This window comes from Metapseudomonas boanensis (assembly GCF_042232855.1).
Lineage (GTDB): Bacteria > Pseudomonadota > Gammaproteobacteria > Pseudomonadales > Pseudomonadaceae > Metapseudomonas > Metapseudomonas boanensis.
Genome location: NZ_CP113889.1, coordinates 5159168 through 5216838 on the forward strand (window position 1 = coordinate 5159168; position 57671 = coordinate 5216838).

Genomic DNA, 57671 nt, shown 5'->3' on the forward strand with positions numbered 1-57671 from the left:
GGCCAGCACGGCTGGCCTGCTCAGCCGCAGAGGGCTCATGGTTCTGCGCGGGGATGACAGCTGGGTTCATTCTTCTCTCTCGCTCCATCGACCGTCAGCAGACGGTCGGTCGAGAGAGTCATAGCAAGACCCGTGCCTAAAAAAATATCCCTATGAATCAAGGACATGAGAAATGGCAGCTTATTCCTCCGCCAATTCCTCGTCGCGACGACTCATGCCGTACTTGCGCATTTTCTCCACCAGCGTGGTGCGGCGGATTCGCAAGCGTTCGGCGGCACGCGCCACAACCCCGGAGGCATCGTCCAAAGCCTGCTGGATCAGCCCCTGTTCGAGGTTGCCCAGGTAGTCCTTGAGGTCGAGGCCTTCCGGCGGAAGCATTGCAGGGCTGGCGACGCCCGGCAGACCAGCACCAATGGCCGAGCGCTCTTCGATGTCTTCGCGCATGGCTTTGAGCTGCTCGTCCTCGTCGTCGACATGGCGAAATTTCTTCGGCAGCTCGCTTACGCCGATGACACCGTAGGGGTGCATGATCGCCATGCGCTCCACCAGGTTCGCCAACTCGCGGACGTTGCCCGGCCAGTCGTGATTGCACAGCGACATGATGCCGGCGGAGTTGAAACGAATGGAGCCGCGCTTCTCGTGCTCCATGCGCGAAATGAGCTCATTGATCAGCAGCGGAATGTCTTCCACGCGCTCGCGCAATGGCGCCATGTCGATGGGGAACACGTTCAGGCGGTAGTAGAGGTCTTCGCGGAAGCTGCCGACCTCGATCATCTGCTCGAGGTTCTTGTGAGTGGCGGCGATGATGCGCACGTCGACGTTCTGGGTCTTGTTGCTGCCCACACGCTCGAAGGTGCGCTCCTGCAGCACACGCAGCAGCTTCACCTGCATCGGCAGCGGCATATCGCCGATCTCGTCGAGGAACAAGGTGCCGCCATTGGCCAGCTCGAAGCGCCCTGCCCGGCTGGTGATGGCACCGGTGAAAGCGCCCTTCTCATGGCCGAACAGCTCGCTCTCCAGCAACTCCGCCGGAATGGCGCCACAATTTACCGGCACGAAAGGCGCCTCGCGACGCTTCGAGTGATAGTGCAGGTTGCGCGCCACCACTTCCTTGCCAGTGCCGGACTCGCCGAGGATCAGCACGCTGGCATCGGTATCGGCCACCTGCTGCATCATCTGCCGCACCTGCTGGATCGCACGACTGGTACCCACCAGGCTGCGGAACAGGTTGGGCTCGCGCTGGCGTCCGCGCTCGCGGGCCTGATCGTACATCTCGCGATAGACCTGGGCGCGGTGCAGGGAATCCAGCAGCTTGTTGTAGCTCGGAGGCGTTTCCAGGCTGGCCAGCACACGTCGGCGCAAGTCTTCGGGCCAGTCCGGCGGTGTCGGTTCGCCAATCAGCAGCACCGGCAGGAATTCATCCCATGCCATCACCTGCTTGATCAACTCGAGGGCTCCGCCCTTGGCCGCAACCTCACCCAGCAACACACACAGGACCTCGCGGCTCGCCGCCAGGCCACCTGTCACTTGCTTCCAATCGTCACTGCCACAGGACAGGTGTTCTTCCCCGAGGAAATTCAGAATCACCGCGAAATCACGGCGGCGATCGCTATTGTCGTCGATCAGCAAAATCTTGGTTTCACGCCACATCTTGTCTAGTTCTTGCTTTTAGGGATGGGCGCCGCATCGCGCGGCGTACGAGCAGACGGAGAAGCCTCTATGATGGGCTGGACCGGCAATTGGCCAGTAGTAAAGTCAAAAATCCACCCAGAGTCAATTTTATGGCGTGTTTTTTTGATCAGGTCGACGGAACGGCTAAGTGACCGCCAGAGCAATGTCGAAACAACATCAGAAAGATATCAAAAAGCCTTCACCCAAAAAGCTGATAGACCTTGGCGCCCTGCTTTGCCTGGTTGAGCTGGATCAGCTCGCCGGCAAGGCGCTGCTGCTCGGCCTGGCAGACGCTAACGAGCTCTCGGTACAGCGCCAGCAGCTCTTCCATCCGCGCCTGCAAGGCCTCGCTATCAGGCACTGCGTCGAGCATGGCATCGTCGACCGCCTGACGGCACAGCTGATCCAACTCACCGATCGCCGCCCAGTCCTGGTTGGCCAGCGCTGCTCGCAGGGCGCTGCCGGTGGTTTCGAGACGCTGAACGGATGAACTCATGGTGTAATCCTCTACTGCCATTACGGTGCGATGGCATCCCAGGCGGATTTGATTTCGCGGAGCAACCCGGCCACTTCATCGAGCAGGCCCAGGTCGTTCTTCAGGTTGGCCTGCATCAGCCGGCCGGTCATGTACTCGTAGAGGCTGTCCAGGTTACCGGCCAGTTCGCCGCCCTTCTGGTGATCCAACCCGTCACGCAGGCCGCCGATGATAGCGATGGCCTTGCCGATCAACTCGCCTTTCTGCGCTGTCTGGCCACGCTCCATGGCACCGCGCGCCTGGGCAAGGCGGCCGAGACCGCCCTCCATCAACATCTGGATCAGGCGATGGGGTGTTGTCTCGAAAACCTGCGCCTGGACATCGACCGATTGGTACTGTCTGAGGGCTGTCGCTGCGTACATGGTGGCTCCCGCGGAACTGACTGGCTGATACCCAAGGTATCGGCCGACCAGCGGTAACCTTTAGCCTGGATTTCCACTGTTCTGCATGATTCTCGGCAAGCCTCCCTTCTAAGAGCGAGCTTGCTCGCGAACGCATGCTCACGTCTTTTTCGCCAGCAAGCTGGCTCCTACAGTGAGCCCGGCGCAGCGCAAAGAACCTCTCAACCGGCGGACACGTCCACTTCGGAACCAATGGCGTCCCAGGCTTCCTTGATTTGCAGCAGCAGCGCTTCCACCTCGTCAAGGTGACGCGGTGTCGAGTCCAGTGCCACGCCGGCGAGGCGACGGGTCATGTAGTCGTAGAGCGCGTCGAGGTTCGCGGCGATTTCCCCACCCAGCTCACGATCGAGGCCCGCCTGCAGCGCGCCGAGGATGCTCAGGGTGGAGCCGACCGCGACGCCGCGCACCTCCGGCTTGCCTTCCTGCATGGCGAAACGTGCCAGGGAGATACGCTCCAGGGCGCCCGCCAGCAGCAGTTGCACCGTTTGATAGGGCGTGACGTCCGGACTGGCGACGACTTGTTTGTAGGTATGGATAGGATGGGTCACGGCGGTTTAATCCTTCTGTACGACACCAGGCAGGCTGGCAAGGGCCTGGGTCAGGCGGTCACTGGTCTGGTTCAGGCGGCCCACCAGGGAGTCCATGGCATTGAACTGGTTGAGCAGGCGCTGCTGGACCTGCGTAACGCGCAGTTCCAGCGCTTCCTTCTGCTTGTCCACCGACTTGAGAGTGTTCTGCAAACCATCCATGCGCTGCTGCAGGATGCCGCCGGTCTGTGCATAGCCATCGACCCGCTTGTCGAGGCGACTCATCAAGCCCTGGTCGCCGGTGAAGAAGCTGGCGACTGAATCGAAATTCTCCTTCAGCGCCTTGTCCAGTTTGGTGTCGTCGATCTTCAGGGTGCCGTCTTTCTGGGTGGAGATACCCAAATCAGCCAACACTCGGACACCGGCCTGGTCGGCAGGCTCGACCAGCTCATTGCGAATCCCACCGAGCAGGGTACGCACTGTCGCATCACCCACCAGCCCCCCCACCACCGGAGCCTTGCCGTCGCCCACCGCAACCACGGCAGTCAGTTGATTGGAGGTGCTGATCAGCTTGTTGTAGGAGTCGACGAACTTCTTGATATTGGCCTTTACGCCGGACTTGTCCTGGTCGACGGTGAGCGTCAGGTTCTTGTCGATATTAGCTGCCTTGAGTTCCAGAGTGACCTCCGGGATGGCGCCACTGACGCTGTTGGTCGAGCTTTCCAGAGCCAAGCCATCGATGCTGAACTTGGCATTGCGCGCTGCTTCGATCACGCCATTGCTGGCGGCATCCGCACTGTCAAGGGTACCGCCACCAATGCTCAGCGCTGCCAGGTCGGGATCGGAAGTCGTAACCTGCACGTCATTTCCGGCACCGCTCTTGGTCGAGGTCAGCACGAGGCGGGTCTTGCCATCGCTGGGGTTGGTCACCAGGTTGGCGCTCACGCCCTGGTCCTTGAGCTTGGCATTGAGGGTATCGCGCACCTGGGCCAGGGTGGCGCCTTCGGCGATTTCGACCTGAGTACCCGCGTCGGCAGCACCGACCTTGACCGTCAGGGTGCCGGCCACGGCATCAGCATCGCCATTGGTCGGCACGGTGAAGTCGCTGGCCAGGGCCGCGGTCCCGACCTTGCTGCCAGTGGCCAACTGACTGACCTTGATGGTGTAGCTGCCGGCCAGTGCCGACTTGGTGGCAGTGGCCGTCACCAGGCTGGCATCGGATGAGATTGCCGAGCGGTTCTCGAACAGCGAGGTCTTGTTGAGATCCTTGAGCGCGGTCTGGAGTTCGCTGAGGCTACCCTTGAGCTGGCCAAGGGCGGAGAACTTGGTGGTGGTAGCCTTTTCAAGGCGCGCCAACTGAGCATCCTTGGGCGCCCGGTCAGCATTCACCAGTGCATTCACGATGCTGCTGACATCGATGCCCGAGCCCAGTCCCGTAATTCCAGCCATCTCACCACCTCGTCAAGGGTTTGGCACTTGCGTACCGCGCGCCTGTTCGAAACAAATTCCGTGCCAAAGAATCTCCAGCCGGCTGTCAGGCTTCGGCCTGGAACAACAGGCTGCGCGCCTCGGACAGGCTTTCAGCCAGCTTCAGAACATCCTCCGAGGGAATCTGCCGAATCACTTCGCCAGACGCAGCGTCGGTCACCTTCACCACCACCCGGCCGCTGGAATCGTCCAGGGCAAAGCTCAGGTTGCGCTGGATGTTCTGCACGAAGTCCTGGATGTTCGACAAAGCTGCCTCGACAGGCTGCTCCCCCTGCTCGGGCTTTTCGCCCTCTCCTTGCGATTTTTGAGGCTGAAGTTCCGTTACAGACTCATTTCGTACCGGGCGCAACGGGTCGCCACCCTGGACGTGGCGGAGCTGCACACCAGACTGTGACTGCGCATTCAACTTAGTGACGTCCATCACCTCACCTCGCATGGCAAGACGGGGGAAAGCGCCAGGCACTTCCCCCCGTGGTGGTTACGCGGACTCGCCCCTAGGCTTAACGCAGGAGGCTGAGCACCGCCTGCGGCAGCTGGTTGGCCTGAGCCAGGATCGCGGTGCCGGCCTGCTGCAGGACCTGGTTCTTGGTCATGTTTGCGGTTTCGGCAGCGAAGTCGGTGTCCTGGATACGGCCGCGAGCGGCGGAGACGTTTTCCGAGATGTTCTGCAGGTTGGAGATGGTGTTGTCGAAGCGGTTCTGGATCGCACCGAGGTCGGCACGCTGGCTGTCGATCTGACCGATAGCCGCGTCGATCACCGAAATCGCGCTTTGAGCACCGCCCTGGGAGGCGATGTTGATGTTGGCTACCGAGCTGAAGGAGCTGTTGTTGGCACCCGCAGCCAAGAACACATCAGCGTTTGCGTTGGCGGTTACGATCTGACCCTTGGAGCTGCTCAGTTCGACGGTACCGACCTTGATCGCGCTGCCGGCCTCAGCCAGCACGGTGCCTCCAAAGTTGATCGTGTCGGCAGTAGCCGCGGAGTTTGCAAAAGCGGCAATCGAAATATCGCGACCGTCCGTGGTGGACAGCGTCAGCGAGCTTTTGTTGGTTGGATCGGCAAAGGTTGCGGTGATGCCGGTGCTTTGCGATACGCCGTTGATGGCCGACTGCAGGGAAGTGAGATCAGCAGGGTTGGAAACGGCAGCGCTGATCGCGGACCCACCCAAGGTGAAGCTCACGGTACCGGCGGCGGTCAGACCACTCAGGGTGGTGCTGTTAGTGGCGGTAGCAGTGATACCGATGCCGTTGGCAGCCGTGTTGATCGCGGCTGCAATGTCTTTTGCCGAAGCGTTAGCGGCGTACGCGATATTGGCAGCGGTACCGGCCGAGTTGGTCAGTGCCAGGTCAGTTTCGGCAGCAATACCGTTGGTGGCTGTGGTCACAACGTTGCCGGTAATTGAACCATCCGCAGCCAGGACGTTGCTGCCCAACGCAGTACTACGGGCATCAGCCACGGTGACTTTGATCGTCTCGTTGGCCTGGGCGCCGACCTGAAAGTCCTTGGTGCCGAAGCTGCCGTCCAGCAACTTCTGGCTACCGAAACGAGTGGTGTCGCCAATACGCGTCAGCTCGGCCTGCAACTGGGTAACCTCGCCTTGCAGCGCGTTACGCTCAGAGGTGCCATTGGAACCGTTGGCCGATTGCAGTGCCAGGTCGCGCATACGCTGCAGGATGTTGGTGGACTGCTGCAGGGCGCCTTCAGCAGTCTGCGCCATGGAGATGCCGTCGTTGGCGTTACGCACTGCTACGCCCAGACCATTGACCTGGCTGGTCATGCGGTTGGCGATCTGCAGGCCGGCGGCGTCGTCCTTGGCGCTGTTGATGCGCGAACCGGTGGACAGGCGCTCCAGGGACTTGCTCAGCGAGTTGGAAGACGCGCTCAGATTGCGCTGGGCGTTGAGGGACGAGACGTTGGTATTGACGGTCAAGGCCATGGTGGTATCTCCAAAGGGACCTAGTGTTTGCCTGAGTAAGCGCCTCGCGGGCTTCCATGCTCAGGCGCCCAGAGAGTTCGCATTCGTCTTTTGTATCGGCCCTTGGTCGGGGACCTTTAGGGCAATTTCAAAGATTTTTCAGATTTTCGAATTTGCCAGTATTGACAAGGACTTAGCACCACATACTCAACCTGTAGGAGCCAGCTTGCTGGCGAAGGACCCAGGTTTCGCCAAGTGTTCGCGAGCAGGCTCGCTCCGACAAACAATGAGCACCTGCCAAGGAGCGATCCAAGGGATGGGCTGAAGCAGAGCGTTTGGCTGCGTGCATCTGCCCTGGAGAAAATCAGGCCGGCACTTAACGCAGCTGGTCGAACAGATTCAGGCTGCTGACCTTTACGTAGCTCTGCTGCGCCGCCTCGAGAATGATCGACTGCATGGACAGGCGCGAGAGTGCCTCGGCATAGTCGAGGTCACGCAGTTCGGCCTGGACGCTCTTGTTCACCAGGCTGACTTCGTCATGGGAGGTCTGGGTGGATTCGACGGTGTTCAGGCGCGCGCCGATCTGGCCACGCACGGTATCGAGGGTGGTCATGCCATGGTCGAGGTTGGTGATGGCCAGTGCGACCGAGTCGCGAACCTCACGCCCCCCCTGCGGAGAGTCACTCCCCTGTTCCAGCGCCATCCGCAGGTTGGCAATGGTGTCGAGGATCCCGACCTTGTTGGCGGGCGCAGTGGCCGGGTCGCTGTCGGGCGGGCTGATGGTGAAGCTCGACCCGTTGGGCGGAGTGCCGTTGACGTGGAAGGTGACGCCACCATAACTCACCTTGGTGTCCTTGCCCGCAGCCAGCGTACCGCTGATAACCGGCCCGGCAGCCGGCTGTGGCAAAGGCGTCAGGCTGTATTTCAGCGGATTGGCCAGGTCGTTGAAGTCCAGCTGGATACCGCCCTGCGGGAAGCCGGCAAACGTCACTTCGTCATCCACCAGGGCGCCACTGACCAGCGGCTCGGCAGGTGCCGCCGGGTTGCCTGACACGCTCAGGCGCCCCGCATTGACTGCGTTCTCGAACACTGCGCGGCCGTTGTCACTGATGGCAATGTCCAGCGAACTGGCCACCTGCAATTTCCGCTGGCCCTCATCTCCTTGATAGCTGTAGGTGCCGTCTGCATTGCGAACGAATGGCTGGGTCTTGCCCTGGAAGCCGGCGAACAGGTATTCGCCGCGGGCATTGCGGGTGTTCATCAGGCCAAAGAGTTCCTCCTCGCGCTCGCCCAGTTCGGTCGCTATGGATCGGCGATCCGCACTGCTAAGTGCGCCGTTGCCCGCCTGTACCGCCAACTCGCGCACGCGTTGCATGAGGCTGTTCACCGTATCGAGGGTGGCCTCTTCCTGGTTCAGGCTGTTCTGCGCTGCTGCCAGGTTGCCCTGATACTGGCTCAGCACATTCTGCTGCTGCTCCAGTTGCAGGAGCCGTACCGAGGCGACCGGGTCGTCGGCCGGAGTCAGGATGCGTTTGCCACTGCTGATCTGCTCCTGGGTCCGGGTCACGTCGGAGTAATTGCGCTGCAGGCCCGAGACGCCGTTGTTGAAGGCTTGAAGAGTCGAAATGCGCATGGGTATGACCTACTAGCGGAAGCTGCTGATCAGGGTATCGAACAGGGAGCGCGCAACTTGAATGATCTGGGCCGAAGCGTTGTAGTACTGCTCGAACTTGATCAGGTTGGCGGCTTCCTCATCCAGGTTCACGCCGGACAGTGAGTCGCGGTTATCCGAGGCCTGCTTGAGAACTGCCGTCGAAGCTTCGCTGTCCTGCCGCGCCTGGGCAGTCAAGGTGCCGACGCGCTCCACCAACTCGCCATAGCCGTCGGTGAAGCTCACGCCCGAGCTGCCGCTGCCGAGGTTCGGGTCAACACCGATGCTGGCCTTGCTCTGCAGGTCCGCCAGCTTGAGCGCATTGCGGTTATCCGACACGCCGCCTCGATTGAAGCCCAGCGTGAAACTGTCGTTGTCCTGTGGGCGACCACTGAAGGTCTGCTGGATGGTGTAACTCTGGGTCACGCCGCCTGAAGTGACTTCCACCGCAAAAGACAGCGCATTGGACTGCCCGGGCGTGATCGCCAGCCCGGTGATGTCGGTCGGCGCCGCGGCTGGCGGCAACTGCGGCACGGTGGTGATGCGCACCCCTGCTGGCAGTGGCGACGGGAACTGCAATTGCTGGGTGGCATCGTCGTAGGTCAGCGTCAGATTGGGAAACGCGCTGATGACAGCCTGAGCGAGCGGATCAGAACGCAGGGCCTGCATGCTGGCCAGGCTGGCCGGATCGAGCACCTGGACGATCTCCGGCGCGCCGATCACCGCGTTGCCACGGTTCTGCAGGTTGGACTCGCTGCGCAGCGGCGCGGCGAAGGACAACTGCTCGGCCTGGTCCAACTCCACCGAAATGGATGAGGCACCCATCCGGGTGGGTTCCAGCATGAAGCGGTCGCCGGCGGAGGGTGTGCCCGTGAGCGTTACGCTGAAGCCCTGATCCCGGCCAGCGGCATCGCGCAAGCTCAGCTTCAACGGATTGCTCGGGTCGGGCGTGACGGTCATGACTGCACCGTCGCTCAGGCGGCGTGCCTGATAGCTGGAGCCATCGAACTCGAGGCGATAGTCGCTGGTTCCGAGCAGGCGCGTGTCGCCGATCGACAGGGATGCATCGGCCGATGACGTGTTGTCGCTGAACGCACGGGCACGGAGGTCCGCCAACTGCGGATCGTTGTAGTCGCCGAACAGCATCGAGCCGACCTGCCCTTTGAGGTCGAGCCCCTGCCCCAGCTGACCGTTGACCTGGTCGCTGATAGCGAGGGCCAGGCGGCCCAGGGCATTGGTCGACGGATCGAGGACTTCGCTGCGGTAGCGGATCAGCCCACCCAACTCGCCACCACTGACCTGGGGCGTGACGTTCTGATGCGTCCCGCCGTTGACCAGCTCAACTTCGAAGCGGCTTGGATCACCCTGACCGTTGACGATCTGCAGCCGACTTACCGTGCTGCCGACCACTAGCGGCTGGCCGCTGCCGATGAAGAGGTTGAGGCTGTTGTCGTCCTGTTTGACAACGTTCACCCCGATATAGCTGGACAGCTGGCGTACGGCCTCATCGCGAGCATCGAGCAAGTCGTTGGGTTGCTTGCCGTTGGCCGATGCTTCGGCAATGGCATTGTTGAGACTGCCGATCGAGGTGGCCAGGCGGTTGACCTGTTCGCTGACCGTGACCATCTGGCTGTTGATGAAGCCATTCTGCTCGCTGAGACGGTCATGCAGGGTGTTGAAGCGCCTGGCGAGGCCTTCAGCTTCAGCCAGCACCAGCTCACGGGCCGGAGTGTTGGCCGGGTCTTCCGCCGCTGTCTGCAGGGCGGCGAAAAACTTCTGCATGGACGGCGTGATGCCGGTGGTGGTGCTTGCCAGCAGCGAATCGAGCTGATCGATCTGACTCTTGTATGCGGTCACATCGCTGTTCAGGGCCGTGGAGTTGCGCAACTGGGAGGTGAGGAACTCACTGTAGGTGCGTCGAACCTCGGTCAGCGCAGCGCCGGAGCCGATATAGCCTGCCCCGCTGAACTGAGGGAGTCGAGTGGCCTGAGAGGCATCCTGGCGACTGAAGCCCGGAGTGTTGACGTTGGTGATGTTGTGGCCGGTTATGGACAGTTGCGTCTTGCTGACGCTAAGCCCCGACAGGCCAATGTTCAGTAGGTCAGCCATGACTCAGCCTCATGTCCTGGTGGTCTCGCCATCGACGCTGGCGACAGTCTGGTAGATCTGCATGCCACGAGCGATCTGGGAAATCTTGCGGGCGTACTGCGGGTCGGTGGCGTAGCCGGCTTCCTGCAGCTCGCGCACAAAGCGCTCTGGGTTCTGTGCCGAGTCGAGGGCTTCCTGATAACGGCCATTGCGCTGCAGGAAGCTGACGAAGTCATGGAAGCTTTGCTCGAAGGAGTTGTAGGCACGGAACGACGCCGCCTCCTTCACCGCCTGACCGCCTTTGTATTCGGTGGTCATCACCCGCGCCGATTCGCCATCCCAGCCACGATGGGACTTGATGCCGAACAGGTTGTGGCTACTGCTGCCGTCTTTCTGGCGGATGACCGACTTGCCCCAGCCGGTTTCCAGCGCAGCCTGGGCCACCAGGTAGCGCGGGTCGACGCCGATGCGTTCGGCGGCATCGATGGCCATCGGCAGCAGGGTTTCGATGAAGTCATTGCGTGAGGCGAATACCGACTTGCCGACGCCGGTCACGCTGACACGGCCCTGGTCGGCAACCGAGTCGCGCTCAGGCGCGGCAAAGGCTCTGGCTGGCGCCCAGTCGTTACCGGCCAGGGGCTGCGCTGCCTGGGTTCGTTCGGCGGATGGCACGATACCGGCGACCTGGCGCTCGCTCAGCTTGCCGGGCAATGCCAGGCGACGCTGGTTGATCAGCCTGGAGTCATCGCGCGTCTCAGTGACAGCGGTGGCTGAGCTGCCAACCGGTTTCTGCGGTGCACCCTGCAGGGCGCCATTCACCTCGGCGAAGGGGTTGGCTCGCCCGGCGTAACTCTTGGTCTTCGACAGCTGACGCGTGAGGACATCGGCCAGGCCGAGGCCGCCTTCCTTGGAAATGGTCACGGCCAACTGCTGGTCGTGCATTTCCTGGTAGGTCTTGGTTTCGTTGCTGTTCAGGTAATTGCCTTCGGCGAACACTTCGCCCGCCGAACGCATGGATTTCATCATCTCGTTGAGGAACAGCGATTCGAATTCCTGGGCCACCTTGCGGATGTTGGCCTCACTGTCGCGATCCTTGCCGACTTTGAGCTGGTTGAGGCGGTTCAGGTCGGTGTAGGCGCCGGAATCGAATGTGGAGCCGCCAGCGGCGGAGAGCTTGGAGTTCATCGCCGCGTCCTCAGATCACGATCAGGTCGGCCTGCAGGGCGCCGGCTTGCTTGAGCGCCTCGAGGATGGCCATGAGGTCGGAAGGCGCTGCGCCCACCTGGTTCACCGCACGAACGATCTCGTCGAGGGTAGTGCCCGGGCCGAACTTGAACATCGGCTTGGCCTCCTGGTCGGCGCTCACCCGCGAGCGTGGCACCACAGCGGTCTGCCCACCGGACAAGGCCTCGGGCTGGCTGACGATGGGGTCCTCGGTGATGGTCACGGTCAGGCTGCCATGAGTCACGGCCGCCGGTTGCACACGCACGTTCTGGCCAATGACGATGGTGCCCGTCCGCGAGTTGATGATGACTTTGGCCACCGCCTGGCCGGCTTCCACTTCCAGGTTCTCGATCACTGACAGGTAGTCGACGCGCTGGTTCGGGTCCAGCGGCGCGCTCACGCGTACCGAGCCACCATCGACGGCCTGGGCGACGCCCGGGCCGAGCAGCTCGTTGAGCTTGTCGACGATGTTCTTCGCAGTGGTGAAGTCCGGACGGTTGAGGTTGAGGGTCAGGTAGTTGCCCTGCTCGAAGCCGCTCGGCACCGGGCGCTCCACGGTGGCGCCCGCAGGAATGCGACCGGATGACGGGACGTTGACGGTGATCTTCGAGCCGTCGCTGCCTTCGGCGTCGAAGCCCCCCACCACCAGGTTGCCCTGGGCGATCGCATAGACGTTGCCGTCGATCCCCTTGAGCGGCGACATCAGCAGGCTGCCGCCTCGCAGGCTCTTGGCGTTGCCGATGGAGGAGATGGTGACGTCGATGGTCTGGCCGGGCTTGCTGAACGGCGGCAGATCGGCGTGGATGGATACCGCGGCGACGTTCTTCAACTGCACGTTGCCGACGCTGGCCGGCACCTTGATACCGAACTGCGCCAGCATGTTGTTGAAGGTCTGCAGGGTAAAAGGCGTCTGGGTGGTCTGGTCACCGGTGCCGTTCAGGCCCACCACCAGGCCGTAGCCGATCAGCTGGTTGGTTCGCACGCCCTGGATGCTGGCCAGGTCCTTCAGACGCTCGGCCTGGGCAATACCAGCAACGACCAGCAGGCAGAAGGCGGAAATCAGTCGCTTCATGGTCAGCCTCATCAGAACGGGAACAGCGGGCTCATGAAGAACCGATCGAACCAGCCCGGCTGGCTGGCATCCGCGAAGGCGCCGGTGCCGGAATAGGTAATGCGCGCATCAGCCACGCGAGTCGAAGGCACGGTGTTGTCGGTGGCGATATCGTCCGCGCGAACCAGGCCTGCGATGCGGACCAGTTCATCGCCAGTGTTCAGGGTCAACCACTTCTCGCCACGCACCGAGAGAATGCCGTTAGGCAGCACTTCTGAGACAGTGACGGTGATCGAACCGGACAGGCTGTTGCTCTGCCCTGCCTTGCTGTCGCCCTTGGTGTCCCGCTCGCCGCTGTATGAAGCGTCCAGGCTCAGCCGCGCGGCATCCAGCGGATTGAGGCCGCCGTTGGGGTTGTTCACCGAGACGCCGCCACCGAACAGCGAAGTCAGGCCGATGTTGGCCTTGCTGTCCTTCTGGATCTGCGAGTTGGCATTCTTGCTGGCCTGGGTGCGCTCATTGAGGGTGATGGTGATGATGTCGCCCACCCGATAAGCCTTGCGATCATCATAGAGGTTGGTTTCGAAACCGGCCTGGTAGATGGCGCCGTTGTTCTGCGCAGCCGGCAACGGCGTGCGCGGCAGCACGGGCGCGTAGTACGGATCGTTCGGCTTCGGCGCCGGCTGGACACAGCCCTGAAGCAAGGTGATGCCAAGCAGCGAGAGAAGGATGATCGGCCGGTTCATGACAACTACCTCAGGCGTTACAGGTTCTGCGTGACGAAGGCGAGCATCTGGTCAGCGGTGGAGATGACCTTGGAGTTCATCTCGTAGGCGCGTTGGGTGGTGATCATGTTCACCAGCTCTTCGACGGTGCTGACGTTGGAGTTTTCCAGGGTGTTCTGTAGCACGGTGCCGAGGCCGGTCAGGCCCGGTGTGCCGATCTGCGGCGCGCCGCTGGAGGCGGTCTCCAGGAACAGGTTGTTGCCGATTGCCTGCAGGCCCGACGGGTTGACGAAGTCGGCGGTCTGGATGTTGCCGATCACCTGCGGGGCCGGGTTGCCCACGGTGGTCACGGAGACGGTGCCGTCCTCGCCGACGGTGAAAGTCTGCACTTCGGGCGGCACCACGATGGCCGGCTCGAGGGCAAAGCCCTGCGAGGTCACCATCTGGCCATCGGAGTTGAGGTGAAAGCTGCCGTCGCGGGTATAGGAGACGGTGCCGTCCGGCATCAACACCTGGAAGAAACCGCGGCCGTTGACCGCCAGGTCCAGCGGTTGCTCGGTGGTTTGCAGGCTGCCCTGACTGAAGATTTTCTGCGTGCCGGCAATGCGCACGCCGGTACCCAGTTGCAGCCCGGTGGGCAGCTCGCTGTCCTGGCTCGACTGGCCACCCGGTTGCCGGCGAACCTGGTACAGCAGGTCTTCGAACTCGGCGCGGTCGCGCTTGAAGCCGGTGGTCGAGACGTTCGCCAGGTTGTTGGAAATGGTGGTCAGGTTCATGTCCTGGGCGGACAGGCCGGTCTTGCTGACCCAAAGTGCCGGAAGCATCGTCATTCTCCTCGGGCGCCAGAATCATGGCGCCGCGTACTGGTGATTAGCTGAGTTGCAAGACCCGCGCCATTGCCGAGGCGTTGTCCTCGGCGGTGCGCATCATCTTCACGGAAAGCTCGAACTGGCGGGACAGCGAGAGGATGGCCGTCATCTCTTCCACGGCGTTCACGTTGCTCGCCTCGAGGAAGCCGGAAGTCAGGCGCACGGTGGCATCCGCCTCAGCCGGCTGCTGCGGGTCCTTGAGGCGGATCAGGCCGTCGGCGCCCTTCTGCAACTGCTTGGGATCCGGGTTGACCAGCTTGATACGGTCGACTTCGGCCACCACGTTCGGCGCCTCACCGAGTGCGCGGATGCTGATGGTACCGTCCTGGCCGATCTCGACTTTCTGCTCCGGCGGAATGGCAATCGGTCCGGCGTTGCCCATGACCGGCAAACCGTTGCCGGTACGCAGTTGGCCCAGGGCATCGATCTGCAGGCTGGCGGTACGGACATAAGCCTCGCTGCCATCGGCAGCCTGGACAGCCACCCAGCCCTCCCCTTCGACGGCGACATCCAGATCACGACCGGTTTCCTGCAGGGCACCCGGGGTGAAGTCAGTGCCTGGGCGCTCGGTCATGGCATAGACACGCGCCGGAAGGCTGTCACCGAATACCGGCATGGAGCGGGCTTGTTCGAAATCTCGACGGAAACCCGTAGTGGAAATGTTCGCCAGGTTGTTGGCGTGGGCGCGCTGGGCCAGGGTGTTCTGACTGGCGCCGGACATCGCGACGTACAGCATCTTGTCCATGAAAATTCTCCGAGTGGGCGTTGCCGCCCTCTGCTCTTTGACTTCCATCCAGCAAGCGCCGTGCCACCCCCAAACATTAACCGTAAGACTTTGAATATTAAGGATTTATAAAAATAAAAAAGCCCCATATAGGGCCTTGTCAAAGCGCTGGCGGCGAGGAACTGCCGCCAGCGGCAAGGGCGTTTGCCGCCTGTAGGAGCGAGCTCGCGAAGCCGCAAGCCCGGCAGGATGGGCCGGGCGACGCTCCGTTTGGGCCTGCGAACCCGATCGACCTGCACTGATGGGTTTCGCTCCGCTCAACCCATCCTACGGATTGTCAACGCCGGCCAACCCGCAGCCACTCATCAACGCAGGTTGATGACAGTCTGGGTAAGGGCACTCTCGGCTTCGATGGTCTTGGCGCTCGCCTGGTAGTTGCGCTGGGCGACGATCAGGTTGACCAACTGATCCGACAGGTCGACGTTCGAATCCTCGAGCGCGCCCGACTGGATCGCCCCGAGGGTGCCAGAGCGGGGCGGGTTGCGCACCGGCTCTCCGGAGTCAGCGGCCTGGATCCACTGGCTCTTGCCGACCGGTGTCAGCCCCTGGACATTGGCGAAGTTCGCCAGGATGACCTGCCCCTGCACTCGCGACTGGCCATTGGTGTAGCGAGCAAAGATCTCACCCTGATCACTGATCTCCACACCCGCCAGCTCTCCCGTGGTGTAGCCGTCCTGGGCAACACTGTTGACGGCGAAGGCGCTGGCAAACTGTGTGGCCTGGCGGAAGTCGAGGCTGACACCCGAGTTGCTGATCGCCGCTCCATTGGCCAGGAACACTGGGTTTTCCTCACCATTGGAGGTGGACGGCACCCAACTCCTGATCTTCAGGGTGCCATCAGCATTCATCTCCCAGACATCGGTCGGCTGGGGCGCCGGCATGGCCGGGACTGCGTTTGGATCATAGGCCGCCGGACTGGTGCTGGTGACAGGTTGCAACTGGCCGACCGAATTGAAGGTCATGTTCGCGCTGACGGGAGTCTTGCCGGCCGCAGCGATGGCGGCGACGACGCTCTCCACCGTGGCGCCTGCAGCCACCGAAGCCGCACTGGCGGCCGTGACCTGGGCGGGCAGCACGCTGGGATCGGTACCGGCAAGGGTCGCCACCGCGGCAGCAACCGAGGCGGGCGTGGCACCAGCGGCGCTCGCCGCGGTGCTTGCAGCCAGGTTGGCCACCCCGGCCAAAGGATGGCTGCCATCTATCAGCACATTCATCGTCCAGGCGTTGGGGGCAGTCTTGACGAAGAACTGGGTCATCACATGGGCGTTGCCCTGGCTGTCGAAAATGTTCGTCGAAGTCGACGAGTTGTAACTGGTTGGGTCAGTGGGACTGAACGCATTGGTTGGAACAGTGCTGGTGGAGTTCAGGTTGAAGCCCTGAGTCACAATGCTGGTGGCCGCAGGCGCCTGGCTTGTTGCCCGGATCCTCAGGTTGCCGATCGAACCAGTCTGCAGGACACCATTGTCATCCGTGGTGTAGCCCTGAAGGTTGTAGCCGAAGTTATCGACGATGTAGCCGTTGCTGTCAGTCCCGAAGTAACCCGCCCGCGTATAGCTCAGAGCCCCATTGTTGCTGACCTGGAAGAAGCCATTGCCGTTGATGGCCAGGTCGAGGGCATTCTGCGTGTAGTTGATGTTCCCCTGATTGAACTGCTGGGAAACGCTCGACAAGAGCGAGCCACTGCCTTGGGGGTTCTTGCCGCCGCCCAGCACGGACGACGCGTAGATATTGGCGAACTCCGCGCGCGACTGTTTGAAGCCGACAGTGCCCGCGTTGGCAATATTGTTGCCGGTAATATTGAGATCCGTACTCGCCGATCGCAGGCCACTCAGGCCATTGTTGAAACTCATTCGATAACTCCTTGCCGAATCTGCCGGCAGTTATTGACCGATGACCTGGACCTTGGACAGCCCGACGCTGCCGATGCCCGCGAGGTTGAGCATCAGCTCACCGCCGTTCTGGCCAAGGGTGACGCTGTCGACGTTGGCCGGCAGCATGGTGTAGAGCCCCTTGGTCTCACCGTCGTATTGGGCTTGCGCCTCGAACTTGTAGGTGCCCGGTGGCATGAGATTCCCGCTCGAGTCCTTGCCGTCCCACATGAAGCTGACGCTGCCGGCGCTTTGCTGCCCCAGGTTGATCCGGTTCACCACACTTCCGCTGGTGTCGTAGACATTGACCCAGACGTTGCTGCTGCTGGCCGGCAGCGAGGCGCTGGCCTTGAAGGTCTCGCTGGTGTCCACCACTGCTTTCTCGGTGGGCACAATGACCTTGCGGCCGACCAGCGACGACGCCTGTAGCGCCTGGGAAGACTGGTAGCCGGAGAGCAACGACCCCATGCTGGAGTTGAGCTTCTCGATGCCCTCCACCTGGCTGAACTGCGCCAGCTGGGCGATGAACTCGCCGTTTTCCTGAGGCGACAGCGGGTCCTGGTTGTTCAACTGGGCGACCAGCAGTTCGAGGAACTCGTTCTTGCCAAGGTCCTTGCTGCTCTTGGTCTCGGTCTTGAGGCTGTACTGGTCGAGAACCGACTGGGTGTTGGTCGCGCTCGTGGCGGTGCTGATACTCATGCTGTTCCCTCAGGTTCGGTTACTGACCCAGGGTCAGCACTTTCTGCATCATCTGCTTGGCGGTGTTCATCATTTCTGCGTTGGTCTGGAAGGCGCGACTGGCGGAGATCATGTCGGCCATCTCCTCGACCACATTGACGTTCGGGTAGTAGACATAGCCTTCGGCATTGGCGGCCGGATGGTTCGGCTCGTAGCGCGGAGTCAACGTGCCCTGGTCTTCGATGACGCCGAGCACCTGCACGCCGCTGCCGGACTGATCCTGATCGGCGAACAGTGAACCGCTGTCGCCAGTGCCGCCCATGGAGTTCTGGAACATGGTGGCGAACACCGGATGGCGCGCACGGTAGGTCTGGTCGATGCTCGAGGAGACCGTCTCGGCGTTGGCGATGTTGCTGGAGATGGTGTTCAGCCGAGTGTTCTGGGCACTCATGCCGGTTCCGGCGATGTTGAAGATGCTGGATAGGGACATGGCTTGGCTCTCCGTTATTCGCCGCGCAGGGCGCCGATCAGGCCTTTGAACTTGCTGTTGAGCAAGGTGAAGCTGGCCTGGAATTGCATGGCATTCTCGGTGTAGTTCGACTGCTCGATCTGCGGATCGACGGTGTTCTGATCGATCGACGCCTGGAATGGAATGCGGTACTGCAGCGCGGCCTCGCCCATCTGGATGCCCTCAGCGGCGATGTGGCGCTGGCTGGTCCGAGTGGCCTGGAAGCTGCCGCCAGCAGTCTTCTGCGATTGCTGCGCGAGCACGCTGGCGAAGTCCAGATCACGAGCCTTGTAGTTCGGGGTATCGGCGTTGGCGATGTTATTGGCCAGCACCTCGCCACGCTGAGCGCGGAAGCTGAGGGCTTGCTGGTGGATGCCGAGTGCCTTTTCGAAACTGATGCTCATGGTCCGTAACCTTTGCCAGTGGCAATGCTGGGTTGCTTGCCAAAGTGTCAGCAAAGGCCGTGCCAGTTATTTTTTCCCTTTATTTTCAATACCTTGGAAAGTTACCCCGGTAGCAGCAAAGGCAAAAGCGGCAAAGCGGTTCCGCCTGTTGGCAAGGGGGCGGCAAAGGCGGCAGGCGGCATTGCCGCTTGGCAAGGCAAAGGTGCTCAGAGGAAGACCGCTTCGCTAATGAACCCACCCCGCAGGAGCCAGCTTGCTGACGAATGCGGGGCTGGGTTCGCGAGCAAGCTCGCTCCTACGGCACGGAGATCAGCGCCGACCCGCCACGCTTGCAGGAGCCAGCTTCCTGACGAATGCGGGGCTGGGTTCGCGAGCAAGCTCGCTCCTACGGCACGGAGATCGGCGTCGACCCGCCACGCTTGCAGGAGCCAACTTGCTGGCGAATGCGGGGCTGGGTTCGCGAGCAAGCTCGCTCCTACGGCACGGAGATCGGCGCCGACCCGCCACGCTCGTAGGAGCCAGCTTGCTGGCGAATGCGGGGCTGGGTTCGCGAGCAAGCTCGCTCCTACAGCACGGAGATCAGCGCCGACCCGCCACGCTTGCAGGAGCCAGCTTGCTGGCGAATGCGGGGCTGGGTTCGCGGCCAAGCTCGCTCCTACGGCACGGTGATCGGCGTCGACCCGCCACACTTGCAGGGGCCAGCTTGCTGACGAATGCGGGGCTGGGTTCGCGGCCAAGCTCGCTCCTACGGCACGGAGATCGGCGCCGCCCCGCCACGCTTGCAGGAGCCAACTTGCTGGCGAATGCGGGGCTGGGTTCGCGAGCAAGAACCAGCCCTCCCCCTTTCCCCTACCAAGCGCCCCGCTCGAAGGTGGCCCCCACGGCTAGCTCGCCTTATTGGGCCGGGCGCTGCAGCGGATACAGCCGCTCGTCGAACTGTTCCAGACGCGGGAACTCAAGCGCTACGTCCTGCTCCAGCCCTTGCAGGCGTGCCTGGTAGCTACGCAGGAAGTCCTGCCGTGCCTCATAGCTGATGTAAGGCACGTGCCAGGCCACGAAGGGCGGCAGCACTTCCATGCCGACATAAGCCAGGGTGCCGCGCAGCAGCGGACGCAGCATGTCCTCCAGCGGCCCATGGATGGCGCCTTCACCGAACATGTGGTCACGCCCGCCCAGGGTCAGGGTCACCAGCGCCTTCTTGCCGGCAAGGCCGCCCTGGTCGTAGAAGCGCTTGCCGCCGTAGCAGACGCCAGATACCAGCACGCGGTCGATCCAGCCCTTGAGCATGGCCGGCACTGAGAACCAGTACAGCGGGAAGTTGAAGATCACAAGGTCCGCCCAGAGCAGCTTATCCAGCTCAGTCTGGATGTCTGCGGCAATTCGCCCGGCCTTGACGCCCTCGCGCTGCTCCAGCGCATACACCAGGTAGTCCGGGTTGGCCCGTTCGGAAAAATCCTCCGCGCTGGCCACAGGGTTCCACTTCATCGCGTAGAGGTCTGAGACCAGCACCTGATGCTCCTGACCTTGCAGCGTCTCCACGGCCAAGTCACGCAGGGCGCTGGTGAAGGATTGAGGCTCGGGGTGGGCGTGGACGATCAATACGTTCATGGGGTGTCCTTGAATGGCGAGGCCGGCGTGTACCGGCCTGATGATCAGATTTGGATGGCCTTCACTTCGACGAATTCCGCCAGCCCTTCTTCGCCCCACTCGCGCCCGTTGCCGGACTGCTTGTAGCCGCCGAAAGGCGCGCGGTAGTTGAAGGCGGCGCCGTTGACGAAGCACTGCCCGGCGCGCAGTTGCCGCGCCAGCTCCAGAGACCGCTCTCGGTTGGCGGTCCAGACCGCACTGGACAGGCCAAAGGGCGAGTCATTGGCGATGAGCACGGCCTCTTTCTCGTCGGCGTAGGGAATCAGACAAAGCACCGGCCCGAAGATTTCTTCCTGGGCAATACGCATGCGGTTGTGCACGTCGGCGAACAGCGTGGGCCGCACATAGTAGCCTCGCTCGAGGCCCACGGGCACGTCAGCGCCGCCAATCAGCAGGCGGGCACCCTCTTCCTCTCCCATGCGGATGTAGTCACGCACGGTGCGGCGTTGGCCGGATGAACACATGGGGCCGAGGAAGGAGTCCGGATCCAGGGGGTCGCCCATGCGCAGTGCCTCGGTCTCGGCCTTGGCCAACTCCAGCGCTTCGGTGTAGCGGCTTGCCGGCAGCAGCATGCGGGTCAGTGCCGTGCAGGTCTGCCCGGAATTGACCATCACATCCTGTACGCCGTAACGCACGGCCGCTGCCAGGTCAGCATCAGCGCCGATCAACAGCGGCGACTTGCCGCCCAGCTCCAGGCAAACGCGTTTGACCGTCGGCGCTGCCGCCTCGGCGACTCGCACGCCGGCGCCGGTGGAACCGGTGAAGGAAACCATGTCGACATCCGGGTGACGCGCCAGCGCCTCGCCGACCTTGGAGCCGGGCCCGCTGACCAGGTTGAAAACCCCGGCCGGCAGGCCGATGGCCTCGATCAGCTCGGCCAGCAAGAAGGCATGTAGCGGCGTTTCCTGGCTCGGCTTGACCACCACCGTGCAGCCAGCCGCCAGCGCCGGCGCTAGCTTGCCGACCATCTGGTGCAGCGGGTAGTTCCAGGGGTTGATGAAGGCGCAGACGCCCACCGGCTCGCGTACCACCAGGGAGTTGCCGACCTCGCGCACCTCGTCCATGTGGGCGGCCAGTCCGGCGTAGCTTTCCAGTCCCTCGATCGGACCCTCGACCTGGATGGTCCGGCACCACTGCACCGGCATGCCAAGTTCGGCGGTAATCAGGCCGGCCATCTCATCCGCACGGGCCTTGAGCTGTTCGGCCAACGCACGGATGTAACCCGCGCGCACGCTCGACGGTGTCCGCGCCCAGGCGGCAAAAGCTTGCCGGGCTGCGGTAACCGCACGCTCCACATCCGCCTCATTGCCGAGCGGCACGCGGCCGGCGACTTCTTCCGTCGCCGGATTGATGACCTCGGCCATGCCGGAACCCTGGGGCGCGACCCAGGCGCCGCCGATGAACAGGTGGCGATACTCACGCATAGCGTTTCTCCTCGATCAGTTCGGTGGCGCAGCGGGCGATGCGGCGGCAGGCTTCCTGCAGCGGGCCGCTGCCCAGCACCAGGCCCAGACGGATATGCCCGGCGGCGCTGGGGCCGAAGGCTTCGCCAGCGAGCACGGACACGCCGTAGAGATCCAGCAGGCGGTCCGCGAAGTCCTGGGCGGAGAGGCCCGTGGGGCGAATGTCGACCATCACGAACATGCCGCCATCTGGTTTCAGCGCGCGCAGTCCAGGGCAGCCGGCAAGCGTCGCGCACACCAGGTCACGGCGCTGGCGGTAGGCCTCGCGCATCGCTGCCAGCTCCGGCAGACCTGCCTCCAGGGCGACGCAGGCGGCGTCCTGGATGAAGTCGGGCGACCCGTAAAGCATGCACAGGGCGAGGTTTTCCAGGTGCGCGGTGAGTGCCTCGGAGCCGACCACCCAACCTACCCGCCAGCCAGTCATGGCATGGGATTTGGACAGGCTGTTGAGGGTCGCGGTGCGCTCGGCCATGCCCGGCAGGCTGGCCGGGCTGATGTGCTCGCCCTCGAACAGAAGCTCGCTGTAGACCTCGTCGGAGATCATCCAGAGGTCGTGGCGAACGCACAGTTCGGCCAGAGCCTCACAGGTAGCGCGCGGCAGGCTGGCGCCAGAGGGGTTGTGCGGGCTATTGATCGCGATTGCCCGGGTCCGCGAAGTAATGACCGCCGCGACGTCTTGCGCCTGGATACGGAAGCCGTTCTCCGAACGCACTGGAACCGGCACGACCTTGGCGCCACAGGCGCCGAACACCGCCTCATAGGTCACATACATCGGCTCGGCGACAATCACCTCGTCACCCGGATTGAGCAGGCACTGCACGACGCTGAACAGCGCGCATTGGGCGCCCGCCATTACCGCCACCTGGTTGGCGGCCACGCCCTGGCCGCTGCGCGCGTTATGCCAGGCCGCGATGCGCTCACGCAGGGCAAGCTTGCCGCGCACATCGGAGTAATGAGTGTTGCCGTTCAGCAGGCTGTCGATAGCGGCCTGGACGATGGGTTGCGGGGTATCGAAGTCCGGATCGCCGACGGACAGCAGCAGGATGTCGTCGCCGCGTGCCTGACGTTCCAGGGCGCGGTAGTGAATGTTCCAGGCCGCCGCGCCGTCGCCGGCAATGCGTTGAGTGAGATCGGAAAAGCGCATGGCAAGCTCCTTGGCCCGGCTCAGCGAGCGCAGGCGTGTTTCAGTTCGATCAGGGTGACGCCCGGATGGGCGAAGCCGCCGCGCAGGTCGCCTTCCAGTTCGTCGAGGCTCTGCGGTTGCTTCACCACGCAGCCGAAGGCACGGGCGAGACCGATGAAGTCCGGGTTACGCGGCAGCACGCCCACCGGCTCGATGTCCAGGGTGAGCATGTCGTCGCGGATCTGGCCCAGGGCATCGTTGTTCCAGAGCAGCACCACCAGCGGGCTGTCCAGCTCTTCGGTGGCAGTAGCCAGCTCCTGGGCGGTGTAGAGGAAGCCGCCATCGCCCACCAGCACCAGTCCCGGCCGCTCTCGCGCGCCGAACTTGGCGCCGATGCCGGCCGGCAGGCCGTAACCCAGCGTGCCGTAACCGGTGGGGTGCAGCCAGCTGCGCGGCGTCCGACTGGCAAAGGCGTAGTTGCCGGTGTAGGCGAGTTGGGTCATGTCCGTGCTGATGAAGGCGTTGGCCGGCAGCACGGCAGCGATGCGGTCGAGAATCGCCTGGTGAATGGCCTGCAGCGGTGCGTGCTCCTGGCGAATGGTTTCACGCAGGCGAGCGACTGTACCGATGGCCGACGTGGCGTCGCGTGCCGCATCCGGCAACTGCGCCAACAAGGCCTCAAGCGTCAGCCGGGCATCGCCACGCAGGGCTATGGCGCAGGGGTAGAAATCATTGAACTTGCGCGGGTCGATATCGACGCGAATCAGGTCACCAGTGAGCGGCAGGCGCTCGCGCCAGAAGTCGGTGTCGGCCATTTCGGTGCCGACCGCCAGAACCAGGTCGGCTTCGGCAATCAATTGCCAACCTGGCACCACGCAGAGACTGGCGCCGGCGTTCAGCGGTGCTTCGGGTGGAAGCAGGCCTTTGCCGGCCACACTGGTGAACACCGGCGCGGCCAGCCGCTCGCTGAGCGCCTGGAGCGCCTCACCAGCCTGCAGCGCACCGCCGCCGGCAATGATCATCGGTCGCTTGGCCGCCGCCAATTTCGCAACGGCCTGCTGAATGGCCTCTACGGCAGGCACGCCATGTCCAGGACGGCGCACGACATCGTTGCTCCAGTCACGCGCCACGGGGGCGGCCAGCACGTCCAGCGGCACGGAAATGTGCACGGGACGCGGGCGCTCGCTGTCGAACACGGCAAAGGCACGGGCCACCAGTTCGGGCAGGTCCTCTGCAGTCAATGCCAACGCCGAGAAGGCCGTGATGGGCGCAGTCATGGCGCGCTGGTCCTGGGTCTCATGCAAGCAGCCCCAGCCCTTGCCGAGGCTGGCAGTGTGGTTGACGCTGGAAATCACCAGCATCGGGATTGAATCGGCATAGGCCTGGCCGATGGGCGTGGCCGCGTTGGTCACGCCCGGGCCGGTGATCAGGAAGCATACGCCCGGCTTGCCGCTGACTCGCGCATAGCCGTCAGCCATGAAGCCGGCGCCCTGCTCGTGGCGGGTGAGCACATGGCGGATACCGCTTCCCGGCAGGCCCCGGTACAGCTCCAGGGTGTGCACGCCGGGAATGCCGAACACGGTGTCCACGCCGTAGTTGGCCAGCAGGCGGACCAAGGCCTGGCCGCCGGTGAGGGTGTTCTGTTGTTGCATGAGGTGTCTCCTCGAACCAATTGCCAAGACTTGTAGGAGCGAGCTTGCTCGCGAACGGCCGTGCGCCGGACCTTCGCCAGCAAGCTGGCTCCTACAAGAGCGTCATTCCCCTAGGCGGATCAGCGCATCCACCGCGACGGCACCGTCGGCGCTCACCAGCAGCGGATTCACATCCAGCTCCAGCAACTGGTCGGCGTGCTCGCAGGCGTAGTCGGCCACCGCACGGATGGCATCGACCAGTGCGTCCAACTGCACCGCCGGGCGTCCCCGGAAGCCGGTCAGCAACGGCGCGCTGCGTAGACTCAGCAGGGCCTCGCGGATCGCCGCGTCGGTGGTGGGCAGCAGCAAGCTGCGACTGTCCTTGAGCAGCTCGACGAGGATGCCGCCAGCACCGATCACCAGCGCCAGGGCAAAGCCGTTCTCGCGCTTGATACCGACGATCAGCTCGGCCAGCGGCGCACTGGCCATGCGCTCCAGCAGCACCTGATCGAAGGCCACCTGCGGCGCATGCCTGGCGAGGCTTTCGCGCATGTCGAACAATGCCGCCTCCAGGGCCGCCTCGTTGCGCAGGTTGAGCGCCACGCCACCGGCTTCGGTCTTGTGCGGCAGCTCGGCGCTAACCGCCTTGAGTACCAGCGGGAAGCCGAGGTCGGCAGCTGCCTCACGGGCCTGGCCGGGCGTGCTCAGCACAGCCTTGGGCAGGGGCACGCCGAAGGGCTTCAGCGCCTGCTTGGACTGCCACTCATCCAGCAGCCGGCCCTGACCCTCCAGGGGCAACGGGCAGATCGGCACCAGCGCTGCGTCGCCGCGCACGAGCAGCGCATCGCGACGCTGGCGGTAGTGGGCGATGCGCGCCCAGGCGGCGAGGCCGTCTTCCACCCCCTGCAAGGCGGCGACGCCCTGGGCGTGCAGCAACTCGCGGGCGTGTGCCGGCAGCAGCTCTGGAAAGGCCGAGGCGATGAAGCCGACCTTGCCGTGGCGTTTCAGCGCTTCACAGTAGAGCTCCAGCAGAAGGTCGCATTGCGGACGTTCGCCGGTTTCCTCACCGGGATAGTCGAGCACCAGCAAGGCCCCGTCGGCCTCGCTGCGCAGCGTGCTGTCGAGCATTCGACGCAAGGCTTCACCGTCGCCCCAGATGGCGGTGGTGAAGTCCAGCGGGTTGGCGATGTTCGCGTAGTCCGGCAACACCTGGGCCAGCTCGTCGCGCTGGACGATGTCGAGCTTCGGCAGCGGCAGACCGTTACGCTCGGCGTAGTCGGCGATCAGCCCGGCGTCGCCACCGGAACAGGCCAGCGCGACCAGGCTCGGGCCAGGCGGCAGGTTGCCGCAGGCGGCGGCCTTGAGGGTTTCCACGAAACTCACCGGGCCGCTCACGCGGATCACCCCGAGGCGTTCGAACAGGCTGTCATAGAGGACATCGGAGCCGGCCAGCGAGCTGGTGTGGCTGAGCGCGAGCTCGGCGCCGATTTCCGAGACACCGGTCTTCAGGGCGATCACCGGCACGCCTTTCTGCAGCGCCTTGTAGGCTGCGCGAGCGAAACCGGGGACGTTCTTCAGACCTTCCAGGTGCAGGCCGATGGCCGTGACGCGTGGCTCATCCAGCAACACGTCCATCAGTTCGGCTACGCCCAGCTGGGCCTGGTTACCCACCGAAGCCATGTAAGCCACCGGCAGCGAGCGGTCGCTCATCGACAGGTTGTAGGCGAAGTTACCGCTCTGGGTGAGCACCGCCACGCCCTTCTCCACCCGCTTGCCGCCATGGGCTACCGGCCACAGGGCTGCGCCATGCAGGTAGTCGAGCACGCCGTAGCAATTGGGTCCGAGCAGCGCCATGTCTCCCGCCGCGGCGAGCAGCTGACGTTGCAGGGCCTGCCCCTCTTCGCCCGTCTCGGCAAAGCCGGAGGCGTAGCAGATGGCGCCACCGGCATCCTTGGCAGCAAGCTCGGCCACGACGCCGAGGGTCAGATCGCGGTTGGTGGCGATGAACACCGCGTCGGGCCCGCATGGCAGGTCGGCGACGCTGGCCACGCACGGCACTCCTTCAAGCTGGGCGTGCTGCGGGTTGACTAGCCACATCTGGCCGATGAAACCACCTTCGGCGCAGCGCTTGAGCGCACGCGCCATGCTGCGCCCGCCAATGAAGGCCAGGTGCCGAGGCGCCAGCAGGCGCTTGAGATTGTCACGTTGGGTCATGGTCAACCTCCGGTCAGCGCAGCAGCGGCCGCAGCAGTTCGCGGGAAATGATGTGGCGCTGGATTTCCGAGGTGCCTTCCCAGATGCGCTCGATGCGCGCGTTGCGCCAGATGCGCTCCACCGGCCCTTCATCCATCAGGCCCATGCCGCCAAATATCTGCACGGTCTCGTCCGCCACGCGGCCGAGCACTTCGCTGGCGAACAGCTTGGCCATGCCGGCTTCGCCGTCGGTCATGCTGCCCTGGTCCATCTTCCAGGCGGTGTGCAGGGTCATCAAGTCTGCGGCACGAATCTGCGTGGCCATGTCGGCGAGCTTGAAGGAGATGCCCTGGTAAGTGCCGATGGGCTGGCCAAACTGCTTGCGGTCGGCGGCCCATTGCAGGGAAAGGTCCAGCGCGCGCTGGGCCTGCCCGACACAGTTGGCGGCGACCATCACTCGTCCGGCGGTGAGCCACGCGTTGGCGACTTCCCAGCCCTTGTCGACCTCACCGAGCACCTTGGATTCCGGCACGCGGCAGTCGTCGAAGAAGATCTCGTAGGTGTGGTAGCCCCTGTTGCTGACGCACTTGGGCCCGCGGCGCACGGTCATCCCGGGGGTGCCCTTGTCGACCAGGAAGGCGGTGACCGCGTTGCGCTTCTTGCCATTGTGTTCATAGGTGTCGGTGACGGCGAAGACGATGGCAAAGTCGGCGTGGCCGGCGTGGCTGATGAAGTGCTTGCTGCCATTCAGCACGAAGTCGCCGCCCTCACGTACCGCACGGGTCTTGATCGAGTTGGCGTCGGAGCCCGCGCCCGGTTCGGTCAAGGCGAAGCAGTCGATTTTCTCGCCCTGGACGCTGGGCAGCAGGTACTGCTCGATCTGCTCGCCCTTGCAGGCCATGAGAATCTTCGAGGGTCGGGCGACGAACACGTGCAGCGCCCAGGACACCTTCGACAGCTCACGCTCTACCAGCGCCTGGGACAGGTAGTCGAGGCCACCGCCGCCCACTTCCTCCGGCATGTTAAAGGCGTAGAAGCCCGCCGCCAGGGCCTTGCCGCGAATCTCGGCCGCCAGCTCCGGGGAGACCGCATCGGCACGGTCCACGGCTTCTTCATGGGGCAGCAGCTCCTTGTCGACGAAGGCGCGTACCGCGTCGACCAGCATGTCCTGTTCCTGGGTGAGTTGGAAATTCATATCCGAGTCCTCTGGCTGGGAGCGGCGCTTCAGCGGCCGATGAAATGGGGGGTACGTTTTTCCGCGACCGCGCGCAGCGCCTCGGCGGCGTCTTCGCTGCGACCACAGAGCAGCCCGGCGGCCTGCTCGGCGACCAGTTGCTCGGCCAGGTTGCGGCTTGCGCCATCACGGATCAGCGCCTTGGTCTGGGCGAAGGCGAAGGTGGGGCCAGCGGCCAGGCGCATGGCCAGCTCGCCGGCAACCTGCAGCAAGGCGTCGTCGGCACAGACTTCACCGACCAGACCGACGCCCAAGGCGCGCTCAGCGCCCCACAGCTCGTCGAGGAACAACAGACGCTTGGCCTGTTCAGCGCCGATCAACCGTGGCAGGTGCCAGCTGGCGCCGGCGTCCGGCGCATACGCCATGCCGGTGTAGCCAGCCTTGAAGCGCGCTGACTGCGCGGCGATGCGGAAGTCGCAACACAGCGCCAGGTCCATCCCCGCGCCTACAGCAGTGCCATTGATGGCGGCGATGGTCGGCTTGGCCAGTCCGTGCAGCCGGGTCATCAGGGCGTGCGCGGCTTCGGTCCAGCCGTAGGTTTCCAGCTCGCCGCGGGCCTCGGCCTCGGCCCACTCGGCAAGGTCCGCCCCTGCGCAGAAGCTGCGACCAGTCCCCGTGAGTACCAGCACGCGCACGGCCGGGTCGGCTTCATGGGCATCGAGCAGCGCGTGCAGGGCCTCGAGGGTGGGGATGTCCAATGCATTGCGTTGCTGCGGACGGTTCAGGGTGATCCAGGCGATGCCGGCTTCAACCTGGCTGAGCAGGGAGGCTGGGGTAGTCATACGAGCCCTCGTCTTGTTGTGTTTGGTCATGAGGATGGGAAAGCTGGACGCCATACTAAACAAGTGTTCAGCAAGCCGACAATCCTCCCCGAATGGGGTATGTAACAACCAAAAAAATCTTCTAACTGATTGTTATAAAAAGACTTTTATTGAAGCGACAAAAAACGTGCGCAGGAGTTGTTACATCTTTGAACAACTCATCGCCTGCCTTTGATGGGCCAGGCGGAGGGTGGATGTGCACACGGCTGCAGGGGGGCGGGCGGCGGTCCGCTGAGCCTGCGATCCTCATCGACGGGAATCGCTTCGCTCGTCCCATCCCACGCAGCGCCAAGTCCCTTCCTGCTCCAGCGAACGGGCGCAAATTAAAAAGCGCGGCAGATTGCTCTGCCGCGCTTTTGTGGGACGCTTCCGGGATCAGGCGGCCGGAATCGGCGCAAGGCTGCGCTGGCGCTTGAACTGAGTGAAGTAGTAAGCCCCATAGCACAGGGAGATGAAACCGAAGCCCCAATACAGCGAGGGTCGCTGCGTCGGATCCATGGCCAGGAACACGAACAGCGAGACACACAGGAAGATGCAGGCTAGCGGAATCAGCGGGAACAGCGGCGCTGCGTACTTCAGGTCCTGCACGGTGCCGCCGGCCTTGTAGTGCGCCTTGCGGAAGCGGTACTGGGCCAGGGCGATGACGATCCAGGTCACGGTCCCAGCCAGGCCGCTGATGGCCGTCAGGATCATGTAGAGGGTCTCGGCGGCGATAAAGCTGGTCAGCAGTGACAGCAACGCAAAGCACAGGGTGATGGCCAGGGCATAGAGCGGCACCCCACGGGAGCTGAGCTTCGCCAGGCCGCGCGGCGCCATGCCGCTCTTGGACATGGCCCAGAGGATGCGGGTGGAGGCATAGAGGCCGGAGTTGCCCACCGAAAGGAGCGCGGTAAGGATGACGATGTTCATCAGGTCGGCGGCGAAGGGGATGCCGACCATGTCAAACACCTGGACGAAGGGGCTTTCCACCAGCCCGGCTTGCTGCCAGGGCACGATGGCCGACAGCACGAGAATGGCCAGCACGTAGAAAATCAGCACGCGGAACACCACGTTGCGCACGGCACGCGGGATGCTTTTCTCAGGATTTTCTGTTTCACCGGCGGCTACGCCCATGATCTCGCAGCCCTGGAAGGCGTAGACCACGGTCATCATCACCGCGAACACGGCGGAAATGCCGTTGGGGAACAGGCTGTCGCCCACCAGGTTGTTGAACATGGGAGCCGGTTCGCCACTGGCCAGCGGCAAACCACCGAAGATGGCGAGGATGCCAACCACGATGAAGCCGAGGATGGCGGCCACCTTGATCCCGGAGAACCAGTATTCGGCCTCGCCGAAGGCACGGGTGGTCAGGGCGTTGAGGGAGAACAGCACCGCCACGAACAGCGCCGACCAGTACCAGATGGGCACGTCGGGGAACCAGCGGCCCATCAGCATGCCGGCGGCGGTGAATTCCAGGCCCACCGTGGTGGCCCAGCTCATCCAGTAGACCCAGCCGATCATGAAGCCGGTGCCGGGGCCGATGTAACGCGTGGCGTGGGCCTGAAATGAGCCGGAGACCGGCATCTGTACCGAGAGCTCGCCCAGGCAGACCATCACCAGGTACATCAGCAGGCCAGCCACCAGATAGGCCAGCACGGCGCCGACCGGTCCGCCCTGGTTGATGATGACGCCGGATCCCATGAACAGGCCGGTGCCGATGACACCGCCCAGGGACAGCATGAAGATGTGCCGGCTTTTCAGCGAGCGGGTGAGCTGGACGCGATCATCAGTCATGGCGCACCTCCTGGGAGGCACAGCAGGCGAACAGGCACGAAAGGGAAGCTTTGCGGCGGGTCATTATTCTTGTCTCCAATAAGCCACGAAAACCGAGGTCGCGGGCGGCGAGGTCGTCGCCAAGCCCGCGGATACGGTTGAGGCCGATTATTGGAAGCCCTTGTAAGACGCCGTTGAACGTTGCGATCGAAGTTGTAAAAAGTCGTAAGGAAATTGTTCGATCTCAGGCGGAGGGGCGCAGTAGTTCGTCCAGCATGTCGCTGGAACGCTGCAGGATGCCCTCCAGTCGGGGTTGCAACACCGGCAGACTGGCCTGGTCTCCGCCCTGGGCCGCCGCTTCAAGCTCTCGCAGAACTGCTGCCAGGGCGCGGAAGCCGAGGGAATCGCTGCTGCCAGCCAGCCGGTGGGCCAGATGCTCGACCTCGGCGCAATCGCGGGCCTGCAATGCATCGAGCAGGCCGATGCGGTGATCGTCCAGCGTGCGCCGAAGCAGTTCCAGCAAACCCTGCAGCTTCTGTTCGCCAAGCAGGCCTCGGTGCGTCTGCAGCAGCTGGTTGTCCAGAAGTTCGTCGTCGCCTCCCGCAGGCTGCCCCTTTGCATCCCCGGCCAAGGCACGGCGCAGGTCCGCAAGCTTCAGGGGCTTGGCCAGAGCACCCTGCATGCCGGCGTCCAGGCAGCGGCGCACCAGGGTCGGCTGCAGACTGGCGGTGAAGGCGAGGATGCGGGTATCGCGATTGGCACCCCGGCCATCGCCGCGAATCAGCCGGCACAGCTCGATACCGCTCATGCCCGGCAGGTGCAGGTCGAGCAGGATCAGGTCGAATCGCTTCTGCCGGCACAGCGCCAGGGCCGGTTCGGCATCCTCGGCCAGGCTGGTGCGGTGGCCGTCGTGTTCCAGCAAGCCGGCCACCACTTCACGGTTGAGGGCGACATCTTCCACCACCAGCACGTCGAGAGCGTCTGCCAGGATCGGGGCGACCGGCTGCGGAGCCTGGCTGCTGACATCTTCCAGGGCGACCTCGAACCAGAAGCAGCTGCCCTCGCCTTCCACGCTTTCGACCCCAATGCGGCCGCCCATCAACTCCACCAGCCGCTTGCTGATGGCCAGCCCCAGGCCGGTGCCACCGTAACGCTGCGCCACCTCCTCGCTGGCCTGGGTGAAGCGCTCGAAGATCCGTGCCTGCACCTCCTGGGCGATGCCGATGCCATCGTCGCTGACACTGACGCGCAGACGCTGGGCCCCGGGCACTTCGTCCAGCAGCCGAACCTCCACAAGGATTTCCCCTTCCTCGGTGAACTTCACTGCGTTGGCCAACAGGTTGCTCAGCACCTGGCGCAGGAACTGCTCGGCGCCGCGACACTCGACGCGCACCCGCGGCTCGATGCGCGAGCGCAGGACGGTGCCGTTGGCGCTTGCCCTGGGTTCGAGCAGAGTGAGCACCTGTTCGAGCAGGGCTTTCAACGAGAAGTCCACGAGCTCGGGCCGGCTCTCACCTTCTTCGAGGCGAGCGAAGTAGAGCACTTCGTTGAGGATCGCCAGCAGCCCTTCGGCGGCTTTGTGCAGCGCTTCCAGGCGCTTGCCGTCGCGCTCGCCCAGAGCCGCGCCACGCAGCAGCTCGGCCATGCCGAGGATGCCGTTGAGCGGCGTGCGGATTTCGTGGCTCATCGTGGCGAGGAAGCGCGATTTGGCGAGGTTGGCCGCCTCAGCCTCTTCTTTGGCGCGCTGCAGGCTGGCGGTGCGCCGCTCGACCATGTTTTGCAGGGCGGTCCGGTCTTCCTCGCGACGCTGGATATCATCGAGGATTGCCCGGCGCATATCGTCCAGGGCCTGGGCCACCGTATCGATTTCGTCCACTCCCCTTCCCGGCCGTCGATTCAGACGCAACGCCTCGTGCCAATTACCCGTGGCGATGCCACGGGCAAAATCGGCCATCACTCGTAGATGGCGAGTGACCAGGCGGTGGAACAGCCAGGACAGCGCCACCGCCAGGCCGCAAAGAAACACGCCCATCCACGACAGGCTGGTCAGGCCGGTGGCATAGAGGCGTCGGTAAACCGCCCCCAGGTCAATGCTGATCTCCAGCTCACCGAGGTGGCGGGCTTTGCCGTCTGGCGGCAGGTAGGTGAGTTCGAAACGCTCGCGACGCAGCGGGCCGGCCAACTTGTCCGAACCCAGTTGCAGATCGAAGTCGGCGCTGCTCAAGCGCACCTGGGCGATATCCGGGAAATCCGCGAGGCCGCGCAACTGCATCTTCAGCTGTTCCTGGTTGAGGTCCCAAAGGCTGCGTTCGAAGCTTTCCAGGTAGCCGACCCGTATCAACTCCAGTCGCGCCTCGATGTCGCGCATTTCACGGCGGTATTCAAGGAGCAGCTGCACAGCGCTGGCCACCAGGGTAAAACACAGGCTGAACAGCAGGATGAACAGCAGCAGGCGGCGCAGCAGACCGCTAGGGAGCTTCACGCCGTTCATTCGCGCGGCTCCGGTTGAACGATCATGTCGCGGTAGGTGGCTTCACTTTCCCCGAGCCAGCGCTCGATCTCGCCGCTGTCGGTCAGGCGCTGCAGCTCCCGGTCGATCTCCGCCATCCGCGCTGCCAGGGGTGAGCGACGCGAGACGGCCAGGCGCAGATGGTCCACCGCCAGGGCCAGGGGCAAGGCGCGGATATCACCACCACCCTGCAAGTACTCGACATAGAGAAGACCAGTGCGACGTTCGTGGGCGATGAAATCGATGCGGCCACGGATCAGCTTGCCGAAATTCTGCTTGCTGTCCGAGACCCACTCGATATTGCCGGCTCGGGCCACCGCCTCGTCGAAAGCCTCGCCATAGCTCTCGCCGAACAGTAGCCCGCCGCGATAACGCGTCAGGTCTTGTATCCGCTCGACCTTGAGCGGATGCCGACGGTTGTAGAAGACCGTCACCTCCTCCCGCAGCACCGGCACCTGGGCAAACGCCAGGTACTGCTCGCGCTCTGGGGTCCGATAGGCCAGCACCGCATCGACCCGCCCTTCAGCAGCATCCAGCAGGCAGCGCTTCCAGTTGCCCAGTACAACCATTTCCGCGTCCAGCCCAAGGCTGGCGAACACTGCCTGCACCACGCGTGGGGCAATGCCACGCATATGCTTGCCGTCGCTCCAGGAGATTGGCGGGTACACCGGGTGGTCGCAGTAGCGCACCGGCTCGGCGGCGTTCGCCGTGCAGCCGAGCAGGAGGATGGCCAGCAACCAGAGGCGCGCCATGACTTCAGGCAACGGAGGCCGTGGCGGTGAACAGGTAGCCCGCGCCGTGGATGGTGATGATCAGCTGCGGCTCGGCAGGATCGTCACGCAGCTTGCGCCGCAGGCGCCCCACCAGCACGTCGATGGAGCGGTCATTGGGCAGCCACTCGCGATTGCGGATCTGGTCCATCAGCTGGTCGCGACTCAAGGTGTGCCCGGCGTTACGCAGGAAGACGCTGAGCAGCTGGAATTCGCCATGGGTGAGCAACGTCTCGCTGCCCTCATGGTCAATCAGGCGGCGGCGGTCGATGTCCAGCACCCAGTCGGCGAAGCGTTTGAGCTGGCCTCCTGCGGCCACGGCTGCTGGCGCAGGCTGCTGGAAATGACGCACCCGGCGCACCAGGTTCTTGGCGCGAGACACCAGTTCCCGGGGATTGAACGGTTTGATCACGTATTCATCGGCACCGCACTCGAGGCCGACGATGCGGTCGATGTCGTCATTGCGGCCGGTGATCAGAATGATCCCCACTTCCGAGCGCACGCGCAGTTCTCGGGTCAGGGTCAGGCCATCCTTGCCAGGCAGGCGGATGTCCAGCAAGACCAGGTCGACCGGGCTTTCCGCCAGGCACGCTTCGGCATCTTCTGCCGTGCTGGCGCAACGGACGTCATAACCTTCCTGGCCGAGATAGGAGTGGAGCAGTTCACGAATCAGCGGATCGTCGTCAACGATCAGCACACTGGGAGCCATCAATGTTGCCCTCCGCCTCCGAATAGGGGCGCTTTTATTGTTCTGGACGACGCAAGGAGCAGCAGGTTACCCACACTTGAACGACCGATCAACGACCTCCGACAGGACGCAGGAAACGCTGCATGCCGCCCGCCAGCAACCCATCCACCCATGCTTCGCAAATCTGCACGCCCTGCGCTGGTGTGAAGGTTTGCGGATTCAGCCCGGACTCCAGCCAGAGGCCGTCGAGCAAGGCGCTCAAGCTGATGGCCGCGAGGTCCGCATCGAAGCCCTGCCAACTCTGCTCGGCTGCCAGGTCGGTCAGCACGCTGGCCAGGATGGCGCGGTACTCGCCATAAGATTGGTCATGGGCCTGGTTGATCGCCTCGGCCGTCTTCACCGCGCCCCAGAATGCCAGCCAGGCATCCAGCAGTTGCGGGTCCAGCACCTCGGCGGAAAAGGACGCGCGAAAGAATGCCGATAGCCGCTCCCGGGCATTGGGTGCCGCCCGATCGATGGCCTCGCGCAGCTGCGCCATCACCCGACCGGTAACTGCCAGGTAAGCCTCGGCCACCAGTTCGTCCTTGCCCGAATAGTGGTGGTTGATCAGACCGACCGAAACCCCGGCCTCGGCACAGATCTTGCGGATCGAGGCGCCCTGGAAGCCATGCTGCTTCAGGCAGGCCAGGGTCGCGTCGATCAGGTGAGCCTTGCGCAGCTCTGGGTCCAGTCGGGAAAAACGTGCTTCCTGAGTCATGCCGACAGCTCCTGATGTGTTCCGGCGAATTTGAACGAATGTACAGCAACAATCCAGCCCCACCTACCCGTTCGGGGTATGGCCGCCAACCGCCTGGTACCGGAGAGTGGTTCCAGGCCCCGATAACTACAACACAGGTGGAACCGACATGCGCAAGACCCTGGTAGCAGCACTCGGCACGACACTGGCGTTGTTGCCCGCCTTGAGCCCGGCGGACGATGGCAAGACCCTGCGGCTGTACAACTGGTCGGACTATATCGGCGAAAACACCCTGGCCGACTTTGAAAAAGCCACCGGCATCAAAGTCACCTACGACACCTTCGATTCCTACGAGACCGTCCAGGGCAAGCTGCTGCCAGGGCGTTCTGGCTATGACCTGGTGGTGCTCAACGCCGCTCTGGTACCGCCGCTGCTCAAGGCTGGCGTATTCCAGCCGCTGGACAAGAGCCGCCTGCCCAGCTGGGGTAACCTGGACCCGCAGGTGCTGGCCAGCCTGGAAAGCTTCGATCCGGGCGTCACTTATTCAGCCCCCTACACCTGGGGCAGCAATGGCATCACCTACAACGTCGAGATGATCAAGGCGCGCATGCCCGACGCGCCGATCGGCTCGCTGGCGATGATCTTCGATCCCAAGGTGGTGTCACGCTTCGCCGACTGCGGCGTGACCCTGATCGACTCGCCCACCGACGTGCTGCCGCTGGCCCTCGCTTACCTGGGGCGCGACCCCAACAGCGTCGAACCGGCGGATTTGAAGGCCGCGCAGGACCTGCTGCTCGCCGTGCGCCCGTACATCCGCAAGTTCGACTCGATGAGTTACCTGAACGGCCTGGCCAATGGCGATCAGTGCATCGCCATGACCTGGTCAGGTGACTACGCCACCGCGCAGGCCAGGGCCGAGGAAGCCGGCGCCAAGGTCAAGCTGGATTACTTCATTCCCAAGGAAGGCTCGCTGATCTGGTTCGATGACTTCTATATCCCCAAGGACGCGCCAAACGTGGCTAACGCCCACACGTTCATCGAGTACCTGCTGCAACCCAAGGTGATCGCCGAAGTCACCAACTACATCCGCTACCCGAACAGCAACCAGGCCGCTACCGCACTGGTGGACGCCGAAGTCCGCAACGACCCGGCGATCTACCCGGACACCGCTACTCGCGCCCGACTGTTCGTCCAGAAGACGCATTCGCCCAAGAGCATGCGACTGATCACCCGCACCTGGAACACGGTGAAGACCGGCAAGTGAGTCGGCACCGTTCCCCCTCTCTCGTAAATGTCAGAGGGGACTCTCCACGCCGCATACGTACGACCCGAGGTAAATGAAAATGGCCATCCCAAATCCAGCATATTTTGCGCAGTTCAATGATGAAGAACTGGTCGCAGCCGACAAAGCGCATTACATGCACGGCTACCACATCTTCGACGACCATCGCGAAAACGGCTCACTGAATATTGCCGCCGGTGAAGGCGCCTATATCTATGACACGGCCGGCAATCGTTACCTCGATGCGGTGGGCGGCATGTGGTGCACCAACATCGGCCTGGGCCGCGAAGAGATGGCCGAGGCCATCGCCGAGCAGGTACGCCAGCTCGCTTACTCCAACCCCTTCTGCGACATGGCGAATGTCAAGGCCATCGAGCTGTGCGAGAAGCTCGCGGAACTCGCACCGGGCGATCTGGACCATGTGTTCCTCACCACCGGCGGCTCGACGGCAGTCGACACCGCCTACCGGCTGATCCAGTACTACCAGAACTGCCGCGGGTTACCTGCGAAGAAACACGTCATCACCCGCATCAACGCCTACCACGGATCCACCTTCCTGACCATGTCGCTGGGTGGCAAGGCGGCGGACCGCCCGGCCGAGTTCGACTTCCTCAAGGATCACATCCACCACATTTCCTGCCCCAACCCCTACCGCGCACCGGAGGGTATGGACCAGGCGCAGTTCCTTGACTTTCTGGTGAACGAGTTCGAAGACAAGATTCTGACGCTTGGTGCCGATCGAGTCGCGGCGTTCTTCGCCGAACCGATCATGGGCTCGGGCGGCGTGATCATCCCGCCCGCCGGCTACCACAAACGCATGTGGGAAGTCTGCCAGCGACATGACGTGCTCTACGTCTCGGACGAGGTGGTTACCTCTTTCGGCCGCCTGGGAGCATTCTTCGCCTCTGAGGACGTATTCGGCGTGCAGCCGGACATCATCACCACCGCCAAGGGCCTGACCTCGGGCTACCTGCCTCTGGGGGCATGCATTTTCTCCGACCGTATCTGGCAGGTGATTGGCGAGGCGGGCAAGGGGCGCTGCTTCAGCCACGGTTTCACCTACAGCGGGCACCCAGTTAGCTGCGTCAGTGCACTGAAGAACATCGAGATCATCCAGCGCGAGAATCTGCTGGCCCATGTCGAGGACGTTGGCGCCTACCTGGAGGAGCGCCTGCAAAGCCTCACCAGTCTGCCGCTGGTGGGCAGCGTGCGCTGCAAGAAGCTGATGGCCTGCGTTGAATTCGTGGCCGACAAGGCGAGCAAGGCGCTGTTCCCGGATGAGCTGAACATTGGCGAGCAAATCCACCTGCGCGCACAGAAGCGTGGCCTGCTGGTCCGGCCCATCGTGCACCTGAACGTGATGTCACCACCGCTTACCATCACCCACGCTCAAGTGGATGAGATCGTCGAAACCTTGCGGGTGGCGATCCTCGAGACGGCTGCTGATCTGCAGCGCAGTGGCCAGTACGCGGGCAACTGATGCGCAGCCTGGGCCTTTTGCAGACGCCCGGCAGCCCCAGTAGACTGCCGGGCATGGCCGACTCCTCAGCACAAACCGCAACCACCCTCCCCGCCACCTCCCTGCATGCCTGGCATACAGGGCTGGCGCGGGCCATGGCCAGCGTCGCCGAACCCGGCTTCGGCGAGCGATTGGCCGAGGCGCTGAATTGCCTGGTGCCGATCGAATCGGTCCTGCTCGGTCTGGAATGCAAAGGTCTGGCACCGCGGCCGTTGTACCAGCGCGGCATTCCCACCGAGTACCGCGAACCCCTGATCGAACGTTACTACGCACGCGGATACATGCTGGACCCGTTCTGCCTCGCGCTTGAAAGCGGCCTCGCCGAGGGCTTCTACCCGCTTTCGGAGATTGCCCCGGACGACTTCTTCAACAGCGAGTACTACAAGACCTACTACCTCAAGTGCGGCTCGGTGGAGGACAGCCACTACATCGTCGACCTGGGCGGCCAGCGCAAGGTTTCGCTCTGCGTCTACCAGGGGCTCAGCGGCGCGCGCTTCACCCCGGCCGAGCTGGAACTGCTGCGCGCGGCACAACCCATGGTGCGCGAGTTGATCCGGCAGTTCGACGAGCGCGGTGGCCTGGCCCGCTGCCTGTCCAACGCCGGCCCATCATCCTTGCACTCAGGCCCACCTGCGGCACTCAACCAGCAGATCAGGGACGCTTTCATGAACTTCGGCAGCGAGGTGCTTACCGAGCGCGAGCGGGAAGTCGCCCACCTGATGCTGCGCGGCCACTCGGCCAAATCCAGCGCCAGGGTGCTGGAAATCTCCCCCGAGACGGTGCGCATGCACCGCAAGAATCTCTACACCAAGCTGGACATTGGCTCCCAGGCGGAACTCTTCGCCCTATTCATCGACTGGCTGACCCGCTGAGAAACCTTCAGTCAGATACCCGGTAAGGAACGCCATCCTTTGACTAGGCTTGAGCAGGTTCTCAACCATCCAAGGAGACCCGCCATGCCCATCGAAAAAGCCCTGTACCGCGCGTACGCCGAAGCCTATGGCGGTCGAGAAGGCCGTGCCGTGTCGTCGGACGGCGTGCTGGATGTCAAGCTGACCACCCCGAAGGAGCTGGGAGGGCCAGGTGGTGATGGCACCAACCCCGAGCAGCTCTTCGCCGCCGGCTATTCGGCCTGCTTCCTCGGGGCCCTCAAGTTCGTTGCAGGCCGGGAGAAGGTCGCCCTCTCAGAGGACTCTTATATAGAAGGGATCGTCGGAATCGGTACCCTGCCCACCGGATTCGGCATCGAGGTCGAACTGAAGATTTCGCTGCCCGGGCTGGATCGCCAAGCGGCCAAAGACCTGGTCGACAAGGCGCATATCGTTTGCCCGTACTCGAACGCGACCCGCGGCAATATCAACGTAACCTTGACACTGGTGTAGGAACGAGGGGGACGCCGAGTCCTTGCTCGCGAACGGATGAGCCAGGGTCGTTCGCCAGCAAGCTGGCTCATACAATGGTATGCAACGAAGAAGGGAGGCCACTGGCCTCCCTCGCTTCACTTGACCTTGTAGATGATCCCCGGACTGCACTGGACCATCTGGTAAAGGTCAGGCAATCCGTTGAGTGCCTCGGACGCACCGAGAAACAGGTAACCGCCAGGCTTCAGGGTGGCGTGGATGCGCGTCAGGATGTCCCGCTTCACCTCGGCCGAGAAGTAGATCAGCACGTTACGGCAGAACACGATGTCGAATTTGCCGAGGGCCGCATAGCTGTCCAGCAGGTTCAACGGGCGGAACTCCACGCGGCTGCGGATCGCCGGCTTGACCGCCCAGCGCCCCGGCGCCTTCTGGTCGAAGTAACGAACCAGCCGTTCCTGGGACAAGCCGCGCCCCATGGCCAAGCTGTCATATTCGCCGGCACGGCAGGCTGTGAGCATCGAACTTGACAAGTCCGTTGCAACGATCTGAGCACCGGCCCTGAGTTGCCCCAGACTGCTCCGCTCGAACTCGTCGATCGCCATGGAAATGGAAAAAGGTTCCTGACCGGAGGAGCTCGCTGCCGACCAGATACGCAGGCGCTGGTTCGGGTTGGCCTTGAGCAACTCTGGCAGCACCCTCCCCTTCAGCACATCGAACGGATAGGTGTCGCGAAACCAGAGCGTTTCATTGGTCGTCATGGCATCGACAACCTGTTCACGCAGACCGCCGCGCGACACGCCCTGGACGCGCTGGACCAGTTCGCCCAGGGTCTTGATGCCATTCTGCTCCATCAACTTGTTAAGCCGGCTGGAAACCAGATACTGCTTGTTGCTGCCCAGCAGAATGCCGCAGGTCTTTTCCAGGAATACCCGGAACTGCTCGAAATCCACATTGCCTGAAGACACTAAGGGCGCCTCACCGATCTATTTCCATGCCAGGGAGCCGCTGCTCAGCTCCCATCCATAACCTTGATGCGCTCGACGACGCGGGAAGCCAGGTCGTCAGGCTTGAACTTGGCAAGAAAGTCGTCCGCCCCCACCTTTTTCACCATCGCCTGGTTGAACACACCGGAAAGCGAAGTATGCAGGAGGATATGCAACTTCTGCATGCGTGGATCGTTGCGGATCTCCGCCGTCAGTGTGTAACCATCCATCTCCGGCATCTCGATGTCGGAAATCATCATCAACAGCTCGTCCTCTGGCGCCCTGCCCTCCTCGACCAACTCACGCAGGTAGTTATAGGCCTGGCGACCATCGTTGAGCGCCTTGACTTCGACCCCGACTGTTTCCAGGCATCGCACCACCTGCTTGCGCGCCACCGAGGAGTCGTCAACGATCAGCACCCGCTTGCTGAGGGCCTTGCTTTGGGTCTCGACATCCACGACCCCTTCGGACACTACCTCCGAAGTCGGTGCGACCTCGGCGAGGATCTTTTCGACGTCAATGATCTCCACCAGTTGCTTGTCGACTCGGGTCACCGCAGTCAGGTAGTGATCGCGGCCGGCTCCCTTGGGTGGCGGATGGATTTCTTCCCAGTTCATGTTGACGATGCGCTCGACCGAACGCACCAGGAACCCCTGAACCTTGGTGTTGTATTCCGTAATGATGACGAAGCTGTTCTTCAGGTCATCCAGGCTTCTTCGCCCGGTCGCCAGGGACAGGTCGAGAATCGGAATGGTCCCCCCACGGATATTCGCGACCCCGCGCACCACCGGACTGGACTTGGGCATCACGGTGAGCCGAGGGCACTGAAGGACCTCCTTCACCTTGAATACGTTGATCCCGTAGAGCTGAGAACCGTCAAGACGGAACAGCAGCAGCTCCAGGCGGTTCTGCCCGACCAGTTGGGTACGCTGGTTAACCGAATCCAAAACGCCGGCCATGACCAGACTCCTCCTGCAGGTCTATGAATCTGTCGTCTTAGCCTGTCAGGCGGCACGAGCCTTGCTTCTCAGTGCGCATGAACGCTTCGACGACGCTTTTCCGACACTTGATATCAAAATGCCGCAACTTGTTTGCGAGCGTTGTACCCGCTTTGTGCTGTCTCGGCTACAGCCCGGTATCGAGTGCAACCATGACGTCGCCTGAAGAGCTTATCGGCGTGACCCAGGGGTTTCTTGAGGCGACAGTCGAGGATTATTTGCAGCGCAGCAGCATCCAGGGCCGCTACGAAATCCAGGTCAATCGACTGGACCCGCGGCTACGCCTGCCTCTCTGCGACAAAGAGTTGACTGCACGTCTGGAAAGCCCGTCAAAGCCGCTTGGGCGCGTCACCGTCCGGCTTCGCTGCGATGGCAACACACCCTGGACCGTATTCGTGCCCGGCCAGGTCAGGCTGTTCCGCGAGGTCGTGGTGGTGACTCGCCCTCTGCGACGTGACACCATGATCGCGCCTGAGGACGTGGCCCTCGCCGAGCGCGATGTAGGCCCCTTGAGCCAGGGCTTCCTTACGAACAGTTCTCAGGTGATGGGCCAGAAGACCACCCGCGCGCTCCTGCCTGACCAGGTATTGGCACCAATCCACTTGCAGATGGCTGAAGTCGTGAGCAAAGGCGACCAGGTGGTGATCAGCGCCAGAATCTCGGCGATCAACGTGCGGATGCCTGGAGAAGCCTTGTCGAACGGAGCTCCAGGAGAACAGATCCGCGTACGCAACCTGAGTTCGGGGCGCGTAGTCAAAGCCCGGGTCCAGGGTCCCGGCCAGGTCCAGGTGGATATGTAGGCATGATTGACATGACGCTCCAGAACAGACGTTTCCTACACTCTGCTTGTCTGAAATTTTTTTCTAAAGTTAGCCCGGACAAGGCCGATAACACGGTAAGCGTCCAATTAGCGTCCGAGGTTCAACATCATGGTCATTGATTTCAATCGGCCCAACAACGGCCCAACCCCCGCCAGCACGGCACGTACCAGTTCCGCACAAGCCGGCGGCAAGGGTGAAGCGGTCACGGGCAACCTGCCTGCTGCTGCGCAAACAGTCAGCGAACAGCCCCAGACTGCGGGCAGCGGTGAATCCGTGAAACTGAGCAGCGACGCTCAAATGTTGCAGCAAGCAGGCGAGAAGCTGCGCGACCTGCCCGCCGTGGACAAGGAGCGTATTGAAAAGCTCAAGCAGGCCATTGCCGACGGCTCTTACCAGGTCGATAGCAAGCGCGTGGCCAGCAAACTGCTGAACTTCGAATCCCAGCGCTAGTCCTCGGGCTGCGCTGGGGACCTTGGACGCCCGGTTCCCAGAGCAAGCAATGCAAGACACCAACCTGCTAGACCTGTTCAACCAAGATATCGACCACGCCAAGCGACTGCTTGAGCTGATGGACGAAGAATTCCAGGCACTTGGCGAACGAGACCTGACGCGCCTGGAAAGCCTCATCGCCGAGAAGCAGCCCCTCCTCGCCCAACTTGATCAGCATGGCCGCCAGCGCAGTCAGTTGTTGGTCAACCTTCGACTCAGCACTGACCGGGCCGGGCTGGAGCAACTCGCCAATGCCTCCCCCCGTGGAGCCGAACTGTTGGCCCGAAGTGACGAACTCGGCCAGTTGCTCGAGCACTGTCAAAGCGCCAACCAGCGCAATGGGCGCCTGATTCGAGCCAATCAGACATCGGTAGGCAGCATGCTTGGAATCCTACGGGGCGGCGAGACGCCAAGCCTCTATGACAGCCGCGGCACTACCGCTAGAATCGGCCACCAGCGCCCGCTCAGCCAGGCCTGACCCCAACTACAAGAAGAGTGTGAGACCTGTGGGCATGGAGCCCGGCTCACACCAAACCTTGCGTGTAGAGAGAGCCGGACCGTGTCCAACCTATTCACCGAGCAAAACGGCCCGCAACCACCGAAGATCCTCAAGGCTCCGGTGGAGATCCAGGCAAATCTTCGCCTTCTGCAGCAACATCACGACCCTCTGATCATTACCTTCCACGACCGCAATCAACGCTTCCAGAGTTACCTGGTCGAAGTCGACCGTGATCGCGGCCTGATTGCCCTCGACGAGATGATCCCGAATGATGGCGAGCGTTTCCTGAGGAACGGCGAAACCTTCCGCATCGAGGGTTTCCGTGAAGGTGTCAGGATTGCCTGGGAGTCCCTCCAGACAGTCGAGATCGGTGAACTGGACGGCGCACGTTGCTATTGGTGCGCCTTCCCTCAGGAAGTGATCTACCACCAGCGCCGTAATGCTTTCCGAGCTGCCCTCAAGCAGTCGCAACTGGTAGCTGTCGAACTGGATGGAAACAAGATTTCAGCCGCCCTTCAGGGACAGATGCTGGATATTTCCGCCACCGGCTGCAAACTGCGCTTTGAAGGCGACCAGAGCACTCGGCTCCAACCCGGCCAACTTTACGAGCGCTTCACAGCGAAGCTGCCCTTCGGCGCAGTGACAACGACAATCGAGTTGCGCCATGTGCACTACGAGGAGAAGTTGGGAGTGAGTTTCGCTGGCGTTCGCTTCCATGACATGAGCGGCCTGGTGCAACGCCAGGTGGAGCGCTTCGTTTACCAGTTACAACGCGAAGCCCGGCGCTTCGAAAAGGACGAACTGTTCTAGGTCGCCCCCAATTTGTACCCCAGCCGCGCCAGCCGCGGCAGGTGCTCGGGGCAATCAACCATCCACACCGTCGGCAGCAGGCCATGCTGCCAATCCAGCTGCTGCAAGCGCTCACAGGTCAGCGCCAGCACTTGGTTGCTGCCCCAGGGAATGGATTCGAACAGACGCGGATCCACCCGGCGCAAGCCTAGGAGGACATAGCGGCCATCCTCGGTAGGTCCGAGCACAGCCTGGCATTCGACCAGGGCCTCACAGGCCTCAGCGAGATAATTGGCATCCAGGATCGGACAGAAATGGTCGATCAGCACCACGGCGTCGTTCTCTGCCAGGCCGAGGGCGGCGATGCGCCTCATACGCTCCCCTAGGTCTCCGACCGGCTGTCCTACCACCATCCAGTCGTTTTCTTCGGCCAACGCCTCAAGGCTCTCGTCCGGCCCATCTTCGAACCAGAAGATGCGCTCGCTGAAGCCCATCGGTGGTAGGTTGAGCACCCGTGCAACCAGTTGCCGCTGCAAACGGAGAGCCCCCTCTTCGCCCAAGGCGGGAACCAGTCGGGATTCAAGTCCGCCGGCCTGTGGTGATCGGGCCAGCAAGTGCAGGGAGATGCTCAGATTCACGGCCACGGTCCTCCTTGAAGTCCCGAGGCGAACCTCGGGCTTTAAAGCTCAGGTACCTACTGTCGCCGATGATTGGTCAAAAGCAGGATGGCGCTGGGCCACTATTTCACCTGCGGCTGTTCCCCCGTTTCAGTTGCCGGAGCATCACCCGATGGCTGGGCATCCCCCGATTGCATCTGATCATGGATCGACTTTTCATCCACCCGCGGGTCAAGCGCCGCGACCAGGGGCGAACTGGTCATGTTGTCCGGGGTGGGCACATGGTGAAGTGGCGCCTCGTCGACCCGGTGCAGGCCGGTAACCGCATCCGGTCGCACCCTGAGGACCAGGACTGCCGCGCAGAAGCAGACAAAGGCATAGAGCATGTTCGGCCCGAGCAGCTTCATGAGGGCGCCAGTAAGCAACGGACCGACACTTGCCCCCACGCCAAAGGTGATCAGCAGCATGGCCGTCAGGGAGACGCGGCGGTCAGCCTCGATATGGTCATTCGAAAAGGCCACTGCCAGCGGGTAGAGGCTGAACTGCAGCAGACAAACCAGGAAGCCCACGGGGAACAGCACTTCCAGCGGTGCCTGCGGCATGATCGCCAGGGGCAAGGCCGCGAGAGCCAGCAGCGCAGCCGTGCTGCGGATCAGTACCGCCCGGTCGTGCCGATCCGACAACCAGCCCAGCGGCCACTGGACCAGTAGGCCGGCCAGGATGCAACTACCCATGAACAGACCGACCTGGTTGGTGGGCATCCCTTGCGACGAGGCATAGAGCGGCGCGAGGCCATAGAACGAGCCGATGACCAGTCCGGAGACCAGCACCGTCGTCATGGACTGCGGCACCCGCTTGATGAAGAAGCGCGGTTCCAGCGGGGCCGGGTGTAAAGGCGCCGGGTGGATCTTGCGAGTGACGGCCACTGGCACCAGGCACAGCGCAAAGCACATCGCCACCAGCATCAACAACTCTGGACCCAGCCCCGGGTGCAGTACCAGCACCAACTGTCCCAGGACCAACCCCAGGTAGGAGGCGACCATATAGCCGGCGAAGACCTGGCCCCGCTGGCTGGCATCCGCCTGTTCAGTGAGCCAGCTTTCGATGACCATGTACTGGCACATCATGCCCAGGCCCACCAACATCCGCATGACCAGCCAGGCAGGAAGCAGGCTGGTCAGGCCGTGACCGAGCACGGCCGCAGTCACTACGCCGGCGCATGCCACATAGGCGCGTATGTGGCCGACCCTCGCGATCAGCCGGTGTCCCAGCTTGCCGCCGATGACCAGGCCGAAATAGTTCGCCGCCATCAACGCGCCGACCCAGAGTCCATCCACCTTGTCGGCGGCCAGGCGCAGACCGAGGTAGGTGCTGAGCAAGCCGGAGCCGATCAGCATCAACAGGGTGGCAAAATACAATGCGCGGAAAGATTTCCAGATTCGATGCATCGGCGCTCCAGGCGGCTCCTTGTACTAGAGGGGCCGCCATTTCGGTGGCCCTGCGGATAATCAGACCTGGGAGGCGAGGATGCGCCGCTCCCAGGGCGTGATTTCATCGAAGAAGCTGCTGAGCTCCATCGTCTTGGTAGCAATGTAGCCTTCGATGAACTCCTTGCCGAACAGTTCTCGCGCCAAATCACTACGTTTCAGACGTTCGAGAGCGGCATGCAAGGTACAGGGCAGCAACAAAGAATCCGGTGCCTCGAATTCACCTTGGATCGGCTCGCTGGGCTGCAGTCGCTGCTCCAGGCCGTACAGGCCCGCAGCGAGGCTTGCGGCAATGGCCAGGTAGGGGTTGGCGTCCGCACCCGGCAGGCGGTTCTCGACCCGGCGGGCGACAGGAGCACTGGCGGGAACACGCAGGCCAGCCGCACGGTTGTCGTGGGACCAGCAGGCATTGTTCGGCGATGCGTAGGGGTGGCAAAGGCGCTGGTAGGAGTTCACGTTGGGTGCGAAAAGTGCCGTGAGATCCGCCATGGCTGCCTGCTGGCCACCGATGAAATGGGAGAAAGCCTCAGTAGGCACGCCATCTTCAGCCGTGAAGATGTTCCGGCCGCTTTCGCTCTCCACGATGCTCTGGTGGATATGCATCGAACTGCCCGGCGTGTGGGCCAATGGCTTGGCCATGCACACCACAGTAATGCCATGCTTGAGCGCCACCTCCTTGAGCAGGTGCTTGAAGAGGAAAGTCTGGTCGGCCAGCAACAGCGGATCACCATGCAGGAAATTGATCTCGAACTGGCTCACTCCCATTTCGTGCATGAAGGTGTCACGCGGCAGCCCCAGAACCTCCATGCAGCGATAGACCTCCTCGAAGAACGGGCGCAGGCCATTGCTCGAGGACACACTGAATGCGGAGCAGCCCGTTTCGCGACGCCCATCCAAGCCCTCCGGTGGCAGGAAGGGTTGCTGCGGATCGGGGTTGGGAGCGAATACGAAAAACTCCAGCTCGGTGGCGACTACCGGTTGCCAGCCATGCTCGGCGTAACGCTCGACCACCTTGCGCAGCAGGCCACGAGTCGACAGCCCAGACGGTCGGCCATCCAGTTCCTGAGCATCGCAAATGGCCAGTGCTCGCGGCTGCTCGCTCCAGGGCACGCGGTGGATCTGGCCGGGTTCGGCGACCAGGGCCAGGTCACCATCGTCGCTCCCGTAGAAGCGGGCCGGCGGATAGCCACCCATGATGCATTGCAGAAGCACACCGCGCGCCAGCTGAAGGCGACGCCCGGAGAGAAAACCCTCGCCGGTCATGACTTTGCCTCGCATCACACCGTTCAGATCAGGGGTGACACACTCGACTTCTTCGATGCCGGCCAAACGCTCTTCAAGCGGGCTGCGGACTTGGGTAGCCATGGTTATTGTCCTTGTGCACTACAACCGCTCCTCGTGGCGGCTTGTACAAAATACGCACCAGGCGTTCGAAATATCAAGCACTGCAAAGAGCCAACTGAAGCCGGTAAAACCTCCCGACTTTGCACCCATGGCGTTATAGGAGTCGCCGGCAGATTGCAGGCGCATCAAACGCAAGGAGGGCCACGGTGCCAAGCACCATGACCCTCGAGGTTGCCTCCTGTTATGACGCCAGCGTCTCAACCCGCCAGGATGAAATCCGTCTGGGTAACCGCTGTCGAGTCCGCCACCCCCACCAGGGTGATGCTATTGGTGCCGATGGTGACCACGGTGCTGCCGGCTACTCCTGCGACGCCCACATTGGCGCCGAAGGTGGCCGCCGTGATCCCCAGGTTCTCGATATTGAGCCGGTCCTGTCCACCCACCGGATTGACGTCGAAGTCCGCGATCATGTCCTGGCCGAAGCCCGCACCGAACACGAAGATATCGTTGCCAGCGCCGCCGACCATGTAGTCGTTGCCGGTCATGCCGAAGATCGCGTCATGCCCCGCCCCGCCGACGATGGTGTTGTCCAGCGCGTTGCCCATGCCCACGTCGAAGTTGCCGGCGCCGCCGAAGAACAGCCCTTCGAGGTTCGCCCCCAACTCGAACACCGAGAGCGAGGTCGACACCGAGTCGATCCCGGCGCCGGCCAGCTCCAGGACCACATCCCCGGCCTCGGTCATCTCGTACATGTCGTTGCCCTGGCCGCCGGCCATGGTGTCGTTGCCCGCCCCCCCGATCAGCACATCATTGCCTGCACCGCTGACGAGGACGTTGTTCAGCGCATTGCCGATACCGGTGAAGTTGCCGCTGCCGCCGTAGAACAGCCCCTCGAGGTTCGGCCCGAGGACATAGGTCAGCAGCGAGGTCGACACCGTGTCATGCCCGGCTCCGCTCAGTTCGTTCACCACATCCCCGGCGTCGGTGACTTCATAGACATCGTTGCCCAGACCGCCGCTCATGGTGTCGGCTCCGCCACCGCCGATCAGCACGTCGTTGCCGCTACCGCCCACCAGGGTGTTGTTCAGCGCATTACCGCGGCCCGTGAAGTTGCCAGTACCGTCGTAGATCAGGTTCTCGATATTGGCCCCCAGCGTGTAGCTGGCCAAGGTCGTTACCAACGAATCCTGTCCGCCGCCGGCCGCTTCGATCACCACATCCCCGACGTTGTCGACGTTGTAGGCGTCATTACCCTGGCCGCCGGCCAAGGTATCGGCCCCGGCACCGCCGATCAGCACATCATTGCCGGCGCCGCCCACGATGACGTTGTTCAGCGCATTGCCGGTGCCGACGAAGTTGCCGCTGCCGCCGAAGAACAGCCCTTCGACGTTAGCCCCCAGGGTGTAGCTGCCGAGCGAGGTCGACACCGTGTCATGCCCGGCACTGCCCGCTTCGACCACCACATCCCCGGCGTCGGTGACTTCATAGATGTCGTTGCCCAGACCGCCAATCATCGCATCGGCCCCGGCCCCGCCCATCATCACGTCGTCGCCGCCATCACCGTTGAGGGTGTCGTCGCCCAGCCCCCCGAGCAGCGTGTCGTTGCCGTCGAGGGCATTGATCAGGTCGGCGCCGATGGTGCCGATCAGGTTGTCAACACCTGGCGTGCCAACGATCAGGGCGCCGACTACCGCGGTGGTGGCAGAGGTGCGTGAGGTCGTAGTGCCGAAATCATCGGTGAAGGTGGCGATGACCCGCAGTTGCTGGCCGACCTGGGTCGCGGTCGGCGTGAAGCCACGGTTGGTCGCCCCGGCGATGTTGGTGAAGGTGACGCCATCGCTCGAGGACTGCCACTGGTAGGTGAAGATCGCGGTGGTGAGGCCATCCGGATCGTCGATGGTACCGGGCGAGGCCGCCAGCGACAGCGACTGGGTCGGCGACATGTCGCTGATCGCCGGTTCTCCAGTGGTCGCATCCGGGGCCGGATCAGCCAGAACCGCAGCGGTCGGGGCCGAGAACGCGGTTTCCAGCACGCCATTGGCGTCCTTGTAGATCGCCTTGAGTCGCAACTGCAGGCCGACCAGGTCAGCCGTGACCCGGAAGGTCGGTCCGGCGGCCACATCCAGTTCACCGCCTGCGGTCAGCGTCGTGATGTCGACGAAGACACCGTCGCCGGTGTCCACCTGCCAGTAATAGGCCACCTGGCCGGTGATGATACCGCCGGGGTTGTCCGGATCGGTGAGCCCGCCAATCGAAGCCTTCATCAGGGTGCCGACTTCTGGCGTGGTGTCATTGACGGACAACAAGCCTTCCGGACCGCTGTTGTTGCCAGGCGCGACCAAGAGAACATCGTTGGCGAATTGCAGCCGCTCGATATTGGTCAGGCGGTCGACACCGTCCGAGCCCACCAGGTCGGTCACGGTGAGGGAACCATCGTCATTGATGACGATGTCGTACTGCTCCACGTTGCCGCTGTAGACGGCTGTGTCAAAGCCGAGCCCGTTCCCGTCCATGATCTCGCGTACGATCACCAGCTGTCCCGGGTTGTAGGTGCCGTTGACCATGAACGGCGCCAGGTCCGTCAGGTTGTTGAAGCTGGCGATTTCGCCTCCGGTGCCATCGACATTGGCACGCACGCTGATGCGCACGTTCAGCCACTTGTCACCATCCATCAGGTCGTCACCGCCGCCGCCCAAAAGCATGTCGCTGCCGTCACCGCCCAGGATGATGTTGCCGCTGCCGAATGACGTTACACCTGCTCCCAGAAACTCCTGCAGACCGGCGATCAGGCTGATATGGGTCAGCACGCTGCCATAGGCGCCCGACGTGGCGATCAAGGTCGCATCGGCATCGTCGCCGCGGAGGATGTCGCTGAACGCAGAGCCGGACACCCCTTCAGTCGACTCGAAGCGGGCCAGGGCCGACGTGGCCCCCGGAGCGATCGGTGCCTCGATGAAGGCACGCAGACGCATATCGATGTTGACGCCCGCCGGGTCGTCCTTGAACACGGCCCAGTCGAAGCCCGACATCCCGACATAGCGGTCTCCTTCCCCGCCGTTGCCCATCATGACGTCGTCGCCGCCCTCACCGTCCATCCGGTCGATGATGCCGAACTCACCGAGGAACACGTCGTGCCCGATGATTGGGTCATTGCCGAAGGGGTCGAAGTTGTCGCCGGCCGCGCCATCCGGCATGCCGAGCTCTATCCAGTCGTCACCCTCGTTACCGAACGCGAACTCGTTCGCCCGGACCCCGAGAATGAAGTCGTTGCCCGTCCCGCCGAATGCTTCGGAGGCATCCTCGATGTTGATGACGAAGTCATTGCCGAATCCGCCCAGCAACAGGTTGATGCCGTTACCACCATGGATGACGTCGTTGCCTTCGCCGCCCTGGATATTGTCATCGCCGCCCTTGTCCGTAAGGATGTCGTCGCCGGCGCCACCAAAGATGATGTCGTTGCCGTCACCGCCTTCCAGTCGGTCGTTACCGGCATCGCCGTGCAGAGTGTCATCGCCGATGCTGGCAATGAGGGTGTCATTGCCGGCGCTACCCCCGAGCACCACATGGTCCTCGCCGTTGTACTGCAGGAAATTGGCACTGCGCAGAACCAGCGGGATCAACGGGTTGGCGCCCAGCGGGTCCTCGCGGCCAGTGATCCCCAAGCCAGTGAACTGCACGTTCTGGTCGACCTCAAGGGTGAAGGCTGGGGTCGAGAACACATCACCTGGCAGGTGGGTGGCGTCGGTGTTGGCCATGATCAGCTTGGCGAAGGAGTTGTTCTCCAGCTCGCTGAGGAAGTTCAGGCCGGCAGTGCGCTCCAGATAATAGAACCGGTCGCCGTCCTGGAGTTTCTCCATCTGCGTCTCGAAGACGAAGTTGAAGGTCGATCCCAGCAGGCCACCGAAGGGCATCTGCCGCTCGGCGAGACCACCGATCCACAGGTCGATGTCATTGACACCCGTCGTCGCGGCCGGTCCATTGAGGAACTCCAGCCGATCGTCCGGCGCACCAACCCCACCGAACACCAAGGCGAAGGCCGCAGCACGCTTGTCGGCCAGGGTCGTGGCGCTAGTGACCGAGGTATGGGTGCCGTAGGCGGCGATGAAGTTGACCACCGATTCCTGGTGCTTCAGGTTCATCGCGAAATCCAGCCAGCTGGTGTAGGGCTTGAGCTGGGCATCGCCGGTGGCGTTGTAGAACTCCAGACGCGCGGCATTCAAGGACGGCACACCGGTATCCCGGCCACGGGTGAGGTTGATGGTCGGCAGGTCGAGCGGCAGACCCAGCAAGTTGTTGCGCAGCGCCTCGGTGACGAACTCATCGATCTCGTTGCCGAGCTGCCGGGTCATGCCACGGACAATGGCGCCCGCGGCCTGATCGGCCGTGACCGTGACGGTTCCGCCCGCCCCATCGCTGAGCTGGTTGAAAGACAGCGGGTTGAGGAAAGCTGCGATCAGCCCCATGGAACTTTCAGTGAAGTTCGGGTCGAAGCGGTCAACGGTTTCGGTCAGCATCGAGTGACCGAAGCGATAAACCACGTGGGCAAACTCCGCGACGATGGCCGGGTTGATCGCGGTGTCGTACACCTGGGTCGGCGCGAAGAAGATGTCGACCTGGGGTTGCACCTTGCGGGCGAACTCTTCGAAGACCAGGTGCTGGTACTGCATTTCAGTGGTGAACCGCGCCGCTTGGAACAGGCGCTCGCCATTCCAGCTGCCATCGGGGAACTGCCATTCAGCGACGAAGGCCGGGTCATTGCTGGCCAGGACCACCGCCTTGATGTGCTCGATCATCCGGTTGTGCTCGGCGTGGAACACGTGGTGCACGGCGGTCAGGCCGATGTTCTCGTTGCCGCGGCCGTCGCCGGTAATGAAGTGTGCATTCAGCAATTCATCGTCATAGGTCCCGGCAATACCATCGTCGGTGCCTGCCACCAGATCAGCATCAGGTGTCAGCAATGCACCGGCAGAGTTGCGGGGGTTGGCGCTGTGGGCAATGTCATCGAGGAACGCATGATTGGTGCGAACCACGTTGGCGGGCACTGCCAGACCGCCGGCCACCCCTTCCACGAAGCCAGTGGCCGTGACGAACTGGGCGAAGCCGTTGGCGCCAGGAACAAACTTGCCGTAGGCGTCGGTCACCAGCATCGGCAGGTTGGTGACATCGGCATCGGTCAGGATGACGCCAAGCATCAGGGCCTGGGCCTTGACCTGTGCCCAGGTCGGCAGACCGCCGTCAACACCGTCCAACAGCCGGCCGGTCGCAACCGGATCCCCCGCAGCATTGAGTTCGTACTCGCGCAGGAAGACCTGGTGCGACGGGTGCGAGGTGTAGGTCTGGTTCTGGTCGACGAAAGGCGTGGTCTGGTTGTTGTGCAGGTGCACATCGTCCGAAGTGCCAAGGACATTGTCCGCCCCAGCCTGGACCAGCGTATTGGTGGCACGGGTCAGCAGCATGAAGCGTTGCGCTTCAGGCAGGTCGTCCGTCGTCCCGGCTATTCCGTCTGCGCCCAGCACCAGCGGATCGTCGGCTTGCAACGGCACGAAGATGACGCCGTTGCCCCCCTTGTTCACCAGGTCGAGGCCATGGTCGAAGAACTGGCCGAACAGGGTGAACCAGGAGTTGAAACCGGCCGACAACCCCTCATCCGGTGCGGTGTTGGGGATGAACAGCGGCTGTCCGCGAGGAATAGCTACACCACCCAAGTCAAGCAAGGTCCCAATTGCATAGGGCAAGCCGGTAGCGGAATCGATCTGCGTGCCATCTGCCAGGACGCCCAGCCCGGCATCGACGAAGGCCTGGACCGCCACCGGGTTGGTGATGGTCTGGTCGACCACCAGGTTGGAGATGATACGGGGGTCGGAATCCACCACATTGCCATTCGCGGCATAGTTGGTGTTCGTGGTGCCGGCAAATGGTGTCTCATCGTTCTCGTTGCGGAAGAACTGATCCAGCAGCAACGGGAACGGGTTGTCTGCTGCACCAAACTCTTCCTGCCCGGTCACCAGGTTGTTGAACGAGCCATCGACCGTACGAAGCCCAAAGGCAACCCGCGAGTTCGGCAGGATGTCCATCAGGTTCTCGCCTGCGGAATGGCGTTCGGCGATCCTGATCTGATCGAGGATGAACTGCAGGTCTCCCCTGATCAGGTGCACGCCGCCATTGACCGGGTCCGTCGCGCTCTCGGCCGGTATTGCGACCGGTGGAGTGGGAGCGACCAGACCGTCAACTGCGGCAGTTGGCGTCGAGAACGCTGTTTCCATCACGCCGTCGCCATCCTGGTAGATGGCCTTGACGCGAATGGCCACGCCATCCAGATCAGCAGTGACGAGGAAGGTACCGCGTGCCGCGGTAGATGGGGCATCCCCGCCAGCCGTGACGATGTCGTGGAATATGCCGGAGCCAGGCGCGACCTCGAACTGCCAGACGAAGCTCACCGGTCTGCCATCCAGCGACCCGGTCGGATTATCGGGGCTGACATTCTCGGCATCGGTCACGCCTGCCACCGAGGCTCTCAGCAACTGTCCGACTGCCGGAGTGTTGTCCAGTGTGTTGGTGTTCGCATCGAAAATGGTCACCAGGCCCACAGGGAGGCTGTTGAGACCCAGGAGAGGATCAGGCTCGACGAAAGCGCCGGCGACGGGATCGAATACCAGGGTCTGGTCGGAGAACTGCAGTCGCTCGATGTTCAGCAGGGTATCGGTACCCTCGGTGCCCGCAGCAACACCGACGTTGTCGGTGACCGTGGTGACCCCGTTGAGGGTGGTAACGGTGTAGTTAGCTCGTGGTCCTGCATAGACCGCCGTATCCAGGCTGTCGTCATCGTCCAGAATCTCACGCACGATACTCAACTGGCTCGGGTTGATTTCGCCCGAGAGCATGCGCGGAATCAGCTCCTGGAGGCTCTGCACGGTGGTCACATTGGGGTTACCGGTGACCGCGACACGGACATTCAGCCAGCGGTCGCCATCGATCAGGTCGTCGCCGCGGCGCCCCTCGATCACGTCACTGCCACTGCCACCGAGGAGGATGTTGCCCGACGAGAAGGAAATCACACCCGGGCCGAAGGCCTCGTCGAACAGCGCCTGCAGGCCATTGATCAGGGCGATGTTGGTCAGGGTGCTGCCCTTGGCACCCGCAGTGGGAATGGTTGTGGCATCGGAGTCATCCCCTTTCAGGATGTCGCCGAACGCCGAACCGGAAAGCCCCTCCACTTCGGCGAAGCGGTCCAGCAGGCCGGCATTGGAGGCCGTCACCGGGGGTTCGATGAAGTCGTCGATCAACAGGTTGGCAGTGACCCCACGCGTGTCGCTGCCATAACTGGCCCAGTCGAAGCCTGACGCACCGTCGAAGTGGTCGGAGCCGTCGGAACCGACCATGATGTCGTCACCGCCCTCACCCATGACTTCGTCAAAGCCGCCACCCGTGATGAACACATCGTTGCCTGCCACATCATCTGTGGCGAATGGCGCGAAGTTATCGCCGGGTGCGCCGTCCTGGGTGCCGATCTCGATCCAGTCGTCGCCTTCGTTACCTGCAGTCGGCAGGTTGGTCTTGGCACCGAATACGAAGTCGTTGCCGGGGCCGGCAAAGGTGTCCGAGACATCTTCACCGGTAACGATGAAGTCACTGCCGGCGCCGCCCAGGATCAGGTTGAATCCGTTGCCGCCATGCAGCACGTCGTTGCCGTCGCCGCCCCTCAGGGTATCGTCGCCACCCAGGTCGGTGATGATATCGTCACCGGCACCACCCTCCAGGTTGTCGACACCATCGCCGCCTTCCAGCCGATCGTTGCCTGCATCGCCCCAAAGCGTGTCGTCGCCGATGCTGGAGATCAGGATGTCATCGCCGGCGGTACCGCCCAGTACCACATGGTCCTCGCCGGTGTAGCGCAGGTAGTTGGTGTCAGGCCCTACCGTATCGGGGTTGTCGCGGATCACCAGGGGCGCAATCAGACTGGCCCCGGTTGGGTCGTCACGGCCGGTGAGACCTAGCCCGGTGAACTGCACGGCTGCATTGACCTCAAGGGTAAAGGCTGGAGTGGAGAAGATGTCCGCCGGCAGGTGCGTGACGTCAGTGTTGAGCATCACCAGTTTGGCGAAGGAGTTGTTCTCCATCTCGGTCAGGAAGTTCAGTCCCGCCAGGCGGCCGAGATAGTAGAAACGGTCGCCATTCTGCAGCGCTTCCAGCTGGGTCTCGAACACGAAGTTGAAGGTAGAACCGAGCAGGCCGCCAAACGGCATCTGCTTCTCGGCCAGACCGCCTACCCAGAAGTCCACCAGGTCAAGACCCGTGGTGGTAACGCCGCCGGGACCACTGGCCCAGGCCCCGGTACTGTTGAGGAAGTCCAGGCGGTCAATCGGCTCACCGACACCACCGAAGACAATGGCCATGGCAGCGGCGCGCTTGTCGGCCAGGGTCGTCGCAGCGGTGATGGTCGAGTGGGTGCCGTAAGCCGCAATGAAGTTGACCAGGGACAGCTCATGCTTGAGGTTGCCCATGAAGTCGACCCAGCTGGTGTAAGCCTCCAGCTGGCTGTCGCCTGTGGCCTCGAAGAAGCTGCGGCGCGCTGCGTTCAGCGAAGGCACGCCGGCATCACGGCCACGGGCAATGTTGATGGTCGCCAAGTCCAGGGGTAGGCCAAGCAGGTTGTTGCGCAGCGCTTCGGTGACGAACTCATCGATCTCGTTGCCCTGCTGGCGTGTCAGGCCGCGAACGATCGCGCCGGCCGCCTGCTCCGCCGTTACGCCACTGGCCGCGAACGCAAGCGGGTTGAGGAAGGCAGCGATCAGGCCGATTTCACTGTTGACGAAGTTCGGGTCCATCCGGTCGATGGTTTCGGTCAGCATCGAGTGGCCGAAGCGGTACACCACATGAGCGAACTCGGCCGTAATCGACGGGTCGATGGTGGTGTCGAAACCGTTTGGCGCCAGGAACTCATCGATGTTCGGCTGCACCTTGCGGGCGAACTCTTCGAACACCAGGTGCTGGTACTGCATCTCGGTGCCGAACTTGGCGGCCTGGAACAGGCGCTCGCCATCCCACTGCAGGGCGGCGATCTGATCCGGCGTGGTCGGGAACACCGCTGGAGCGGTGCCCGGCATCAGCCAGTTGCTGAGGAAGGCCAGATCGGCCGACTGCAGGATCACATCTTTGGTGTGGTCCACCAGGCGATTGTGCTCGGAGTGGAACACATGGTGCACGGTAGTCAGGCCGATGTTCTCGTTTACCCGCCCATCGCCCGCGATGTAGTGCGCATTCAGCAGCTCGTTGTCATAGGTACCGGCAATGCCATCGTCGCCGACGACAGCGTCCCCGTCGGCGGCCTTCAGAGCCCCGGTCTGGCTGTCGAATGGATTGGCGCTATGGGCGATGTCATCGAGGAACGCATGCCCGGTGCGCACAGCGCCTACCAGGCTGATGGGGGCGGCAGGATTGCCCTCCACCAACACGTCGTCAGCCGTTCCCGCTACACCGTCAAAACCGAGCATCACCACTTGCGGGAAGCCATTCGGCCCCTTGATGAAGTTGCCGTAGAGATCAGAGGCCAGCAGCGGGATATTGCCTACATCGGCATCGGTAAGGTTGATGCCGAGGATATCGCGGGCCTGTGCCTTGACCACTGCCCAGGTGGCCATGCCACCCAGCTCGACGTCATCCACTGTACCAAACCGTCCATCGGCACCGAGGTCACGGTTGGTGATCAGTTTGCCGGTCGCCACCGGGCCGTCCGGAGTCGAGACATAGGCGCGCAGGAACACCTGGTGCGACGGGTGCGAACTGTAGGTCTGGTTCTGGTCGACAAAGGGGCTGGTCAAGTTCAGGTGACGATGCACATCGTCAGCGGTGTTCATGATGCCGTCAGCGCCCGCGCCCACCGCCACATTGTCGGCACGGGTCAGCACCAGGAAATTGGTGGTGCCGCCCGGGACGAATAGCGGGTCATCCGGTTGCAACGGGATGAAGACCGTCCCTTGGTTACCCTTCTGCACCAGGTCCAGCCCATGGTCGAAGAACTGACCGAAGAAGGTGAACCAGGTGTTGAACGGCGCGGATAGCCCTTCATCCGGCGTGGTGTTGGGGATGAAGAAAACTTCTTTGTCATCCAGCGTGCCGAACTGCCCATCGAGCCCGGGGCTGATCACGGGAAGCGCGCCACCATTGGCCTCGACCGCCGCCGGGTTGCTGGCGGTCTGATCGACGATCAGGTTGGAAATGATCCGCGGGTCCGCATCCACCACATTGCCGGCGATCGGCCCCGTGGTGGCGTAGTTGTTGTTGGTCAGCAACCCACCGGGTGCAGGGCCATTGAGGTCGAAGCTGTCATCGCCTTCGTTGCGAAAGACCTGGTCGAGCATCAGCGGGAAGAACTCATCCGCTGCGCCAAAACCATCCTGCCCCGGGATCAGGTGGTTGAAGGAGCCATCGATGGTTCTCAGGCCCCAGGGCACCTGGGCGTTTGGCAACAACGCGGAAAGTTCCTGACCCGCGGCATGGGCTTCAGCGATGAGAATCTGCTGGAGAATG

45 protein-coding genes (2 of these 45 running past the window's edge) are annotated in these 57671 nt (G+C 63.0%); 8 read left to right on the forward strand and 37 right to left on the reverse strand.

All coding sequences use genetic code 11. The annotated features are described in order from the left end of the window. The 31 genes from OXH74_RS24080 to OXH74_RS24230 form a co-directional block, all read right to left on the reverse strand. Positions 1-70, reverse strand: partial view of a PAS domain-containing sensor histidine kinase gene (locus tag OXH74_RS24080; RefSeq protein ID WP_375739188.1) — the start only. 1136 nt of this gene lie to the left of the window's left edge; 70 of the gene's 1206 nt are visible here — the first part of the coding sequence; the start codon lies at positions 68-70; its stop codon lies beyond the left edge, outside the window. 110 nt (positions 71-180) lie between these two features. After that, positions 181-1650 carry a sigma-54 dependent transcriptional regulator gene (locus tag OXH74_RS24085; protein WP_375739189.1) on the reverse strand — a complete coding sequence of 490 codons (1470 nt, stop codon included), beginning with the start codon at positions 1648-1650 and terminating at the stop codon, positions 181-183. A gap of 220 nt (positions 1651-1870) precedes the next feature. Next, on the reverse strand, positions 1871-2167 hold the full coding sequence (locus OXH74_RS24090; RefSeq protein ID WP_375739190.1) for a flagellar protein FliT: 297 nt from the start codon (positions 2165-2167) through the stop codon (positions 1871-1873). Between the two features lie 20 nt (positions 2168-2187). After that, positions 2188-2568, reverse strand: coding sequence for a flagellar export chaperone FliS (gene fliS / locus OXH74_RS24095; protein WP_375739191.1), 381 nt, complete (start codon positions 2566-2568; stop codon positions 2188-2190). A gap of 200 nt (positions 2569-2768) precedes the next feature. Then, positions 2769-3155 (reverse strand): flagellar export chaperone FliS, encoded by a 387-nt coding sequence (gene fliS, locus OXH74_RS24100; protein WP_215373352.1) that lies wholly within the window; start codon positions 3153-3155, stop codon positions 2769-2771. Positions 3156-3161: 6 nt separating this feature from the next. Then, positions 3162-4583, reverse strand: coding sequence for a flagellar filament capping protein FliD (fliD, locus tag OXH74_RS24105; protein ID WP_375739192.1), 1422 nt, complete (start codon positions 4581-4583; stop codon positions 3162-3164). A gap of 85 nt (positions 4584-4668) precedes the next feature. Further along, positions 4669-5043 (reverse strand): flagellar protein FlaG, encoded by a 375-nt coding sequence (locus tag OXH74_RS24110; protein ID WP_375739193.1) that lies wholly within the window; start codon positions 5041-5043, stop codon positions 4669-4671. A gap of 79 nt (positions 5044-5122) precedes the next feature. Further along, positions 5123-6559 (reverse strand): flagellin, encoded by a 1437-nt coding sequence (locus OXH74_RS24115; protein WP_375739194.1) that lies wholly within the window; start codon positions 6557-6559, stop codon positions 5123-5125. 355 nt (positions 6560-6914) lie between these two features. Further along, positions 6915-8171 carry a flagellar hook-associated protein FlgL gene (gene flgL / locus OXH74_RS24120; protein ID WP_375739195.1) on the reverse strand — a complete coding sequence of 419 codons (1257 nt, stop codon included), beginning with the start codon at positions 8169-8171 and terminating at the stop codon, positions 6915-6917. Between the two features lie 12 nt (positions 8172-8183). Beyond that, the gene (gene flgK, locus OXH74_RS24125; RefSeq protein ID WP_375739196.1) at positions 8184-10298 is read right to left on the reverse strand and encodes a flagellar hook-associated protein FlgK; all 2115 of its coding nucleotides are present in this window, start codon (positions 10296-10298) and stop codon (positions 8184-8186) included. 9 nt (positions 10299-10307) lie between these two features. After that, entirely contained in the window at positions 10308-11462 is a 1155-nt protein-coding gene (gene flgJ, locus OXH74_RS24130) for a flagellar assembly peptidoglycan hydrolase FlgJ (RefSeq protein ID WP_375739197.1), read from the reverse strand. A 10-nt stretch (positions 11463-11472) separates the two neighbouring features. Then, a complete protein-coding gene (locus OXH74_RS24135; RefSeq protein WP_375739198.1) occupies positions 11473-12573 on the reverse strand; it encodes a flagellar basal body P-ring protein FlgI in 1101 nt (366 codons plus the stop codon). An 11-nt stretch (positions 12574-12584) separates the two neighbouring features. Next, positions 12585-13298 (reverse strand): flagellar basal body L-ring protein FlgH, encoded by a 714-nt coding sequence (gene flgH, locus OXH74_RS24140; RefSeq protein WP_215373376.1) that lies wholly within the window; start codon positions 13296-13298, stop codon positions 12585-12587. 17 nt (positions 13299-13315) lie between these two features. Beyond that, the gene (flgG, locus tag OXH74_RS24145) at positions 13316-14101 is read right to left on the reverse strand and encodes a flagellar basal-body rod protein FlgG (RefSeq protein ID WP_215373379.1); all 786 of its coding nucleotides are present in this window, start codon (positions 14099-14101) and stop codon (positions 13316-13318) included. A 46-nt stretch (positions 14102-14147) separates the two neighbouring features. Further along, positions 14148-14891 (reverse strand): flagellar basal body rod protein FlgF, encoded by a 744-nt coding sequence (locus tag OXH74_RS24150; protein WP_375739199.1) that lies wholly within the window; start codon positions 14889-14891, stop codon positions 14148-14150. 344 nt (positions 14892-15235) lie between these two features. Continuing rightward, positions 15236-16780, reverse strand: coding sequence for a flagellar hook protein FlgE (locus OXH74_RS24155; protein WP_375739200.1), 1545 nt, complete (start codon positions 16778-16780; stop codon positions 15236-15238). Positions 16781-16810: 30 nt separating this feature from the next. Continuing rightward, the gene (gene flgD, locus OXH74_RS24160) at positions 16811-17497 is read right to left on the reverse strand and encodes a flagellar hook assembly protein FlgD (RefSeq protein WP_375739201.1); all 687 of its coding nucleotides are present in this window, start codon (positions 17495-17497) and stop codon (positions 16811-16813) included. Positions 17498-17516: 19 nt separating this feature from the next. After that, positions 17517-17966, reverse strand: coding sequence for a flagellar basal body rod protein FlgC (gene flgC / locus OXH74_RS24165; protein WP_375739202.1), 450 nt, complete (start codon positions 17964-17966; stop codon positions 17517-17519). A 14-nt stretch (positions 17967-17980) separates the two neighbouring features. Continuing rightward, a complete protein-coding gene (gene flgB / locus OXH74_RS24170; RefSeq protein ID WP_375739203.1) occupies positions 17981-18388 on the reverse strand; it encodes a flagellar basal body rod protein FlgB in 408 nt (135 codons plus the stop codon). An 894-nt stretch (positions 18389-19282) separates the two neighbouring features. After that, positions 19283-19996, reverse strand: coding sequence for an NAD(P)H-dependent oxidoreductase (locus OXH74_RS24175; RefSeq protein WP_375739204.1), 714 nt, complete (start codon positions 19994-19996; stop codon positions 19283-19285). Between the two features lie 44 nt (positions 19997-20040). Next, positions 20041-21459: an aldehyde dehydrogenase family protein gene (locus OXH74_RS24180; RefSeq protein ID WP_375739205.1), complete on the reverse strand. Its 1419-nt coding sequence runs from the start codon at positions 21457-21459 to the stop codon at positions 20041-20043. After that, positions 21452-22642 carry a pyridoxal phosphate-dependent aminotransferase gene (locus OXH74_RS24185; RefSeq protein WP_375739206.1) on the reverse strand — a complete coding sequence of 397 codons (1191 nt, stop codon included), beginning with the start codon at positions 22640-22642 and terminating at the stop codon, positions 21452-21454. The genes OXH74_RS24180 and OXH74_RS24185 overlap by 8 nt, the downstream gene beginning before the upstream one ends. A gap of 20 nt (positions 22643-22662) precedes the next feature. Further along, positions 22663-24273: a 5-guanidino-2-oxopentanoate decarboxylase gene (locus OXH74_RS24190; protein WP_375739207.1), complete on the reverse strand. Its 1611-nt coding sequence runs from the start codon at positions 24271-24273 to the stop codon at positions 22663-22665. Between the two features lie 102 nt (positions 24274-24375). After that, complete coding sequence (locus OXH74_RS24195) at positions 24376-26466, reverse strand: acetate--CoA ligase family protein (protein ID WP_375739208.1); 2091 nt, start codon at positions 26464-26466, stop codon at positions 24376-24378. A 13-nt stretch (positions 26467-26479) separates the two neighbouring features. Next, on the reverse strand, positions 26480-27640 hold the full coding sequence (locus OXH74_RS24200; protein WP_375739209.1) for an acyl-CoA dehydrogenase family protein: 1161 nt from the start codon (positions 27638-27640) through the stop codon (positions 26480-26482). A 29-nt stretch (positions 27641-27669) separates the two neighbouring features. Then, positions 27670-28461 (reverse strand): enoyl-CoA hydratase/isomerase family protein, encoded by a 792-nt coding sequence (locus OXH74_RS24205; RefSeq protein ID WP_375739210.1) that lies wholly within the window; start codon positions 28459-28461, stop codon positions 27670-27672. Positions 28462-28875: 414 nt separating this feature from the next. Then, complete coding sequence (locus OXH74_RS24210) at positions 28876-30273, reverse strand: amino acid permease (RefSeq protein WP_375739211.1); 1398 nt, start codon at positions 30271-30273, stop codon at positions 28876-28878. 223 nt (positions 30274-30496) lie between these two features. Continuing rightward, the gene (locus OXH74_RS24215; protein ID WP_375739212.1) at positions 30497-32743 is read right to left on the reverse strand and encodes an ATP-binding protein; all 2247 of its coding nucleotides are present in this window, start codon (positions 32741-32743) and stop codon (positions 30497-30499) included. Next, complete coding sequence (locus OXH74_RS24220) at positions 32740-33513, reverse strand: substrate-binding periplasmic protein (RefSeq protein WP_375739213.1); 774 nt, start codon at positions 33511-33513, stop codon at positions 32740-32742. Before OXH74_RS24220 ends, OXH74_RS24215 begins: the two co-directional genes overlap by 4 nt. A gap of 4 nt (positions 33514-33517) precedes the next feature. Further along, the gene (locus OXH74_RS24225; RefSeq protein WP_215373417.1) at positions 33518-34240 is read right to left on the reverse strand and encodes a response regulator transcription factor; all 723 of its coding nucleotides are present in this window, start codon (positions 34238-34240) and stop codon (positions 33518-33520) included. 88 nt (positions 34241-34328) lie between these two features. Beyond that, the gene (locus OXH74_RS24230; protein WP_375739214.1) at positions 34329-34976 is read right to left on the reverse strand and encodes a TetR family transcriptional regulator C-terminal domain-containing protein; all 648 of its coding nucleotides are present in this window, start codon (positions 34974-34976) and stop codon (positions 34329-34331) included. 148 nt (positions 34977-35124) lie between these two features. Between OXH74_RS24230 and OXH74_RS24235 the strand changes: the two genes are divergently transcribed. The 4 genes from OXH74_RS24235 (at position 35125) to OXH74_RS24250 (ending at position 39138) form a co-directional block, all read left to right on the forward strand. Then, positions 35125-36219 carry a polyamine ABC transporter substrate-binding protein gene (locus OXH74_RS24235; RefSeq protein WP_375739215.1) on the forward strand — a complete coding sequence of 365 codons (1095 nt, stop codon included), beginning with the start codon at positions 35125-35127 and terminating at the stop codon, positions 36217-36219. Between the two features lie 79 nt (positions 36220-36298). After that, positions 36299-37717, forward strand: coding sequence for an aminotransferase (locus tag OXH74_RS24240; RefSeq protein ID WP_375739216.1), 1419 nt, complete (start codon positions 36299-36301; stop codon positions 37715-37717). A 53-nt stretch (positions 37718-37770) separates the two neighbouring features. Continuing rightward, the gene (locus OXH74_RS24245; RefSeq protein WP_375739217.1) at positions 37771-38628 is read left to right on the forward strand and encodes a helix-turn-helix transcriptional regulator; all 858 of its coding nucleotides are present in this window, start codon (positions 37771-37773) and stop codon (positions 38626-38628) included. Between the two features lie 84 nt (positions 38629-38712). Then, positions 38713-39138 carry an organic hydroperoxide resistance protein gene (locus OXH74_RS24250; RefSeq protein ID WP_375739218.1) on the forward strand — a complete coding sequence of 142 codons (426 nt, stop codon included), beginning with the start codon at positions 38713-38715 and terminating at the stop codon, positions 39136-39138. Positions 39139-39254: 116 nt separating this feature from the next. On the opposite strand, the gene cheR is transcribed toward OXH74_RS24250, so the two are convergent. Both cheR and OXH74_RS24260 read right to left on the reverse strand, forming a co-directional pair. Beyond that, a complete protein-coding gene (cheR, locus tag OXH74_RS24255) occupies positions 39255-40082 on the reverse strand; it encodes a protein-glutamate O-methyltransferase CheR (protein ID WP_375739219.1) in 828 nt (275 codons plus the stop codon). Positions 40083-40126: 44 nt separating this feature from the next. Then, complete coding sequence (locus OXH74_RS24260; RefSeq protein WP_375739220.1) at positions 40127-41059, reverse strand: chemotaxis protein CheV; 933 nt, start codon at positions 41057-41059, stop codon at positions 40127-40129. 77 nt (positions 41060-41136) lie between these two features. Here OXH74_RS24260 and flgA point away from each other — a divergent pair, with 77 nt between their 5' ends. From flgA to OXH74_RS24280, 4 genes are all read left to right on the forward strand, one after another. Continuing rightward, entirely contained in the window at positions 41137-41898 is a 762-nt protein-coding gene (gene flgA, locus OXH74_RS24265) for a flagellar basal body P-ring formation chaperone FlgA (RefSeq protein WP_375741671.1), read from the forward strand. A gap of 129 nt (positions 41899-42027) precedes the next feature. Further along, positions 42028-42369 (forward strand): flagellar biosynthesis anti-sigma factor FlgM, encoded by a 342-nt coding sequence (flgM, locus tag OXH74_RS24270; protein WP_375739221.1) that lies wholly within the window; start codon positions 42028-42030, stop codon positions 42367-42369. 49 nt (positions 42370-42418) lie between these two features. Beyond that, the gene (locus tag OXH74_RS24275; protein WP_375739222.1) at positions 42419-42886 is read left to right on the forward strand and encodes a flagella synthesis protein FlgN; all 468 of its coding nucleotides are present in this window, start codon (positions 42419-42421) and stop codon (positions 42884-42886) included. 81 nt (positions 42887-42967) lie between these two features. Then, on the forward strand, positions 42968-43717 hold the full coding sequence (locus tag OXH74_RS24280) for a flagellar brake protein (RefSeq protein ID WP_215373442.1): 750 nt from the start codon (positions 42968-42970) through the stop codon (positions 43715-43717). Here the strand turns inward: OXH74_RS24280 and OXH74_RS24285 are convergent. The 4 genes from OXH74_RS24285 to OXH74_RS24300 form a co-directional block, all read right to left on the reverse strand. Next, on the reverse strand, positions 43714-44334 hold the full coding sequence (locus OXH74_RS24285) for a TIGR04282 family arsenosugar biosynthesis glycosyltransferase (protein WP_375739223.1): 621 nt from the start codon (positions 44332-44334) through the stop codon (positions 43714-43716). The genes OXH74_RS24280 and OXH74_RS24285 overlap by 4 nt on opposite strands. A 101-nt stretch (positions 44335-44435) precedes the next feature. Then, positions 44436-45761, reverse strand: coding sequence for an MFS transporter (locus OXH74_RS24290; protein ID WP_375739224.1), 1326 nt, complete (start codon positions 45759-45761; stop codon positions 44436-44438). 60 nt (positions 45762-45821) lie between these two features. After that, positions 45822-47063, reverse strand: coding sequence for a glutamine synthetase family protein (locus OXH74_RS24295; protein ID WP_375741672.1), 1242 nt, complete (start codon positions 47061-47063; stop codon positions 45822-45824). 338 nt (positions 47064-47401) lie between these two features. Beyond that, positions 47402-57671, reverse strand: the 3' portion of a protein-coding gene (locus OXH74_RS24300; protein ID WP_375739225.1) for a peroxidase family protein. 32 nt of this gene lie beyond the right edge of the window; the window shows 10270 of its 10302 coding nt (coding positions 33-10302); the start codon falls outside the window, past its right edge; its stop codon occupies positions 47402-47404.

Coding starts and splice junctions, on each gene's coding strand:
- OXH74_RS24210 (WP_375739211.1), bottom strand. CDS start 30,273: ATGACTGATGATCGCGTCCAGCTCACCCGCTCGCTGAAAAGCCGGCAC.
- OXH74_RS24150 (WP_375739199.1), bottom strand. CDS start 14,891: ATGGACAAGATGCTGTACGTCGCGATGTCCGGCGCCAGTCAGAACACC.
- OXH74_RS24135 (WP_375739198.1), bottom strand. CDS start 12,573: ATGAAGCGACTGATTTCCGCCTTCTGCCTGCTGGTCGTTGCTGGTATT.
- OXH74_RS24275 (WP_375739222.1), top strand. CDS start 42,419: ATGCAAGACACCAACCTGCTAGACCTGTTCAACCAAGATATCGACCAC.
- OXH74_RS24180 (WP_375739205.1), bottom strand. CDS start 21,459: ATGCGTGAGTATCGCCACCTGTTCATCGGCGGCGCCTGGGTCGCGCCC.
- OXH74_RS24155 (WP_375739200.1), bottom strand. CDS start 16,780: ATGAGTTTCAACAATGGCCTGAGTGGCCTGCGATCGGCGAGTACGGAT.
- OXH74_RS24295 (WP_375741672.1), bottom strand. CDS start 47,063: ATGACCGGCGAGGGTTTTCTCTCCGGGCGTCGCCTTCAGCTGGCGCGC.
- OXH74_RS24260 (WP_375739220.1), bottom strand. CDS start 41,059: ATGGCCGGCGTTTTGGATTCGGTTAACCAGCGTACCCAACTGGTCGGG.
- OXH74_RS24220 (WP_375739213.1), bottom strand. CDS start 33,513: ATGGCGCGCCTCTGGTTGCTGGCCATCCTCCTGCTCGGCTGCACGGCG.
- OXH74_RS24175 (WP_375739204.1), bottom strand. CDS start 19,996: ATGAACGTATTGATCGTCCACGCCCACCCCGAGCCTCAATCCTTCACC.
- OXH74_RS24245 (WP_375739217.1), top strand. CDS start 37,771: ATGGCCGACTCCTCAGCACAAACCGCAACCACCCTCCCCGCCACCTCC.
- flgC (WP_375739202.1), bottom strand. CDS start 17,966: ATGTCCCTATCCAGCATCTTCAACATCGCCGGAACCGGCATGAGTGCC.
- OXH74_RS24230 (WP_375739214.1), bottom strand. CDS start 34,976: ATGACTCAGGAAGCACGTTTTTCCCGACTGGACCCAGAGCTGCGCAAG.
- OXH74_RS24290 (WP_375739224.1), bottom strand. CDS start 45,761: ATGCATCGAATCTGGAAATCTTTCCGCGCATTGTATTTTGCCACCCTG.
- fliD (WP_375739192.1), bottom strand. CDS start 4,583: ATGGCTGGAATTACGGGACTGGGCTCGGGCATCGATGTCAGCAGCATC.
- OXH74_RS24185 (WP_375739206.1), bottom strand. CDS start 22,642: ATGCGCTTTTCCGATCTCACTCAACGCATTGCCGGCGACGGCGCGGCG.
- flgA (WP_375741671.1), top strand. CDS start 41,137: ATGAACGCTTCGACGACGCTTTTCCGACACTTGATATCAAAATGCCGC.
- OXH74_RS24090 (WP_375739190.1), bottom strand. CDS start 2,167: ATGAGTTCATCCGTTCAGCGTCTCGAAACCACCGGCAGCGCCCTGCGA.
- OXH74_RS24205 (WP_375739210.1), bottom strand. CDS start 28,461: ATGACTACCCCAGCCTCCCTGCTCAGCCAGGTTGAAGCCGGCATCGCC.
- OXH74_RS24235 (WP_375739215.1), top strand. CDS start 35,125: ATGCGCAAGACCCTGGTAGCAGCACTCGGCACGACACTGGCGTTGTTG.
- OXH74_RS24240 (WP_375739216.1), top strand. CDS start 36,299: ATGGCCATCCCAAATCCAGCATATTTTGCGCAGTTCAATGATGAAGAA.
- OXH74_RS24190 (WP_375739207.1), bottom strand. CDS start 24,273: ATGCAACAACAGAACACCCTCACCGGCGGCCAGGCCTTGGTCCGCCTG.
- OXH74_RS24215 (WP_375739212.1), bottom strand. CDS start 32,743: ATGAACGGCGTGAAGCTCCCTAGCGGTCTGCTGCGCCGCCTGCTGCTG.
- OXH74_RS24200 (WP_375739209.1), bottom strand. CDS start 27,640: ATGAATTTCCAACTCACCCAGGAACAGGACATGCTGGTCGACGCGGTA.
- OXH74_RS24115 (WP_375739194.1), bottom strand. CDS start 6,559: ATGGCCTTGACCGTCAATACCAACGTCTCGTCCCTCAACGCCCAGCGC.
- flgJ (WP_375739197.1), bottom strand. CDS start 11,462: ATGAACTCCAAGCTCTCCGCCGCTGGCGGCTCCACATTCGATTCCGGC.
- fliS (WP_375739191.1), bottom strand. CDS start 2,568: ATGTACGCAGCGACAGCCCTCAGACAGTACCAATCGGTCGATGTCCAG.
- OXH74_RS24085 (WP_375739189.1), bottom strand. CDS start 1,650: ATGTGGCGTGAAACCAAGATTTTGCTGATCGACGACAATAGCGATCGC.
- flgD (WP_375739201.1), bottom strand. CDS start 17,497: ATGAGTATCAGCACCGCCACGAGCGCGACCAACACCCAGTCGGTTCTC.
- flgL (WP_375739195.1), bottom strand. CDS start 8,171: ATGCGCATTTCGACTCTTCAAGCCTTCAACAACGGCGTCTCGGGCCTG.
- flgK (WP_375739196.1), bottom strand. CDS start 10,298: ATGGCTGACCTACTGAACATTGGCCTGTCGGGGCTTAGCGTCAGCAAG.
- OXH74_RS24250 (WP_375739218.1), top strand. CDS start 38,713: ATGCCCATCGAAAAAGCCCTGTACCGCGCGTACGCCGAAGCCTATGGC.
- OXH74_RS24110 (WP_375739193.1), bottom strand. CDS start 5,043: ATGGACGTCACTAAGTTGAATGCGCAGTCACAGTCTGGTGTGCAGCTC.
- OXH74_RS24195 (WP_375739208.1), bottom strand. CDS start 26,466: ATGACCCAACGTGACAATCTCAAGCGCCTGCTGGCGCCTCGGCACCTG.
- OXH74_RS24225 (WP_215373417.1), bottom strand. CDS start 34,240: ATGGCTCCCAGTGTGCTGATCGTTGACGACGATCCGCTGATTCGTGAA.
- flgB (WP_375739203.1), bottom strand. CDS start 18,388: ATGAGCATCAGTTTCGAAAAGGCACTCGGCATCCACCAGCAAGCCCTC.
- flgG (WP_215373379.1), bottom strand. CDS start 14,101: ATGCTTCCGGCACTTTGGGTCAGCAAGACCGGCCTGTCCGCCCAGGAC.
- flgM (WP_375739221.1), top strand. CDS start 42,028: ATGGTCATTGATTTCAATCGGCCCAACAACGGCCCAACCCCCGCCAGC.
- flgH (WP_215373376.1), bottom strand. CDS start 13,298: ATGAACCGGCCGATCATCCTTCTCTCGCTGCTTGGCATCACCTTGCTT.